59 protein-coding genes and 2 pseudogenes (2 of these 61 cut by a window edge) are annotated in these 55,411 nt (G+C 63.8%); 14 read left to right on the top strand and 47 right to left on the bottom strand.

Annotated features, from left to right (window positions below; genetic code table 11):
- The 3 genes in view from ptsP (AB1286_RS09650) to nagA are tightly spaced (at most 13 nt apart) and all read right to left on the bottom strand, a layout consistent with a single transcriptional unit that may run on beyond the window.
- Positions 1–2,256: the 5' portion of a phosphoenolpyruvate--protein phosphotransferase gene (gene ptsP / locus AB1286_RS09650; protein ID WP_430363068.1), read on the bottom strand. The gene continues 327 nt to the left of window position 1, outside the view; the window shows 2,256 of its 2,583 coding nt (coding positions 1–2,256); it begins with the start codon at positions 2,254–2,256; its stop codon lies beyond the left edge, outside the window.
- 13 nt (positions 2,257–2,269) lie between these two features.
- Entirely contained in the window at positions 2,270–3,286 is a 1,017-nt protein-coding gene (locus AB1286_RS09655; protein WP_430363069.1) for an SIS domain-containing protein, read from the bottom strand.
- The gene (gene nagA, locus AB1286_RS09660; protein ID WP_430363070.1) at positions 3,270–4,373 is read right to left on the bottom strand and encodes an N-acetylglucosamine-6-phosphate deacetylase; all 1,104 of its coding nucleotides are present in this window, start codon (positions 4,371–4,373) and stop codon (positions 3,270–3,272) included. The genes AB1286_RS09655 and nagA overlap by 17 nt, the downstream gene beginning before the upstream one ends.
- 412 nt (positions 4,374–4,785) lie before the next feature.
- Here nagA and AB1286_RS09665 point away from each other — a divergent pair, with 412 nt between their 5' ends.
- Positions 4,786–5,712: a GNAT family N-acetyltransferase gene (locus AB1286_RS09665; RefSeq protein WP_430363071.1), complete on the top strand. Its 927-nt coding sequence runs from the start codon at positions 4,786–4,788 to the stop codon at positions 5,710–5,712.
- A gap of 116 nt (positions 5,713–5,828) precedes the next feature.
- Here AB1286_RS09665 and AB1286_RS09670 read toward each other — a convergent pair whose 3' ends face one another.
- The 7 genes from AB1286_RS09670 to AB1286_RS09700 all read right to left on the bottom strand — a co-directional run bounded on the left by AB1286_RS09670 (position 5,829) and on the right by AB1286_RS09700 (position 11,043).
- A complete protein-coding gene (locus tag AB1286_RS09670; RefSeq protein ID WP_430363072.1) occupies positions 5,829–6,638 on the bottom strand; it encodes a MetQ/NlpA family ABC transporter substrate-binding protein in 810 nt (269 codons plus the stop codon).
- Between the two features lie 208 nt (positions 6,639–6,846).
- On the bottom strand, positions 6,847–7,458 hold the full coding sequence (locus tag AB1286_RS09675) for an SCO family protein (protein ID WP_430363073.1): 612 nt from the start codon (positions 7,456–7,458) through the stop codon (positions 6,847–6,849).
- A gap of 6 nt (positions 7,459–7,464) precedes the next feature.
- Positions 7,465–8,370 (bottom strand): heme o synthase, encoded by a 906-nt coding sequence (cyoE, locus tag AB1286_RS09680; protein ID WP_430363074.1) that lies wholly within the window; start codon positions 8,368–8,370, stop codon positions 7,465–7,467.
- A 4-nt stretch (positions 8,371–8,374) separates the two neighbouring features.
- On the bottom strand, positions 8,375–9,484 hold the full coding sequence (locus tag AB1286_RS09685) for a COX15/CtaA family protein (RefSeq protein ID WP_430363075.1): 1,110 nt from the start codon (positions 9,482–9,484) through the stop codon (positions 8,375–8,377).
- A gap of 33 nt (positions 9,485–9,517) precedes the next feature.
- Positions 9,518–10,075 (bottom strand): SCO family protein, encoded by a 558-nt coding sequence (locus AB1286_RS09690; protein ID WP_430365028.1) that lies wholly within the window; start codon positions 10,073–10,075, stop codon positions 9,518–9,520.
- Between the two features lie 115 nt (positions 10,076–10,190).
- A complete protein-coding gene (locus AB1286_RS09695) occupies positions 10,191–10,895 on the bottom strand; it encodes an SURF1 family protein (RefSeq protein WP_430363076.1) in 705 nt (234 codons plus the stop codon).
- Position 10,896: 1 nt separating this feature from the next.
- On the bottom strand, positions 10,897–11,043 hold the full coding sequence (locus tag AB1286_RS09700; protein WP_430363077.1) for a hypothetical protein: 147 nt from the start codon (positions 11,041–11,043) through the stop codon (positions 10,897–10,899).
- Between AB1286_RS09700 and AB1286_RS09705 the strand changes: the two genes are divergently transcribed.
- Positions 11,042–11,251 (top strand): twin transmembrane helix small protein, encoded by a 210-nt coding sequence (locus AB1286_RS09705; protein ID WP_430363078.1) that lies wholly within the window; start codon positions 11,042–11,044, stop codon positions 11,249–11,251. The two genes, AB1286_RS09700 and AB1286_RS09705, sit on opposite strands and share 2 nt — an antisense overlap.
- 177 nt (positions 11,252–11,428) lie before the next feature.
- Here the strand turns inward: AB1286_RS09705 and AB1286_RS09710 are convergent, their stop codons facing one another.
- The 8 genes from AB1286_RS09710 to AB1286_RS09745 form a co-directional block, all read right to left on the bottom strand.
- The gene (locus AB1286_RS09710; RefSeq protein ID WP_430363079.1) at positions 11,429–12,286 is read right to left on the bottom strand and encodes a cytochrome c oxidase subunit 3; all 858 of its coding nucleotides are present in this window, start codon (positions 12,284–12,286) and stop codon (positions 11,429–11,431) included.
- Between the two features lie 95 nt (positions 12,287–12,381).
- Positions 12,382–12,576, bottom strand: coding sequence for a DUF2970 domain-containing protein (locus AB1286_RS09715; RefSeq protein WP_430363080.1), 195 nt, complete (start codon positions 12,574–12,576; stop codon positions 12,382–12,384).
- Positions 12,577–12,614: 38 nt separating this feature from the next.
- Positions 12,615–13,223, bottom strand: coding sequence for a cytochrome c oxidase assembly protein (locus AB1286_RS09720; RefSeq protein ID WP_430363081.1), 609 nt, complete (start codon positions 13,221–13,223; stop codon positions 12,615–12,617).
- Positions 13,224–13,253: 30 nt separating this feature from the next.
- Entirely contained in the window at positions 13,254–13,385 is a 132-nt protein-coding gene (locus tag AB1286_RS09725; protein ID WP_430363082.1) for a cytochrome oxidase small assembly protein, read from the bottom strand.
- 103 nt (positions 13,386–13,488) lie between these two features.
- Positions 13,489–15,096, bottom strand: coding sequence for a cytochrome c oxidase subunit I (ctaD, locus tag AB1286_RS09730; RefSeq protein WP_430363083.1), 1,608 nt, complete (start codon positions 15,094–15,096; stop codon positions 13,489–13,491).
- A 34-nt stretch (positions 15,097–15,130) separates the two neighbouring features.
- The gene (coxB, locus tag AB1286_RS09735) at positions 15,131–16,504 is read right to left on the bottom strand and encodes a cytochrome c oxidase subunit II (RefSeq protein ID WP_430363084.1); all 1,374 of its coding nucleotides are present in this window, start codon (positions 16,502–16,504) and stop codon (positions 15,131–15,133) included.
- Positions 16,505–16,543: 39 nt separating this feature from the next.
- Positions 16,544–17,020 (bottom strand): DUF2244 domain-containing protein, encoded by a 477-nt coding sequence (locus AB1286_RS09740; protein ID WP_430363085.1) that lies wholly within the window; start codon positions 17,018–17,020, stop codon positions 16,544–16,546.
- Positions 17,021–17,307: 287 nt separating this feature from the next.
- Entirely contained in the window at positions 17,308–18,267 is a 960-nt protein-coding gene (locus AB1286_RS09745) for a methyltransferase domain-containing protein (protein ID WP_430363086.1), read from the bottom strand.
- Between the two features lie 225 nt (positions 18,268–18,492).
- Between AB1286_RS09745 and AB1286_RS09750 the strand changes: the two genes are divergently transcribed.
- Together AB1286_RS09750 and trmL are read left to right on the top strand one after the other, a co-directional pair.
- A complete protein-coding gene (locus tag AB1286_RS09750; RefSeq protein ID WP_430365029.1) occupies positions 18,493–19,155 on the top strand; it encodes a ComF family protein in 663 nt (220 codons plus the stop codon).
- Between the two features lie 19 nt (positions 19,156–19,174).
- Positions 19,175–19,645 (top strand): tRNA (uridine(34)/cytosine(34)/5-carboxymethylaminomethyluridine(34)-2'-O)-methyltransferase TrmL, encoded by a 471-nt coding sequence (gene trmL / locus AB1286_RS09755; RefSeq protein WP_430363087.1) that lies wholly within the window; start codon positions 19,175–19,177, stop codon positions 19,643–19,645.
- On the opposite strand, the gene AB1286_RS09760 is transcribed toward trmL, so the two are convergent.
- The 5 genes from AB1286_RS09760 to AB1286_RS09780 all read right to left on the bottom strand — a co-directional run bounded on the left by AB1286_RS09760 (position 19,618) and on the right by AB1286_RS09780 (position 22,565).
- Entirely contained in the window at positions 19,618–20,172 is a 555-nt protein-coding gene (locus AB1286_RS09760) for an O-acetyl-ADP-ribose deacetylase (RefSeq protein WP_430363088.1), read from the bottom strand. The two genes, trmL and AB1286_RS09760, sit on opposite strands and share 28 nt — an antisense overlap.
- A 27-nt stretch (positions 20,173–20,199) precedes the next feature.
- A complete protein-coding gene (locus AB1286_RS09765; RefSeq protein ID WP_430363089.1) occupies positions 20,200–21,228 on the bottom strand; it encodes an NAD(P)H-dependent glycerol-3-phosphate dehydrogenase in 1,029 nt (342 codons plus the stop codon).
- A gap of 23 nt (positions 21,229–21,251) precedes the next feature.
- On the bottom strand, positions 21,252–21,728 hold the full coding sequence (gene secB, locus AB1286_RS09770) for a protein-export chaperone SecB (protein ID WP_430363090.1): 477 nt from the start codon (positions 21,726–21,728) through the stop codon (positions 21,252–21,254).
- 153 nt (positions 21,729–21,881) lie between these two features.
- On the bottom strand, positions 21,882–22,142 hold the full coding sequence (grxC, locus tag AB1286_RS09775; RefSeq protein WP_430363091.1) for a glutaredoxin 3: 261 nt from the start codon (positions 22,140–22,142) through the stop codon (positions 21,882–21,884).
- A 12-nt stretch (positions 22,143–22,154) separates the two neighbouring features.
- Positions 22,155–22,565, bottom strand: coding sequence for a rhodanese-like domain-containing protein (locus AB1286_RS09780; protein WP_430363092.1), 411 nt, complete (start codon positions 22,563–22,565; stop codon positions 22,155–22,157).
- Between the two features lie 125 nt (positions 22,566–22,690).
- Between AB1286_RS09780 and gpmA the strand changes: the two genes are divergently transcribed.
- The 3 genes from gpmA to AB1286_RS09795 all read left to right on the top strand — a co-directional run bounded on the left by gpmA (position 22,691) and on the right by AB1286_RS09795 (position 26,085).
- On the top strand, positions 22,691–23,437 hold the full coding sequence (gene gpmA, locus AB1286_RS09785) for a 2,3-diphosphoglycerate-dependent phosphoglycerate mutase (RefSeq protein WP_430363093.1): 747 nt from the start codon (positions 22,691–22,693) through the stop codon (positions 23,435–23,437).
- A 207-nt stretch (positions 23,438–23,644) separates the two neighbouring features.
- Positions 23,645–25,195 (top strand): S41 family peptidase, encoded by a 1,551-nt coding sequence (locus AB1286_RS09790; RefSeq protein ID WP_430363094.1) that lies wholly within the window; start codon positions 23,645–23,647, stop codon positions 25,193–25,195.
- Between the two features lie 116 nt (positions 25,196–25,311).
- Complete coding sequence (locus tag AB1286_RS09795) at positions 25,312–26,085, top strand: HesA/MoeB/ThiF family protein (RefSeq protein ID WP_430363095.1); 774 nt, start codon at positions 25,312–25,314, stop codon at positions 26,083–26,085.
- Here AB1286_RS09795 and ptsP (AB1286_RS09800) read toward each other — a convergent pair.
- From ptsP (AB1286_RS09800) to AB1286_RS09830, 7 genes are all read right to left on the bottom strand, one after another.
- Positions 26,062–27,813: a phosphoenolpyruvate--protein phosphotransferase gene (gene ptsP / locus AB1286_RS09800; RefSeq protein WP_430363096.1), complete on the bottom strand. Its 1,752-nt coding sequence runs from the start codon at positions 27,811–27,813 to the stop codon at positions 26,062–26,064. The two genes, AB1286_RS09795 and ptsP (AB1286_RS09800), sit on opposite strands and share 24 nt — an antisense overlap.
- Before the next feature lie 209 nt (positions 27,814–28,022).
- Positions 28,023–28,292, bottom strand: coding sequence for an HPr family phosphocarrier protein (locus tag AB1286_RS09805; protein ID WP_430363097.1), 270 nt, complete (start codon positions 28,290–28,292; stop codon positions 28,023–28,025).
- A 37-nt stretch (positions 28,293–28,329) separates the two neighbouring features.
- Entirely contained in the window at positions 28,330–28,878 is a 549-nt protein-coding gene (locus tag AB1286_RS09810; protein WP_430363098.1) for a PTS sugar transporter subunit IIA, read from the bottom strand.
- 189 nt (positions 28,879–29,067) lie between these two features.
- On the bottom strand, positions 29,068–30,024 hold the full coding sequence (gshB, locus tag AB1286_RS09815; RefSeq protein WP_430363099.1) for a glutathione synthase: 957 nt from the start codon (positions 30,022–30,024) through the stop codon (positions 29,068–29,070).
- A gap of 86 nt (positions 30,025–30,110) precedes the next feature.
- The gene (gene gshA / locus AB1286_RS09820; protein WP_430363100.1) at positions 30,111–31,400 is read right to left on the bottom strand and encodes a glutamate--cysteine ligase; all 1,290 of its coding nucleotides are present in this window, start codon (positions 31,398–31,400) and stop codon (positions 30,111–30,113) included.
- A gap of 312 nt (positions 31,401–31,712) precedes the next feature.
- Positions 31,713–33,155, bottom strand: a complete 1,443-nt coding sequence (locus AB1286_RS09825) for an ammonium transporter (protein WP_430363101.1) — start codon at positions 33,153–33,155, stop codon at positions 31,713–31,715.
- A gap of 47 nt (positions 33,156–33,202) precedes the next feature.
- Positions 33,203–33,541, bottom strand: a complete 339-nt coding sequence (locus AB1286_RS09830; protein WP_027795982.1) for a P-II family nitrogen regulator — start codon at positions 33,539–33,541, stop codon at positions 33,203–33,205.
- 379 nt (positions 33,542–33,920) lie between these two features.
- Between AB1286_RS09830 and AB1286_RS09835 the strand changes: the two genes are divergently transcribed.
- Positions 33,921–34,175 (top strand): accessory factor UbiK family protein, encoded by a 255-nt coding sequence (locus tag AB1286_RS09835; RefSeq protein ID WP_430363102.1) that lies wholly within the window; start codon positions 33,921–33,923, stop codon positions 34,173–34,175.
- 148 nt (positions 34,176–34,323) lie between these two features.
- Positions 34,324–34,545, top strand: coding sequence for a hypothetical protein (locus AB1286_RS09840; RefSeq protein WP_430365141.1), 222 nt, complete (start codon positions 34,324–34,326; stop codon positions 34,543–34,545).
- Here AB1286_RS09840 and AB1286_RS09845 read toward each other — a convergent pair.
- Both AB1286_RS09845 and AB1286_RS09850 read right to left on the bottom strand, forming a co-directional pair.
- Entirely contained in the window at positions 34,498–35,331 is an 834-nt protein-coding gene (locus AB1286_RS09845) for a GSU2403 family nucleotidyltransferase fold protein (RefSeq protein WP_430363103.1), read from the bottom strand. The two genes, AB1286_RS09840 and AB1286_RS09845, sit on opposite strands and share 48 nt — an antisense overlap.
- Complete coding sequence (locus AB1286_RS09850; RefSeq protein ID WP_430363104.1) at positions 35,328–36,467, bottom strand: RpiR family transcriptional regulator; 1,140 nt, start codon at positions 36,465–36,467, stop codon at positions 35,328–35,330. Before AB1286_RS09850 ends, AB1286_RS09845 begins: the two co-directional genes overlap by 4 nt.
- Before the next feature lie 265 nt (positions 36,468–36,732).
- Between AB1286_RS09850 and AB1286_RS09855 the strand changes: the two are divergent.
- Positions 36,733–37,125 (top strand): annotated as a pseudogene (locus AB1286_RS09855) (magnesium chelatase domain-containing protein); the annotation flags it as partial.
- Between the two features lie 66 nt (positions 37,126–37,191).
- Positions 37,192–38,358, top strand: a pseudogene (locus tag AB1286_RS09860) (YifB family Mg chelatase-like AAA ATPase); the annotation flags it as partial.
- Positions 38,359–38,913: 555 nt separating this feature from the next.
- Here the strand turns inward: AB1286_RS09860 and AB1286_RS09865 are convergent.
- Positions 38,914–39,492: a hypothetical protein gene (locus AB1286_RS09865; RefSeq protein WP_430363105.1), complete on the bottom strand. Its 579-nt coding sequence runs from the start codon at positions 39,490–39,492 to the stop codon at positions 38,914–38,916.
- Positions 39,493–39,731: 239 nt separating this feature from the next.
- On the opposite strand from AB1286_RS09865, the gene AB1286_RS09870 reads away from it, so the two are divergent.
- Positions 39,732–40,262, top strand: coding sequence for a TlpA disulfide reductase family protein (locus tag AB1286_RS09870; RefSeq protein ID WP_430363106.1), 531 nt, complete (start codon positions 39,732–39,734; stop codon positions 40,260–40,262).
- A 59-nt stretch (positions 40,263–40,321) separates the two neighbouring features.
- On the opposite strand, the gene AB1286_RS09875 is transcribed toward AB1286_RS09870, so the two are convergent.
- The 3 genes from AB1286_RS09875 to AB1286_RS09885 form a co-directional block, all read right to left on the bottom strand.
- Positions 40,322–41,704, bottom strand: a complete 1,383-nt coding sequence (locus AB1286_RS09875) for a sigma-54-dependent transcriptional regulator (protein WP_430363107.1) — start codon at positions 41,702–41,704, stop codon at positions 40,322–40,324.
- Positions 41,705–41,750: 46 nt separating this feature from the next.
- A complete protein-coding gene (locus AB1286_RS09880) occupies positions 41,751–43,685 on the bottom strand; it encodes a sensor histidine kinase (protein ID WP_430363108.1) in 1,935 nt (644 codons plus the stop codon).
- A 72-nt stretch (positions 43,686–43,757) separates the two neighbouring features.
- Positions 43,758–45,056 (bottom strand): dicarboxylate/amino acid:cation symporter, encoded by a 1,299-nt coding sequence (locus AB1286_RS09885; RefSeq protein ID WP_430365030.1) that lies wholly within the window; start codon positions 45,054–45,056, stop codon positions 43,758–43,760.
- Positions 45,057–45,379: 323 nt separating this feature from the next.
- On the opposite strand from AB1286_RS09885, the gene AB1286_RS09890 reads away from it, so the two are divergent.
- Positions 45,380–45,670, top strand: a complete 291-nt coding sequence (locus AB1286_RS09890) for a BrnA antitoxin family protein (protein WP_430363109.1) — start codon at positions 45,380–45,382, stop codon at positions 45,668–45,670.
- A 118-nt stretch (positions 45,671–45,788) separates the two neighbouring features.
- Here the strand turns inward: AB1286_RS09890 and lipA are convergent, their stop codons facing one another.
- The 3 genes from lipA to AB1286_RS09905 form a co-directional block, all read right to left on the bottom strand.
- Positions 45,789–46,796 (bottom strand): lipoyl synthase, encoded by a 1,008-nt coding sequence (gene lipA, locus AB1286_RS09895; protein WP_430363110.1) that lies wholly within the window; start codon positions 46,794–46,796, stop codon positions 45,789–45,791.
- Positions 46,789–47,601, bottom strand: a complete 813-nt coding sequence (lipB, locus tag AB1286_RS09900; RefSeq protein WP_430363111.1) for a lipoyl(octanoyl) transferase LipB — start codon at positions 47,599–47,601, stop codon at positions 46,789–46,791. Before lipB ends, lipA begins: the two co-directional genes overlap by 8 nt.
- A gap of 95 nt (positions 47,602–47,696) precedes the next feature.
- A complete protein-coding gene (locus AB1286_RS09905; protein WP_430363112.1) occupies positions 47,697–48,020 on the bottom strand; it encodes a DUF2917 domain-containing protein in 324 nt (107 codons plus the stop codon).
- A 113-nt stretch (positions 48,021–48,133) separates the two neighbouring features.
- Between AB1286_RS09905 and AB1286_RS09910 the strand changes: the two genes are divergently transcribed.
- Positions 48,134–49,048 carry a transcriptional regulator GcvA gene (locus tag AB1286_RS09910; protein ID WP_430363113.1) on the top strand — a complete coding sequence of 305 codons (915 nt, stop codon included), beginning with the start codon at positions 48,134–48,136 and terminating at the stop codon, positions 49,046–49,048.
- Here the strand turns inward: AB1286_RS09910 and AB1286_RS09915 are convergent.
- From AB1286_RS09915 to AB1286_RS09950, 8 genes are all read right to left on the bottom strand, one after another.
- Complete coding sequence (locus AB1286_RS09915) at positions 49,032–49,301, bottom strand: DUF493 family protein (protein ID WP_430363114.1); 270 nt, start codon at positions 49,299–49,301, stop codon at positions 49,032–49,034. The two genes, AB1286_RS09910 and AB1286_RS09915, sit on opposite strands and share 17 nt — an antisense overlap.
- A gap of 13 nt (positions 49,302–49,314) precedes the next feature.
- Positions 49,315–50,553 (bottom strand): D-alanyl-D-alanine carboxypeptidase family protein, encoded by a 1,239-nt coding sequence (locus tag AB1286_RS09920; protein WP_430363115.1) that lies wholly within the window; start codon positions 50,551–50,553, stop codon positions 49,315–49,317.
- Positions 50,554–50,931: 378 nt separating this feature from the next.
- Positions 50,932–51,558: an alpha/beta hydrolase gene (locus AB1286_RS09925; protein WP_430363116.1), complete on the bottom strand. Its 627-nt coding sequence runs from the start codon at positions 51,556–51,558 to the stop codon at positions 50,932–50,934.
- Between the two features lie 28 nt (positions 51,559–51,586).
- Positions 51,587–51,919, bottom strand: a complete 333-nt coding sequence (locus tag AB1286_RS09930; RefSeq protein WP_430363117.1) for a (2Fe-2S) ferredoxin domain-containing protein — start codon at positions 51,917–51,919, stop codon at positions 51,587–51,589.
- Between the two features lie 123 nt (positions 51,920–52,042).
- Positions 52,043–52,747 (bottom strand): ABC-type transport auxiliary lipoprotein family protein, encoded by a 705-nt coding sequence (locus AB1286_RS09935; protein ID WP_430363118.1) that lies wholly within the window; start codon positions 52,745–52,747, stop codon positions 52,043–52,045.
- Positions 52,748–52,772: 25 nt separating this feature from the next.
- The gene (locus AB1286_RS09940; protein ID WP_430363119.1) at positions 52,773–53,750 is read right to left on the bottom strand and encodes an MlaD family protein; all 978 of its coding nucleotides are present in this window, start codon (positions 53,748–53,750) and stop codon (positions 52,773–52,775) included.
- A gap of 51 nt (positions 53,751–53,801) precedes the next feature.
- Positions 53,802–54,680 carry an ABC transporter ATP-binding protein gene (locus AB1286_RS09945; protein WP_430363120.1) on the bottom strand — a complete coding sequence of 293 codons (879 nt, stop codon included), beginning with the start codon at positions 54,678–54,680 and terminating at the stop codon, positions 53,802–53,804.
- Positions 54,677–55,411: the 3' portion of an MlaE family ABC transporter permease gene (locus AB1286_RS09950; RefSeq protein WP_430363121.1), read on the bottom strand. The gene runs 393 nt beyond the window's last position; 735 of the gene's 1,128 nt are visible here — the last part of the coding sequence; the start codon falls outside the window, past its right edge — the gene reads right to left on this strand; its stop codon occupies positions 54,677–54,679. The genes AB1286_RS09945 and AB1286_RS09950 overlap by 4 nt, the downstream gene beginning before the upstream one ends.

A 55,411-nucleotide genomic window follows, 5' to 3' on the forward strand; every position in this document is an offset into this window, starting at 1 on the left:
GTCCATCGCCAGCGTGTATTGCGTGAGGTCGTTCGTGCCGATCGACAGGAAATCGGCATGGCGTGCGAGCTGGTCGGCCAGCAATGCGGCCGACGGTACCTCGATCATCACGCCCACTTCGACGGGATCCGTGCGCCCGAGCGCGCGGGCGAGATCGTCGATCCGTTTGCGGATGCGCACGAGTTCGCCCGCATCGGTCACCATCGGCAGCAAGATGCGCACGCTGCCGTGCGGCTGCACCGCGATAAGGCCGCGCAACTGGTCGTCGAGCAAATCGGGCCGCACTTGCGCCAGCCGGATGCCGCGCAACCCGAGCGCCGGGTTGGTTTCCGGCGGCAGCGTCAAATACGGCACCTCTTTATCGGCGCCGACGTCGAGCGTTCGGATAATGGCCGTGCGCCCACCCAACGCATCGACGATCGCTTGGTAACTTTGCCGATGCTCTTCGACATTGGGCGCCGATTCGCGATGAATGAAAAGCAGCTCCGTGCGCAACAAGCCCACGCAATCGGCCCCGTTATCGACTGCCGTGCGCGCATCCTCGATCGTCGCGATATTCGCGGCGACTTCGATCGAGCGGCCGTCGCGCGTTGCCGCCGCTTGGCCCGAGGTACGGCGGTTTGCCTCGCGCACGCCGGCCAGGCGCTGGCGCTCAAGCCGCGCGCGTTCGACGTCGAGTTCGGTCGGCGCGTATTCGAGCCGGCCGGCGCTGGCGTCGACAACGACCTGGGTGCCGTCGGGAATCGCATGCAAGGCATCGCCTACGGCGACCAGCGCGGGAATGCCGAGTTGCCGGGCGATGATCGCGGCGTGCGAGGTCGCGCCGCCCGCGGCCATCACGAGCGCCATGACGCGCGCGCGGTCGAGCGAGGACAGATCGGAAGGCGTGAATTCGGTCGCGGCCAGCACCGCTTCGTCCGGCAGCGCGCGGGCGGCGGGATTCGTGTAGCCGAGCGCGCGCAGCACGCGCTTTTCGATATCGCGCAGATCGGCGGCTCGCTCGGCGAGCAACATGTCCTCGACCTGCGCCAACACCGCGATCTGCGCGCGAATCGCCTCACGCCAGGCAAAACCGGCGCTCTTGCCGAGGCTGATCAGGTCGCGCGCAGCATCGATGAGCGTCGGATCCTCGAGCAACACGCGATGGACGGCAAAGATTCCGGCTTCGCCGACGGCGCCGCGCGCGGACGCATCGCGCACCGTCGTATTCAGCTCGGCGTCCACGGTCGCGAGCGCACGATCGAGCAAGCGGCTCTCCGCCGCCGGCGTACCCGCCGCCAATTCGGGCGGGGCAAACTCGGAGTCGTCCCAACGCACGAGCTTGCCCACCGCGATGCCGGGTGCGGCGCACACGCCCGCAAGCGTATTCGGATCGAGCGGCACGCCCGCCGGACGCAACGCAGCCCCCGGGGCCGGCGACTTCATGCGAGCCGGCGTTTCCTCGAACTCGCCATGCACCTCGCGCAGCAGCTCGCGCGCCACGGCATCGACCGCCTGCGCCGCATCGCGGCCCGTGCCGATCACCTCGACGCTCGCGCCCTCGCCCGCGCCCAGTCCGAGCAAGCCCACTACGCTCTCGACGTTCGCCTGGCGCCCGTCATGGTGCACCTCGACGCGCGCTTGCAGCCCGCGCACGGCTTCTCGCGCACGCGCGGCCGGGCGTGCATGCAGCCCGCCGGCCTGAACCAGCTTGATCGTGCGGTTCGCTTGCACCTTCACTTCGCTCGGCGGCGTAGCGGCGGCGGCCGCGGTGCCGCCTTTCGCGCGCAGGGCGAGTAGCATCGTCGCGCCCGCCGTTGCACGGCCCGAGGCACGCTCGACGACGTCGAATGCATCCGAGTTCGCAATCGCGATCACCGAGACGAGACTTGGGGCTTTCGTCCCGACCGCGTCTTGGTCGAATTCGATCAGCAAGTCGCCGGCTTTAACGTGATCGCCTTGGGCCACGTGCGCGACGAAACCTTGTCCGCCCAGCTCGACCGTGTCGATGCCGATGTGCAACAAGATCTCCGCGCCCTCGGGCGTTTGCAGCGTGACGGCGTGCCCGGTACGAGCCAAATGCGTGATCACGCCCGCGCAAGGCGCGAGCAGGCGCCCTTCGAGCGGATCGATCGCGATGCCGTCACCGAACATGCCGCCGGCGAACACGGGGTCGGGCACGTCGGCGAGTGCAACGACCGGCCCCGTCAGCGGTGCGAGCAAAACCACTTTGTCCGGGGATTGATTCATTAATCGGGACTCCTCAGCACGTTCCATCCGCATCTCTCGCTCAGTGGGTTTCGGTGATCTTGTTCAAATGGCGCGGGGCATCGGGATCGCGCCCGCGCGCCGCGGCGAGTTCCGCCGCCATCACATAGAAGGTTTGGATTGCCGCGATCGGGTCGAGCGACACGTGGTGACTCGTGGCGAGCGGCAACTGCGCGTCGGCGACATCGCTCGGCGCGGCAAGCAGCACGCGCGCACCGCGCGCGCGCATGTCGGCGGCGAGCCGGATCAAGCCCGCTTGTTCGGGGCCGCGCGGGGCGAAGACGAGCAGCGGATAGTCGCGGTCGATCAGCTCCATCGGGCCGTGACGCACTTCGGCGCTCGAGAACGCTTCGGCTTGAATGCCCGAGGTCTCCTTTAACTTGAGCGCCGCTTCCTGCGCGATCGCGAGGCCCAGGCCGCGGCCGATCACGATCATCCGTTCGACGCCGCGCAGCGCGTCGACAGCCGGCGACCAATCGAGCGCGGCCGCATCGCGCAGCGTATCGGGCAGCGCGCGCAATGCGTCGAGCAGCATCGAATCGCGCTGCCAGTACGCCACGAGCTGCGCCGAAATCGACAGCATCGCGATATAGCTTTTCGTCGCGGCCACCGAGCGCTCCGGTCCGGCGAGCAGCGGCAGTTGCCATTCGCAGGTGTCGGCAAGCGGCGATTCGGGTGCGTTCACCACGCTTACGGTCAGCGCGCCGGCCTCGCGCAGCACTTTCATCGTGCCGACGAGATCGGGGCTGCGGCCCGATTGCGAAAACGCGATCGCGAGCTCGCCCGCCACGCGCAGCGGTGCCGCTTGCAGCGTCGCGATCGACATCGGCAGCGAGGCCACGGGCAAGCCGATACGGCTCATCGCGAGGCTCGCGAAATAGCTCGCGGCATGATCGGAACTGCCGCGTGCGATCGTCAGCGCGACGTGACGCGGCGCGCTCGCCAGTTGCTCGGCCAGTTGCTCGACGCGAGCGCTGTCGGCGCATTGGGCCGACACGACGGCGCTCGCGGCAAGCGCCTCTTTAAGCATATTCGACAATCTGTTCCCCTTCGACGTAGGTCGCGGCCAGCGTTAGGTCGCGTTCGAACACGACAGCGTCGGCCCATGCGCCGCGCGCGAGACGGCCCCGATCTTCGATGCTCAGATAGTCGGCGGCATAGCGCGACATGCGGTTCGAGACATCGGCGAGCGGCAGCCCGAGCGAGACGAGATTGCGTAGCGCATCGTCCATCGTGAGCGTGCTGCCCGCGAGCGTCCCGTCGGCCAAGCGCACGCCGCCCAGACACTTCGTGACGTGCTGGCTGCCGAGGCGGTACTCGCCGTCGGGCATCCCCGTCGCCGAGGTACTGTCGGTCACGACATAAAGACGCGGAATGGCGCGCATCGCCGCGCGAATCGCGCCGGGATGCACGTGCAACAAATCGGGAATGATCTCGGCGAACTCGGCATGCGCGAGTGCCGCACCGACGAGCCCGGGGTTGCGGTGATGCATCGGCGACATCGCATTGAACAAATGCGTAAAGCCGCATGCACCGTGCTTCATCGCGGCCACCGCGTCGTCGTAAGTGGCGAGCGAATGGCCGAGCTGAACGCGCACGCCGCGCGCAACCATCTCCGAGATGATCTCCATATGCCCCGAGATTTCAGGGGCGAGCGTAACGACGCGGATCGGCGCGACGGAGAGGTACTTCAGCACCTCGTCGAGCACGGCGGACACGGCGGCGTCGGGCTGCGCGCCGAGCTTGCCCGGATTGATATAAGGCCCCTCGAGGTGCACGCCGAGCACGCGCGCGCCGCCCGGCGTGCGATTGCGCGTCACGTCTCCGAGGTTTGAAACGACGGCGAGCAATTCGTCGCGCGGCGCCGTCATCGTCGTGGCGAGCAAGCTCGTCGTTCCATGACGCGCGTGGGTACGCGCGATCGTTTCGATGGCGTTACCGGCCTCCATCACGTCGGCTCCACCGCCGCCGTGAACGTGCAAATCGATGAAGCCGGGCAGGATGTACGGTTCGCCGTTCGTCGACGGATCGACACTCGAGCCTTCGAGCGCCGTGATCCTGCCGTTCTCGAAATGCAGCGTGCCGCGAATCCAACCGTCCGGCGTAAGGATGTTTCCGTTCAGCATGGGATTGCTATCTCAAATAAAGCTCGAGTGCGCGAGCCGTGCGCACTGTCGTTGCGGACTCACGCGCCCACAGCGGTCGTGCTCGAGGAGGGCCATGAAATTGGAGCCCATTATATAACCAGATTAGTACCAGTCAATTTCAACAATCAGTACCGAGCAAGAGACGCCGATCCCTTGTCCGGCAAGGACTTTGCGCGAAATCGCTCTGCCGCGGGCGGCGTTTAGCGGCATCGGGATTTACCCGCACAGCATACCAATCTCACCGAATCGAGGGCGCATCGCAACGATCTCGACGCGTACCGTTCGGGTAGTAGGACCGGTTAGGTACCACCCAGTTTGCGGAGCAAAACTTGTTTGTTGACGACGATCCCATATAGTTCTGACTAATCTAGTCGATACGGTGACGTCCGCATTGATCGAAACCACTTTGCAGCACCGCGCCGAAGCGGTGCGCCATTTCAATCGCTTCTACACGCAGCACATCGGCGTGCTGCATGAGTTTCTACAGAAGAGTCCGTTTTCGTTGACGGAAGTCCGGGTACTGCGCGAGCTGACACTCGGTACCGTTTCCACCGCAACCGAACTCGCGCGCGTACTGGGGCTGGACAGCGGCTATTTGAGCCGTTTGCTTACGAGCTTCGAGCGCCGGCAACTGATTACGCGCCGCCAATCGGAAGCCGACGCACGTCAATCGCTGCTCGAATTGACGCCCGAGGGGCGCGCCGCCTATGCACCGCTCGAAGTCGCCGCTATCGATGAGGTCTGCGGAGTCTTGAAACGACTTTCGGCGGCCGGCCAGGAGCAGTTGATCGCCGCCATGCGCATCATCGAACGGCTGCTCGACCGAATGCCGCGGCGCGCGGCCTTCTCGCTGCGCGCGCCGAGGCTTGGCGATTACGGATGGCTCGTCCATCGGCAATCGCTCCTGTTCGGTGCCGAATACGGCTGCGATCTGGGTTTCGAGGCATTCGCGGCCCAGGAAATGGCGGAGCTTTCTGGACTGCGCGATCGCAGCCGGGCGATGTGCTGGATCGCCGAGCAACAGGACACCGTCGTCGGCGCCGCCTTCGTGACGGCCCTATCCGACCATGCTGCGCGCATGCGGCTGCTCTATGTGGAGCCGGAGTCGCGTGGTTTAGGTATCGGGACGCTGCTCGTGGGGCAGAGCATCGGGTTCGCCCAGCGGGCCGGGTACGAGACGCTGACCTTGACGACGTGCGGCCTGTTGAACGACGGACGCCGCGTGTTCGAGCGGGCGGGGTTCAGTTGCGTCTCGACGGAACCGGAACGGCGCTTCGGCCGCAATCTCGTCGCGCAAACCTGGGAACGCAAGCTTTAGCGGGGCGCAGCGCACCATAAAAAAACGCCACGCGGGAACGTGACGTTTTTCTCGTTCGCGGAGAGAGGCCACATCGACATATCGCCCATGCCGGCAACCTCCCTAGCGCACATCGTTCAGAACGAAGGCACCATCGCGCCCTTGAACTGCGTGGTAATGAACGCGCGAACTTCGGGCGATTGATAAGCGGCCACGAGCTTTTTCACCCACGGCTTGTCCTTATCCTGCGCACGAACGGCGATCAAATTCGCATACGGACTGTGAACGTCTTCGCGTGCGATCGCATCCTTCGTCGGCGAGAGTCCCGCCGCCAGCGCGTAGTTCGTGTTGACCACCGCGGCATCGACATCGCCGAGCGAGCGCGGCAATTGCGCAGCATCCAACTCGAGCAACTTGAACTTCTTCGGATTGTCCGCGACGTCGAGCGTGGTTGCGCTGTTACCGTTCGTGCCGGCGCCGGCCTTGAGCTTCAGCAAGCCTTGCGCTTGCAGCAGCAACAGCGCGCGGTTCTCGTTCGACGGATCGTTCGGAATCGCGATCTTCGCGCCTTGCTGCAAATCCTTTACCGATTTGAGCTTCTTCGAATAAATGCCGATCGGCGAGATGTACGTCAGGCCGGCTGTGACGATCTTGTAGCCGCGCTGCTTCACTTGGCTGTCGAGGTAAGGCTGATGCTGGAAGCTGTTGGCGTCGAGGTCGCCCGCATCGAGCGCCGCATTCGGCTGCACGTAGTCGTTGAACGTCACGATCTTGACGTCGAGTCCTTCGCGCTTCGCCACTTTTTGCACGACGGCCCAGGTTTGTTCGTCGGGACCTGCGATCGTGCCGACCTTGACGACTTGGTCCGCATGAGCGGCCGAACCGGCGAGGAATGCCGCGCCCGCCGCGACCGTCGAGAGGAGCTTAAGAAGCGTTCTGCGTTGCATAAAATCTCGCTTTCTTTATAGGAAAAATAAGAAGACGCCGCCATGGTGTCATAGCCGTCTCGCAAAGTGAAATACGTTGATCGCATATTCATATGCGGATCGGACCATGCGGCGAATTCATTTAGGAGGACGAATCAATACGGCAGGAACGAAAAAGCGACCGAATCGGTCGCTTTTCGTAGGCTCACGCGATAGCCGCCAGGGCGGATCACTCGAGCAGCAATTTCAGGTCGTGAACCCAGGGCTGCGCGCCCTGCCCGTCGCGGGCGAACAAACGGAGTTGTCCCGAGGGATCGAATACGTAACTCGCCGCAGTATGGTTCATCGTGTAGCTGTCCGGCGTCTTGCCCGGCACTTTGGCGTAATAGACACGGAAATCTTTCGCGACCTTCGCCAGTTGCGCGTCGTTCGGCCGCAGGCCGACGAACGAAGGATCGAAGGCGTGCACGTATTGCGAGAGCACCTGCGGCGTATCGCGCTCGGGGTCCACGGTCACGAAGAGCACTTGCACCCGTTTGGCGTCGGGCCCGAGTTGCTGCATGGCCTGCGTGAGCTCCGCCATCGTCGTCGGACAAACGTCCGGGCAATGCGTATAGCCGAAAAACAGCACGACGGCCTTGCCTTTGTAATCGGCGATCGTACGGAGCTTGCCGTCGGTATCGGGCATCGAAAAATCGGTGCCGAATTGCTTGTTCCCCGTCAGGTCCAAGTTTTGGAACGCCGGCGCGCTCTTACCGCAGCCGGCGACTACGAGCGCGGCGCCGACGAGGCATGCCGCGAAAATCGCGCGCGAGGCGCGTATCAGCGAAAGCTTGAACATAAGAGGTCAAAGACCGATCAGACCGCGCGCATAGTGATCGACGAGCAGTGCGGCGAAGAGTAGCGACAAATAGACGATCGAATACCGGAAGGTCTTGCGCGCGAGGGCGTCGGAGTATTCGCGATAGATCTTCCATGCGTACGCGAGGAAGATAGCCCCGAGCAAGACCGCCGAGACGAGATAGACAAGCCCGCTCATTCCGGAGACGAACGGCATCAACGTCACCGCGAACAAGATCACCGTATAGAGCAGGATATGCAAGCGCGTGTACTGCTCGCCGTGCGTATTGGGCAGCATCGGCAGCCCGGCATTTTCGTAATCCTTGCGGCGATAGAGCGCGAGCGCCCAGAAGTGCGGCGGCGTCCAAACGAAAATGATCAAGACGAGGATCCAGGCGTCGCCGGGAACGTGCCCCGTGACAGCCGCCCAACCGAGCGCGGGCGGCATCGCACCCGATGCGCCGCCGATCACGATGTTCTGCGGCGTAGCGGGCTTGAGCAGCAGCGTATAGATGACCGCGTAGCCGATGAAGGTGGCGACCGTCAGCCACATCGTCAACGCGTTCGTGAGCGCATACAGGATCCACATCCCCACGCCGCCGAGCACGGCCGAGAACAGCAGGATCTGCGTCGTCGTGATCTCGCCTCGCGCCGAGGGGCGCCAAGCGGTACGACGCATCATCGCATCGATCTTTTGCTCGACGAGACAGTTGATCGCGAACGCGGCGCCGGCCGTCAGCGCGATACCGACGGTCCCGCCGACGAGCACGGTCCAAGGCACCATGCCCGGTGTCGACAAAAACATGCCGATGACCGCGCAAAAGACGGCGAGTTGCGTCACACGAGGCTTCGTGAGCGCGAGGTATTGAGCGATGCGGGAGCCCGGATGACGGGCGAATGTCGTGCTTTCCATGGGATCACGCAGGTGCGGCCTCGCGCGGCGAAACTGCGGCGCGGCCAAGTCGGCTGGAAGCGGTTCGAAAGTTTAGCACAACGACCAGCAACAGCAGGACCGCCGCACCGCCGTTGTGCGCGACGGCGATCGGCAGCGGCCATTGAAGGACGATGTTCGATAGGCCCGTCGCAAATTGAAGCGCGAGCACGAGCAAGACGCCCGTGGCCGGACGCCGCAGCGATTCGTAGCGGCGCAGTTTGAAAGCGAGGATGGCTAGATAGGCGATGACGACGGCGGCGAACGTGCGATGGGTCCAGTGAATGGCCACCAGCGCGTCTTGCGTAATCGCCTCGCCGTCGCCGGTCATGCCGAGCGCACGCCAGAGATGAAACCCTTGCGCAAAATTCATCGGGGGCACCCATTGACCGTTGCAGGTCGGGAAATCGGTGCAGGCGAGCACCGCATAATTCGTGCTCACCCAGCCGCCCAGCGCCAGCTGCGCGATCAAGAGCACGAGACCTCCCGCCGCCCACATGCGGTACCGCGCGATTTCAGGCTCGAAAACCGGCAACGGCGTAAGCCGCGCGGCAAACCACGCGAGCGAACCGAGCAGCGTCAAGCCGAGCAGCAAATGCGTCGTCACGATCACGGGCTGGAGCTTCATCGTAACGGTCCATGCGCCGAAGACGCCTTGAACCACGATCAAAAGCAGCAGCGATGTGGGCCACCAAGGCGAAACATGCAACGCCCGGCGTTTGATGCGCGCGATCCAGGCGCCGGCCGTCTGGGCGACGATGAGCACGCCGATCGCCATCGCGAAGTACCGATGGATCATCTCGATCCACGCTTTAACCATGCTCACGGGCCCGCTCGGCATCGCCGCGTGCGCGGCGCTAATTTGAGCGTGGGCGAGAAACGGCGACGCGGTGCCGTAACAGCCGGGCCAGTCCGGGCAGCCGAGCCCCGAATCGGTCAAACGCGTAAAGCCGCCGAACATAATCAGATCGAGCGTCAGAAACGTCGTGACCCAGACGAGCTTGCGAAATTTATCGTCGCTGCCCTTGATCCATACGTAGCTCAAAGGAAGCAGCGCGATGCAAAGCCCGGTCGCGGCCAGTTGCAGCAAGAACATCGAGTACCCTCCAATCGATCGGCGGCGTGCGCGTCAGCCGATACTGGACCACTTCAGCAGTCGAGTGATATCGCCCTTGATCTTGCTCGGATCGGGGTTCTTCGGAAACCGCATCATCAAGTTGCCGTTCGGATCGACGAGATAAATGTGATCCAGATCGGTCGCACCCGGCTGCGCCGGCAACCAAGCCGACAATGCGGCCGGATCGGCCACGAACTTGGCGGTATCCGGATAGGCATGCGCGATGGCGTCGGGCACGGCGCCGGCGTCGGTGCGCAGCCAAACGGTGAGCATACGCTCGCGCTCGCCACCTTGCGCCGCGCGAATCTGCCGCATGAAGTAGAGCTTCGTTGCGCACGCTTGATCGCAAGCGCTGCGATCGACGCTGATCATAAGCCAGCGCCCTCTGAGCGACGCGAGCGGCATCGTCTTACCCGCCTCGTCCTTCACGATCAACGCGGCGGAAATCGGGCGCTGCGGCTCGATCAACGTGCCGTAGTTCGTCGATCCGCCCTTCGGCTTGATGACGTAGTACGTGAGATACGACGCGATGATCGGTGCGGCGCACACGAGCGCGATCAGCAGCACCATCCATCGGCCGCTCAGCCATGAGCCACGCTTGGACGACGGGGCCGCGCGTTGGCCGGCGGTGCGCTTCTTATCCTCGCGGGAACGTTCAGATGACATCGACAAGCGTCACTCCCTCTCAATTGCCTTTTTTCGCGGCACGCCTGGCCGCGTACAAGCCGAAGCCCAAAGCCGCGGCCGCCATGCCCCACCACTGGAGCATGTATCCGTAATTCGTCTCGACGCCCATCGCGGGCACCGGCCAGTCGCGCACTAGCGTATCGCCGTCGTCGCTCGTTTGTTCGATCACGAAAGGTTGGAGCGAAAGACCCGTTTCATGGCCGAAAGCGCCGACATCCAGGTTCTGCCGGATCTGTTGATGCGCAGCCGATCCGCCTTCGCCGAGTTCGAATGCACGCGACGCGTTCGCGCGCGCGATGCCTTCGATCGCAACCTCGCCCGACGGCGTACGGTACGGCGCCATCGTCGTGCGCACGTCGGCGTTGCGCGGCAGCCAGCCTCGGTTCACGAGCACATAGCCGCCGCCCGACATCGCGAACGGCATCACGACATAAAAGCCCGGTTGGTCGCGATACGGGCGATTGTCGAGATACACGACATGCTCGGGCATGAAGTGGCCCACCGCCCGCACGCGGTGATATTCGATCGAAGCGAGCGCAATCGGCTGCACGCCGATGGGCTGCGCCGGGGCATGTTCGTAGCGATCGATCTGAGCCTGCAACGCTTCTTTTTGATGCGCGCGATCGCGCTGCCAAAATCCGAGCCGGATCGTCACGGCCATGACGAGCAAAATCAGCAACGCGGGAACGAGACGAATTTTCATATTAGACGAGCCGCTCATCGGAAATCATCGGCCGCCCCTCGACATTGACGCGCGCGATCCGGCCCTCGACGGCCGCATGCACGTCCGACGCCGGTGCGATAATTGCATCGGTTGCTTTTTCTCGATTCCGAACATCGGTTGGTTCCATGCACATTTTCGTTGCCGTCGCTTTCATCCTCATCATCGCCAGTATGGTCTCGGCCCTTTATTTCATGATGAACGACCGGGGCAAGACCAAGCGGATGGTCTGGTCGCTCGCGACACGCGTCGGGCTGTCGATTTCCCTTTTCCTGTTCCTGTGGCTCGCCCACTGGCTCGGCTGGATCGATTACAGCCACGTGCCGCTCGGCCGCTAAACGGCCCTCATCCACCTTCTTGGCTGCGGCACATTGCCGCAGCAACCCCACCTAAAACGACAAACGCCGCCTCGATCGAGTCGCAGGCGGCGCGCGAGTACTGCATCCCGGTCGCGATCGCGCATGCGCGCGATGCACCAAGGCCCGTCCGCCCAGGCGAACGGGCCTGCTGCTGCATTACAGCCAGTAGACGACGACGTACAGACCCAGCCACACGACGTCGACGAAGTGCCAGTACCAAGCGGCGCCTTCGAATGCGAAGTGGTGTTCGGCGGTGAAGTGCCCGCGGATGAGCCGTACGAGAACGACCGTCAGCATCGTGCCGCCGAGGAACACGTGGAAACCGTGGAAGCCCGTCAGCAAGAAGAACGTCGAACCATAGACGCCCGAAGCCAGCGTGAGGTTCAACTCGTTATACGCGTGGAAATACTCGAACGCCTGCATGAACAAGAAGACGAGGCCGAGGAGAACCGTCGCGGCGAGCCAAGCGATGGCCTTCTTGCGATGGTCGTCGCGCAGGGCGTGGTGCGAGACCGTGAGCGTCGCGCCCGAGCTGAGCAGCAGCGCCGTGTTGATCGTCGGCACGGGCCACGGCACCATCCGCTTGAAGTGGCCGGCCAGCGCCGCGGGACCCTCGTTCGGCCACACCGCCGTGAAATCCGGCCAAATCAGCTTGTAGTCGAGGCTACCGAGTTCGTGCAGCGCGATCATGCGCGCGTAAAAGAGCGCACCGAAGAACGCGCCGAAGAACATGACTTCGGAGAAGATGAACCAGCTCATGCTCCAGCGATACGAGCGGTCGACGCGCTTGCCGTACATCCCGGTCTCGGATTCGCCGATGGCATCGCCGAACCAGTGCCACAGCACGAAGAGCAGCCACAGCAGGCCCGCGAACATCGTATACGGAGCCCAGGGCGTATCGTTGAGCCACAGGCCCAACGATCCGAGCATCACGAACACGCCAATAGATGCCGTGACTGGGTGCCGAGACGGATTCGGCACGAAGTAATACGGGCTCTCGTTTTGACCGCTCATTGTTGATTCTCCACTTCAGTCCAATTGTTTCGCTATTCGTCGGCGCGTCATGACCGCGCCGCTTCGCTTTTAAGTTGCTTCGCCGGGGCGATCGCTCAGCTCGTCACCATGTGCACCACGGCCACCAACACCGCGATGAACACGGCCGCCGCAATGATGGCCGCCGCAATCAGATGCAGCGGATTGAGCTGCGTATCGGCTTCATGGTCGGCTCGCCGGCGCACGCCGAAAAACGACCAGAGGACCGCCTTCATCGTCCTGGCAAAACTGCTCTTGCCGTTGGAAGTCATCGCGCTTGTCTCCAATCCTCACTCCGCTCTCTCGTCCGTCATGCGCCTTCGGCCGGCGCCGCTTCTTGCGCCGTCTTCCCCGCGCTACCCGTCCCGCTCGCCTGCACGCCCAACTCGAAGAACGTGTACGACAGCGTGATCGTCTTTACGTCGCGCGGCAGCTTCGGATCGACGAAGAAGACCACCGACATCTCGCGCGTCTCATGGGGCGCGAGCGTTTGCTGCTTGAAACAGAAGCATTCGATCTTCTCGAAGTACTGTCCGGCAACGGCCGGCGCGTAACTCGGGATCGCCTGGGCCTGCACCGTGCGGTTTTGGCCGTTCGTCACGCGGTACTTCACGACCGTCACGGCGCCCGGATGCACATCGAACGCGTTTTGCTCCGGCGTGAACGACAGCGCGCCGCGCGCGTTCGCGTCGAACTCCACCGAAACCGTACGGCTCATGTCGACCTGCGTATTTTTCGCACCGGCCGCCGTCACGTCGCGCTTCACGAGGCTGTTCGCCCCCGTGATATTGCAGATCGCGCGGTACAGCGGCACGAGCGCAAAACCGAAGCCGAACATCACCGCCGCCATCACGACGAGCTTGATCAGCATCGAACGGTTCAGCGTCCAATCGCTGCCGCGCGGAGTGGGCGTCGACATCTTTTCCTCGCTATGCGCCGAGCGCACGGCTCAATGCGACAACCACTGCCGCAGAACGGCACTCACAAAGAAGACGGCGACAACCGCAAGCAGAATCATCGCGAGCCGCAGATTGCCTGCGCGCATGCGCTCAGGCGTTCGTCTTTTTTGTGGGTGGTTCATCGTCAATTTCGTTACTGAGGCGAGGACGGCGCACCGCCCTCGCCTTGCTTTCGCGGCCAAGGCCGCCGGCTCGCAACGAGCCGGCAACCATCGGCCGATCGGATTACTCGACCGTCGGCGGGTTTTCGAACGTATGGAACGGAGCCGGGCTCGGAACCGTCCACTCGAGGCCCGTCGCGCCGTCCCACGGCTTGTCGGAAGCCTTCTCGAGTTCGCCGGCGCCGCGGTAAGCAGGCAGCACGACAGCGAACAGGAAGTAGACCTGCGCCAGACCGAAGCCGAACGCGCCGATCGATATCACTTGGTTCCAATCCGTGAACTGTGCCGGGTAGTCGGCATAGCGACGCGGCATGCCGGCCAGGCCGACGAAGTGCATCGGGAAGAACGTCAGGTTGAAGAAGATCATCGACGCCCAGAAGTGGATCTTGCCGCGCGTCTCGTTGTACATCCAACCCGTCCACTTCGGCGACCAGTAGTACCAGCCCGCGAAGAGCGCAAACAGCGACCCCGCGACGAGCACGTAGTGGAAGTGGGCCACGACGAAGTACGTACCGTGGTATTGGATGTCGAGCGGCGCCATCGCCAGCATCAGACCCGTGAAGCCGCCCATCGTGAACACGAACAGGAAGCCGATCGCGAACAGCATAGGCGATTCGAACGACAGCGAACCGCGCCACATGGTCGCGAGCCAGTTAAACACCTTCACGCCCGTCGGCACGGCGATCAGCATCGTCGCGTACATGAAGAACAGCTGCCCCGTCACCGGCATGCCCGTCACGAACATGTGGTGGGCCCAGACCATGAACGAGAGAATCGCGATCGACGCCGTGGCGTACACCATCGAGCTATAGCCGAACAGCGCCTTGCGCGAGAACGCCGGGATCACCTGCGACACGATCCCGAACGCCGGCAAGATCATGATGTAGACCTCGGGGTGCCCGAAGAACCAGAAGATGTGCTGGTACATCACCGGGTCGCCGCCGCCGGCCGCGTTGAAGAACGACGTGCCGAAGTGGCGGTCGAACAGCACCATCGTAATGGCGCCCGCGAGCACCGGCATCACCGCGATCAAGAGGTAAGCCGTGATGAGCCACGTCCAGACGAACATCGGCATCTTCATGAGCGTCATGCCCGGCGCGCGCATGTTCAGGATCGTCACGATGATGTTGATCGAGCCCATGATCGACGACGCGCCCATGATGTGGACCGCGAAAATCGCGAAGTCCATGCCCGGGCCCATCTGCGTCGACAGCGGTGCGTACAGCGTCCAGCCGGCGGCCGTCGCGCCGCCCGGCGCGAAGAACGAACCGACGAGCAGCGCGGCCGCGACCGGCAGCAGCCAGAAGCTGAAGTTGTTCATCCGCGCGAACGCCATGTCGGCCGCGCCGATTTGCAGCGGAATCATCCAGTTGGCGAAGCCGACGAACGCCGGCATGATCGCGCCGAACACCATGATGAGACCGTGCATCGTGGTGAGCTGGTTGAAGAACTCGGGACGCATGATCTGCAAGCCCGGCTCGAACAGCTCGGCGCGAATCATCAACGCCGCGACGCCGCCCACGAGGAACATCGTGAACGAGAACAACAGGTACATCGTCCCGATGTCCTTGTGATTGGTGGCGAACAGCCACCGCCGCCATCCGTGCGGCGTGGCGTGCGCATGGTCGTCGTGACCATGGCCCGCGGCTACATCGTGTCCGATGCTAGACATGAGAATCTCCTAGTGCAATTAGTGCGGCGACACGTCAAGCCGCTTGAGCGGTGCGGGCAGCGACCGCTTCCGGCTGTCCCTTAGCCATCCGGCTGGCCGTCACGGCGCCCTTCGCGCCGGTCGATGCCGTCGGTCCGCTCGCTGCCTGCGCGCCGCTCGCCGCGGGCGCGCCGCTGGCACCGGCCGGCGCGGCAGCCGCGCCCGAGAGGTGATCGCCGCCTTCGGGCATCTTGCCGTTACGGGCATCCGCCACCTGACGCGGTTGCAGGATGTCGCCCGTGTGGTTACCCCACGAATTGCGTTCGAACGTGATCACCGAGGCGATCTCGACGTCGTTCAGCGTCTTGCCCCAATTCGGCATCGCATTCTTGCCGTTCAGCACGATGCTGACGTGACCCGCGATCGGACCGTTGGCGATCTTGCTGCCGTCCAGCGCCGGGAATGCGCCCGCACCCTTGCCCGTGGGCTGGTGGCAGACCGCGCAATTGGACTTATAGACTTCGCCGCCGCGCTGCATGAGCTCGGCCATCGTGTAGGTACGATTCGGATCGTCGTTCGCGCCGGCCATCTTCTTCTTTTGGTCGTCGACCCACTTGGCGTAGTCGTCGTCCGAGAGCACCGTCACGACCACCGGCATGAACGCGTGTTCCTTGCCGCACAGTTCGGTACAGAAGCCGCGGTACGTACCGACCTTCTCGGCCTTGAACCAGGTATCGCGCACGAAGCCGGGAATCGCATCTTGCTTGACGCCGAACGCGGGCACGTACCAGGAGTGGACGACGTCGTTGGCCGTCGTGATGATGCGGATCTTCTTGTTTACCGGCACGACGAGCGCGTTATCGACTTCTTGCAAGTACGTATCGCTGATCGGCGCCTGACCGTTCACTTCGGAGCGCGGCGTGGTGAGCGTGGAGAAGAAGTTGATGCCTTCGCCCGGGCCCTTGATGTAGTCGTAGCCCCACTTCCACTGATAGCCGGTGACCTTGATCGTCAGATCGGCATTGCTCGTGTCCTTCATCGCGACGACGGTCTTCGTGGCGGGCAGCGCCATCAATACGACGATGATGAACGGCACGATGGTCCAGATGATTTCGACCGTGGTGCTTTCATGGAAATTCGCGGCCTTGTGTCCCTTCGACTTGCGATGCATGAAGATCGAATAGAACATCACGCCGAAGACGCCGATGAAGATCACCGTGCACAGCAGCAACATCATCATGTGCAGGTGATAGAGCTCTTCAGCGATTTTCGTCACGGGCGGCTGGAAATTGATCTCGTTGACGGCGGGGCCGCCCGGACTATCGCCGACTGCCAAGGCGGCATGCGCGCTGAGCAGCCCGCAAGACGCCAGCACGCCCATGAGGGCTCGCTTGATTGTTTTCATAGCTTCCTTACCCAAAATTTCCATTCAAACCCTCACCCCGCTCGACGTTCGGCTCGAGTCACCTCAACCGCATCGCGTCAGCGCCGCACGCAACTCGCTTGCGAACGACGCGCGCCGATATTGCGCGAGATGCACGCCGACCACGACCGCTTGCCCGCGCGACACGACCTTGATCGGATCGCGCGGCGATACACCGCGCTCGATCCGCACCCAACGCGGATTGAATTCGTACTGCGTCAACCGCTGCCCGCTCATCTGCTCGATCACGAGACGGTTCGGATAGAGCCGGATCCGCTCGTAGTCGACCGCATGGCGCGCATGAACCACAAACGCGGCGCCGACCGCCAGCAACTCGATGCCCGTGAACGGCAGCACAGGCCATGCACCGCACACGACCAGCAACAGCGCAATCGCCACCGAAAACAACGCCAACGACGCATAGAACCAAACGAACTGCCGCGGCGAAACCGCACAATTGCGCTTCATCAGCCAGTCTCGAAGGACCGGCTCCGCATCCGTCAGCAGGGTTGTCGCTCCCATCGCCGCCTCCCGCGCATGCCGTCAAACACACCGCGCTATTCGGGGCCTGCCACGCCGGATGTGGGGAACTCCGGGCGACAAACTGACGCATTATAGGCGCGTTCAATGGCATCCACAAGCAAACGACTATCGGGCTGCAAGCCAAGCGCGACAAGCCTTTGCGCGGTTTCGGCTACTTTTTTTGCGCGCCGTCCCGCCCCGTGATTTCGACCATAACGGATCACAACTTTACGATCCGCGACAAAGCGTCGCAGCCTGCTATTTTTGGCACCGCACCGGCGCGACGCTTACGTTGGCCGCCGCCGCCCGATGTCTTGCACCCGCACGATCGCGTGTCCGTCCGCCGTTTGGCGCGGCACGGCTTTCCACGCATGGCCGTAGATCACCTCGAACGTAAGCGCGATCGTGCCGTCCGCACGGCGGCGCGCCTCCAACGCCTCGAGCAGCGCCGCATGCAAGCGCCGGGCGCGCATCGGGCCGGCCGTGTCGCGCGCGTGCGGATAGGCGCCCCAGCGGCGCACGTCGGCGAGCAGCGACTGCGGCGACTTGTAGGTAATCGTCAGCGTCTCTTGATCCATCACGGGTATCTCGAACCCGCTCTCGACGAGCATGTCGCCCAAATCGTGCATATCGACGAAGTCGATCACGTGCGCGCGGCCGGGCAAACCATGCGCGGCTTCAATTTCCGCATAGGCGCCGCGCAGCTCGCGCAGGGTATCGGGGCCCAGTGTGCTGAACATGAGCAGACCGTTCGGCTCAAGCACGCGCTGCCACTCGGGCAACACGAGGTCAGGACGCGAATGCCAATGCAGCGCCAAGTTGGACCAAATGAAATCGAATGCGCCGGGCGCAAACGGCAACGCCGCGAAATCCGCCTGGGCGAGGCGCGGGCCGCGCACGCCGAGCGAACGCTGGAGCGCGGCCGGCAACAAGCGACGCCAGCCGGCATCCGCGCCCGCTTGCGGCAGCGCACCCGCGAGCATCGAATACGAAAGATCGACGCCGACGAGCGGCGCCTCGGGAAAGCGCTCGCGCAGCGCGGGCAAATCGTCGCCCAAGCCGCAACCCGCATCGAGCATGCGCGTCGGGCGCACCTTGATATAGTCGAGCCGCTCGCGCATGCGTTGCGCGATCTCGCGCGCAAGGAACGCCACGTCGCCGAACGTTGCTGCGCGGCGATCGAAGATCCGCCGCACAAGTCGGGAATCGTAGGCCGGACGGCCAGACTTTGCGGGTGTGAGAGACATGACGGTCAAACGTGCGAGGAGCCCGAAGTATACTCGCTCGCTTCGATCCGTCCAGCGAGGAAGGCGCTCATGGCGATTGCACCCAGCCCGCTCTCAGGAAATGCCGGCGGCGCAAACGGCGACGGCCCGACCCGCCTATGCCCGGCGCTTATATGGCTCGCCGGGCGCCTTGCCGGTGCACTGCTACCCCGCGCGTGCCTGCTCTGCGGCTTTTCATGCGGCACAATGTCGCAAGGTCCGATTTGCCGCATCTGCGACGCGGCGTATTGGAACGAAGCACGTTCGCGCTGTCTAGCGTGTGCGCTGCCCTTGCCCGGGTTGCGCGCACGGCGTGCCGGCGCCGCCCGATTTCGCTGCGCCGCCTGCGTCCGCACGCCGCCGCCGTTCGACGCAACGCTCGCGCTGGCCGATTACCGTCCGCCGCTGGAACGGCTCGCGCTGGGTCTGAAGTTTCGCGCTCGCCTCGCCGTGGCTCAGGAGTTCGGGCGCCGCTTGGCGAGGCTGGCCGGCGATCATGGCAGCGACGCGGACTTGCCCGACGTCATTGTGCCGATGCCCCTGGCTCACGCGCGGCTCGTCGCTCGTGGGTACAACCAGGCCTGGGAGATCGCGCGTCCGCTCGCGCGTACCCTTGGCGTCGCGGCCGAGGCGGCGCTCTTGCGGCGCACCTCGGATACCGCGCCGCAATCGCGGCTCGATCGCGACGCGCGCCGGCGCAACGTTGCAACGGCCTTTCGCGTCACGCGGGCGGTTAGCGGGCTGCACGTCGGTCTCGTCGACGACGTCATGACCTCCGGCGCCACGCTAGAGGCCGCTGCACGCCTATTGAAAACGGCGGGTGCGCGCCGCGTGACCAATTTCGTCGCGCTGCGCACCCCACAAGATTGACCTCAGTACCACCGAAGCTATGTTCAACGTCGTTCTCGTCGAACCCGAAATTCCGCCGAACACCGGCAACGTCATTCGCCTTTGCGCCAACACCGGCGCGCGGCTTCATCTCGTGGAGCCGCTCGGTTTTCCTCTCGACGACGCGAAGATGCGCCGCGCGGGCCTCGACTATCACGAGTATGCGCAAATGCGCGTTCACGCGAATTGGGACGCGCTCGTCGCGAGCGAGGCGCCCGATCCCGCTCGGATGTTCGCCTTCACGACGCGCGGCTCGAGCCGTTTCCACGACTCGAGCTTCCGAAGCGGCGACTGGTTTATTTTCGGCGCCGAGACGCGCGGCCTGCCCGCGGCGCTACTCGAACGGTTCCCGGCGGAGCAGCGCGTGCGGCTGCCGATGCGCCCGGGCAACCGCAGCATGAATTTGTCGAATACGGTCGCAATCGTCGTATTCGAGGCGTGGCGTCAGATGGGATTCGAAGGCGGCGCCTGACAGGCCACTCGATCGAGTTCGTGCTCGTACAAACGCAGCATCGGCTCACCGAAGCAGGCGAATACGACTTGGGTCAAGCTCGACGACGCCGGTAGCGCATCGACGACCGTTCGTACGGCAATGCGCACCGCTTGCTCGGCGGGAAAGCGATAGATACCGCAGCTAATGGCAGGAAAGGCGATGCTCGTACATCGGGCTTCATGCGCGAGCGCAAGCGAGCGGCGGTAACACGACGCCAACTGCTCGGCCTCGCCGCGATCGCCGCCGTGCCAGACGGGGCCCACCGCGTGAATGACGAATTTCGCCGGCAACCGGTAGCCGCCCGTGCGTTTCGCGTCGCCCGTGGCGCAACCGCCGAGGGTCTCGCACTCGCGCAGCAACTCTGGCCCCGCCGCGCGATGAATCGCCCCGTCGACACCGCCGCCGCCGAGCAGCGAGCTATTCGCCGCATTGACGATGGCATCGACGGCGAGCGTCGTGATATCGGTCTCGCATGCCTCCAATCGGCATCCGCCCAGCATGGTCATGGCAACCTCTCCTTGCCCGCCGCTCGACTACCCTGCCGCCCCTTTGGCGCCGAACGATTCGGCGCGCGCGTCGCGGCGTAGGAGCGCGTCGACGGCGGCGCGCGGTGCCACTCCGTCGAACAGCACGGCGCAGACCGCTTGCGTGATGGGCACGTCCACGCCGTGCGATTGCGCGATGGCAAGCACGGCTTTAGCGCAGCGCACCCCTTCGGCCACGTGACCGAGCGCAAGCAAAATATCGTCGAGCGTGCGCCCTTGCGCCAGTTGGAGCCCGACGGTGCGGTTGCGCGACAAGTCGCCCGTGGCTGTAAGAATCAGATCGCCGAGCCCGGTCAGCCCGGTAAACGTTTCGGGACGCCCCCCGAGCGCGACGCCGAGCCGCGACATTTCCGCGAGCCCGCGCGTGATCAACGCTGCCCGCGCATTCATCCCGAGTGCGAGGCCGTCGGCGATGCCGGTTGCGATCGCCAGTACGTTCTTCACCGCGCCGCCCACCTCCACGCCGACGACGTCGTCGCCCGTATAGATACGCATTGCGCCATGATGGAAGGCCGCCAGCGTGCGCTCTCGGCAAGCGGCCGACGTGCTCGCGACCGTCAACGCCGCAGGCAAGCCCGACGCCACTTCGCGCGCGAAACTTGGGCCCGACAGCACACCGATGCTCGGATGACCGGCAAGTTCGGCCGCGACCACCTGATGCGGCAACAACTGCGTATCGGCTTCGAACCCTTTACAGACCCAAACGAGATGCGCGGCAACGCAATGCGCCTCGTCGCGCATCGCGCGGCACAGGGCGCGCAGCCCCGCGACGGGCGTGGCGATGACCACGAGCGACCGATCGTCGGCCGCATGCGCGAGCGCGGTCGAGAGATGCGTCTCGTAGCGCAGCGCCGCCGGCAAGGCGACCCCGCGCAGGTAGTGCTCGTTTTCGTGCTTGGCCGCCAACTCGGCGACAAGCAGGGGATCCCGCGCCCAAAGCACCGTGTCGTGCTTGAGCGCGAGATGCGCCGCGAGCGCGGTGCCCCACGCCCCGGCCCCTAGGACAGCGACCTTCATGGCCGGCACCGCTCTCGTTTGGCTCAATGCTGCGTGGCGTTCGCCGCCGCGCCGCCTTCTTGCTGCGCGCTCAACTGCGCAAGGCGCTGCTCGTAGAGCGCCTGGAAGTTGATCTCGGCCAGATGGATCGGGGGGAAGCCCGCACGCGTGATCGCATCGGCGATGTTCGAACGCAGATACGGGAAGATGATCGTCGGACAGGCGATGCCGACGAGCGGATCGATCTGTTCGGCCGGAATATTGCGGATATCGAAAATGCCGGCTTGCTTGGCTTCGATGAGGAACGCGACTTTCTCGTTCACCTTGGCCGTGACCGTGCCGGTGACGAGGATTTCGAAGATGCTTTCTGCAAGACGGTCAGCCTTGACGTCGACCTCGACTTCGACAGCCGGCATGTCTTGCTCGAGGAAGATCGCGGGCGAATTCGGCTGCTCGAGCGACAGGTCCTTCAGATAGACGCGCTGGATGTTGAAGAACGGCTGATTGTTCTGGTCCGACATGGTGACTCCGATGGGTGGATGGTTCGGCGGCAGTCGAGCAAACCCGCCGCCGAGGTGCGTGTGGTGCTTGCGCGTGAATGCGTGCGCGAATGTTTGGGTACCGCGACGGGAAAACGAACGGCGCGGCCGAGCAACCGGCCGCGCGGCCTTTGCTTACGCCTGACCCAGCAGCGGCATCAAGCCGCCGGCGCGATCGAGCGCGGACAAATCGTCATAGCCGCCGACATGCGTATCGCCGACGAACACCTGCGGCACGGTCCGACGCCCAGTGCGCGTCATCATTTCCTCGCGCCGGGCCGGATCCTTGTCGATCAGGATCTTTTCGATATGCTGCACGCCACGCGATCTCAATAGGCGTTCAGCCATCTGGCAATAGGGGCAGACCTGCGTGCTGTACATGACGACGGAATTCACTCTCGCACTCCTTTACTTGACGACCGGCATGCCGGCTTGCTGCCAGGCGTTCAACCCGCCTTGCAGCACGTGGACTTCGGTAAAGCCCGCCGCCTGAACGATGTGCGACGCTTTGTTCGATTGCAACCCCGTCTGGCAAACGAGCAATACCGGCGTAGCCTTATTCTTCGCGATTTGGCCGATCTTTGCTTGAAGCTCGTCGAACGCGACGTGACGGGCGGCCGGGAGATGGCCGGCCGTGTAATCGGGGGCTGGGCGAACGTCGACGACGATCGCGTTGCGGCGATTGATGAGCTGCGTCGCTTCTGCGGCGGAGATGCCGCCGCGGCCGCGCCCGGCAATGGTCGGCCATAGCAGCAAGGCGCCCGAAATGACGAGCGCGGCGATCAGGACGAGGTTGGTGTAATCGGTAAAAAACGTCACGAGAATCCGCCAAAAGTGTTTGGGCAACGGAACATTATAAAATAATAGATTGACGCGATGGCGATGCCCCGTTCGGGCCAGGTCGCCGGCGCGCCGCGCTTCCTCACTACCGACCGACGAACCTCATGTACAAGCTCGTTCTCATCCGCCACGGCGAATCGACGTGGAACAAGGAAAACCGCTTCACCGGCTGGGTCGATGTCGACCTCACCGAGCAAGGCAACCGCGAAGCCGCCCAAGCCGGGTTGCTGCTGAAGGAAGCCGGCTACACGTTCGACATCGCCTACACGTCGGTGCTCAAGCGGGCGATCCGCACGCTCTGGCACGTCCAAGACCAAATGGATCTCATGTACATCCCGGTCGTCCACTCGTGGCGCCTGAACGAACGCCATTACGGCGCGCTGGCCGGCCTGAACAAGGGTGAAACGGCGGCCAAGTACGGCGACGAACAAGTCCTGGTGTGGCGCCGTAGCTACGATACGCCGCCGCCCGCGCTCGAGCCGACCGATCCGCGGGCGTCCTACGACGACCCGCGCTACGCGAAAGTGCCGCGCGCCGAGTTGCCGCTCACCGAATGCCTGAAAGATACGGTCGCCCGCGTGCTGCCGATCTGGAACGAATCGATCGCGCCCGCGCTCAAGAGCGGCAAGAAGGTGTTGATCGCCGCCCACGGCAACTCGCTGCGCGCGCTGATCAAGTATTTGGACGGGATCTCGGACAGCGACATCGTCGGGCTCAATATCCCGAACGGCGTGCCGCTCGTCTACGAACTCGACGAAAACCTCAAGCCGATCCGCAACTACTACCTCGGCGATCAAGAGGCGATCGCGAAAGCGCAAGCCGCCGTCGCGAAACAAGGCAAAGCCGGCTAACGCGCGCCGCTTCAATCGCGGCAACCGCGCCCCGAGGCGGCAACCGGCCGCCCGGGCGCGCCCGCCTAAGACGAACCGATCGGCCCGGCGCGGGTCCAATCTTCGCACTCACGGCGGCGCCGGCCCGCGCTTCGCCCACGAGCAGTTATACTTGACCGTCCTTCGCCCACAGCGCTCACCCCCCGTTTCCCGAACGCACCAGACTCTATGCGCACGAAACTCAAGAACATCGGCTTGATCGCCGCTGGCCTCGCCACCGGCGTCTTCGCGACGCTGCAATTTTCCGCCGCGGCGCAGCAGCAAACCACGACGCCGCTGCCGCTCGATCAGTTGCGTCTTTTCGCCGAGGTGTTCGGGCAGATCAAACACGACTACGTCGTGCCGGTCGACGACAAAAAGCTGTTGACCGAAGCGATCAAAGGGATGGTCTCGAGCCTGGATCCGCACTCTTCCTATCTCGATAAGACGGATTATCAAGAGCTGCAAGAACAAACGAAGGGCCGTTTCGCGGGTCTCGGCATCGAGATCTCGCAGGAAGACGGCCTCATCAAGGTCATTTCCCCGATCGAGGATACGCCCGCGTTCCGCGCCGGCCTGCGTCCGGGCGATCTGATCACGCGCATCAACGACAAGCCCGTGCGCGGCATGACGCTCGACCAAGCGGTCAAGCAAATGCGCGGCGAGCCCGGCACGAAGGTCACGCTCACGATCTTCCGCAAAACGGATAGCCGTACGTTCCCGGTCACCGTCACGCGCGCGATCATCCGCGTGCAAAGCGTCAAGTCGAAGGTCGTCGCTCCCGGCTACGCTTACGTCCGCATCACGAGCTTCCAGGAACGCACGGTGCCCGATTTGGCGGCGAAGTTGCAAGATATCGCCCGCGAGCAGCCGAACCTGAAGGGCCTCGTGGTGGATCTACGCAACAACGGCGGCGGGCTGCTGCAAAGCGCCGTCGGCGTGGCCGGGGCGTTCTTGCCGGCCGGTTCGGTCGTCGTCTCGACGAACGGCCAGATTCCCGATTCGAAGCAGATCTATCGCGACACGTACGATAACTATCGTCTGCCGTCGTTCGACTCCGATCCGCTGAAGAACCTGCCCGACGTCTATAAATCCGTGCCGATGATCGTGCTGACGAACGCCTACTCGGCATCGGCCTCCGAGATCGTCGCCGGGGCGCTGCAAGACCAGCACCGCGCGCTGATCATGGGTAAGACGACGTTCGGCAAGGGCTCGGTGCAAACGGTGCGTCCGCTCACGTCCGATACGGCGCTGCGCTTGACGACGGCCTACTACTACACGCCGAGCGGCCGTTCGATTCAGAACAAGGGCATCCGCCCCGACGTTCCCGTCGATCAATACGCGAACGGCGACCCGGACGACGCGCTCGTCACGCGCGAAGTCGACTACTCGAACCACCTTGCCAATACGCAAGATCCGAACGAGAAGAAGGAAGAGGAACAGCGCGAGAAGGATCGTATGCTGCAATTGCAGCAGCTCGAGGAGCAAAACGACAAGCTCACGCCCGAGCAGCGCGAGAAGGAACGCGATCGCAAGCCCATCGAGTTCGGCTCGGCAGACGACTTCATGCTGCAACAGGCGCTGAACAAGCTCGAAGGCAAGCAAGTGCAGTTGTCGAAGTCGATCATGGAGCGCAAGCTCGCGGAGAACAAGCCGCCGCGCTCGGCGTCGGCCCCCGTCGCGGTCAAGCCGGCATCGTCGGCCGCCCCCGCGCCTGCCGCGTCCGCTCCAAGCAAGTAACCCCGCCGTATCCGGCCGGCCTTCGCCCATCCCTGCCGCGCCCAGCGCGAAGGGGGTACCGGCGAAGGCGCCGCCTCCTCGGCGCCATCGCAAGTCCACTCCCTCGGCGCGCCGCCATGAACGACGATCAGCTCCTTCGCTATTCCCGCCACATCCTCGTCGACGAGATCGGTATCGAGGCGCAGCAGCGCTTCCTCGATGCGCACGCCATCGTCGTGGGCGCGGGCGGTCTCGGATCGCCGGCGGCGATGTACCTCGCCGCGGCCGGCGTCGGGACGCTGACGCTCGTCGATGCCGACGCGGTGGATCTGACGAACTTGCAGCGGCAGATCCTGCACGCGACCGCGTCGATCGGCCAGAAGAAGGTCGAGTCCGGACGCGAGACCATTGCGCGGCTGAACCCCGAAGTACGCGTACATGCAGTCGACCAGCGCGTCGACGACGCCTGGCTCGACACCCACGTGCCGCATGCCACCGTCGTGCTCGACTGCACCGATAATTTCGCGACGCGCCACGCAATCAACCGCGCGTGCGTGAAGCACAAAGTACCGCTCGTATCGGGCGCCGCGCTGCGCTTCGACGGGCAAATCAGCACGTTCGATTTCCGCGATGAACAATCGCCCTGTTATGCCTGCGTCTTCCCCGAAGACCAGCCGTTCGAGGAAGTCGCTTGCTCGCAGATGGGCGTATTCGCACCGACCGTCGGCATCATCGGCGCGATGCAGGCGGCCGAGGCGCTCCGTGTAATCGGCGGCATCGGCCAGACCCTGACGGGCCGGCTCATGATGCTCGATTCGCTGCGAATGGAATGGACGACGATGAAGATCGCCCGCCAGGGCGATTGCCCCGTTTGCACCAGCGGCGCGTCAAGCCTCCCCGAGACGCTTTAGCGCGGCCTGCACTTCCTCGGGTTCGAAGGCTGCCAGGACATCGGCGACGGGCTTTTCAAGCGCCGCGAGATTGGCGCGCAAGATCTCCTGCTTCACCACCAGCAATTGACTCGGGTGCATCGAAAACTCGGTGAGCCCCATGCCCAGCAAAAGCCGCGTCAGCTGCGGATCGCCCGCCATCTCGCCGCACACCGAGACCGAGACGCCCGCGCGCTTCGCTTCGCGCAGCGTGAAGGCGATCAAATGCAGCACCGCCGGATGAAGCGGATCGTAAAGATGGGCCACGGCGTTGTCGGCCCGATCGATTGCAAGCGTGTACTGAATCAGATCGTTCGTGCCGATCGATAGGAAATCGACTCGCTTCAAGAACAGCGGCAGGGCGATAGCGGCGGCCGGTATCTCGATCATCGCGCCAATGCGCACACCGGGATCGTAGGGCAGGCCCGCGTCGTCGAGCTGACGCTTGGCCTCGCGGATGAGATCGAGCGTTTGATCGATTTCCTGGGCGTGCGCGAGCATCGGCACGAGGATGCGAACCTGGCCGAATGCCGACGCACGCAAGATCGCGCGCAACTGCGTGAGAAACATTTGCGGCTCGGACAGGCTCCAGCGAATCGCGCGCAGACCGAGCGCGGGATTCGGCGCGCTTTCGTAGCCCTCGGCCCCAATGCCGTCGAGCGGCTTGTCCGCGCCCACGTCGATCGTGCGGATCGTCACGGGCAGCCCGCCCATGAGCTCCACCGCGCGTTTGTATGCCTCGAATTGCTCCTCTTCCTCCGGCATCCGGTCCTTGTGATTCATGAACAAGAATTCGGTGCGGAAAAGGCCGACGCCGACGGCGCCCGCCTCAACGGCGCCACGCGAATCCTCGGGCAATTCGATGTTCGCCAAGAGCGAAATCTTCGTGCCGCACAGCGTTTGCGTCGGGGAGAATTTCAGCCGCTGTAGCTTCTTTTGCTCGAGCAGCTTCTCGCTTTGCCGATACGAATACTCTTCGAGCACGATCGGCGCAGGATCGACGATGACGATGCCATGATCGCCGTCCACGATGATCAAGTCGTCTTGCCGAATCAGCGCGCTCGCATGGGCTACCCCGACGGCCGCCGGAATGCCGAGACTGCGCGCGACGATCGCCGTATGCGACGTACGTCCGCCGAGGTCGGTGACGAAGCCTTGGAACGTTTGCGTCTTGAACTGCAACATGTCGGCCGGCGAAATATCGTGCGCCACCACGATCATGTCGTCGCTCGCATCCGCATTGCCGTCGACGAGCGCGGCCGCCGACGGCGCACCCGCCAGCGCCTTCAAGATCCGCTCGACGACTTGCTGCACGTCGGCCTTTCGTTCGCGCAGGTACTCGTCCTCGATGTCGTCGAAGTGCCGGGAAAGCCGCTCGAGTTGTTCCGTCAGCGCCCATTCCACGTTGTAGCGGCGCGTGCGGATGAGGTCCATCGTCTCTTGGACGAGCATCGCGTCCTTGAGAATCATCGTATGGACGTTGATGAAGGCGCCCACTTCGCTCGGCGCGTCGGCCGACAAGTCGGCGCTCAGACGGTCGAGTTCGCTTTGCACCACTTTCAACGCAGCGCGAAATCGCTCGATCTCACCCTCGATCTGAGGCGGGTCGACGAGGTAATGGTCGACGTCCAGCGCTGCCGGCGCGATGAGATAGGCCCGCCCGATCGCGATGCCGCGTGACACCGGAATACCATGCAGCGAAAACGACACGCGCACCTCCTCGAGTTGTGTGATGCTGCGGGAGTAATACCGCTGCAAGATGCAATAGACCTTAATGCGTGATTATAAATTCCAACAGCCCCCGCTGACTGCGTGCGGCGCAGCATCCGCGGCGCAATGGCGCGTTGCGGCCTACGAAAGAAAACGCCGTGGACGAACCACGGCGTTTTCTTATAAAGCAAGACGATACGGCTTCCCGCTTATTGTCCCTCGCCGAATTTATCCGCAATGAGTTTCAAGAGCGCGTCCATCGCATCGAGCTCGTCGGGCCCTTCGGTCTCGATCGTGACCGTACTCCCGATACCGGCCGCCAACATCATCACGCCCATGATGCTTTTCGCGTTGATGCGGCGCCCATTGCGCGTCATCCAGATTTCCGATTGATAGTTACCGGCGAGCTGCGTTAGCTTGGCCGATGCACGTGCATGCAAACCCAACTTGTTGACGATCGTCGTTTCTTTTTGAAGCATGTGCTCGTCCTGTCGTCCTGAATAGCAAACAAAAAAATCAGCGCGCCGGGCCGGTCGGTCCTACCACGCTCGCGGCTGAATTCGTAGTCGCGGCATCGGCCATCGTCGTATTCGCACTCGAGGCGGAGCCAACCACGGGCACGCCCGGCGCCGCGCAATCGGTTGGGGCGAGCGACTGCCCCGCACCGGCCGCTGTCGTTAGGGGCGCGATCGCATGCACCCCCTTGGCCGCGCCGGCGAGCGCTTTGTCGACGAGCGTATCGAGATCGCACGCTCGGTAGCAGACGCCCCGTACCAGCATCGGCAGGTTCACGCCGGCCAATACGCGCACCGCAGGCAACGCGGCAAGCCGGCTGGCGATATTCGCGGGCGTCGCACCGAACATATCGGTGAGCACGAGCGTGCCGTTTTCCTCTCGCAAGCGCTCGATCTCGCTATATGCGAAAGCGACGACTTGCGCAGGGTCGCTGTCGGGCAAGACGTCGATGACGCCGATGCGCGCGGGCAACCCGCCGTAGATATGTGCGACGCATTCCTTCAGCGCCGAAGCGAGCGGAGCGTGCGCAATGATCAGTATGCCTGCCATGTCAGTCTTGCTACGAAAGCGCCGAAAAGGGCCAGATCCAGGTCATGCTCGCGCCGAGCAAGCCGCGCGCGAACGCGGCCCGCGGGCAGCGAATTGCACGCCGGGCGAGCGAGCCGTTTCAGGAGACGGGCATTGTAGCAGGCGCACCTTTCGCCTAGCCGGGGCGCCTCGCCCGGGCGCCCTTCAAGCTTAGGCTACCGCGCGCTCGAGCGCGTCCACGAACATCGCAGCCACGTCGAACCCGGTCTGATCCATGATCTCGCGGAAACAAGTGGGACTCGTGACGTTGACTTCGGTCAACCAGTCGCCGATCACGTCCAGCCCGACAAGCAGCAAGCCGCGCGCGGCCAGCACGGGCGCCAGCGTCTCGGCGATCTCGCGGTCGCGGGCCGAAAGGGGCTGAGCCACGCCAAGGCCGCCGGCCGCCAAGTTGCCACGTACTTCCCCGCCCTGCGGGATACGCGCCAGCGAGAACGGGACGCATTGGCCCCCAATCAGCAAAATGCGCTTGTCGCCGGCGGCGATCTCGGGAATGAACTTTTGCGCCATCACCGAGCGCGATCCGTCATGGCTCAGCACCTCGATGATCGAGCCCAAATTCATACCGTCGCGCGTCACGCGGAACACGCCCATCCCGCCCATCCCGTCGAGCGGCTTCAGAATGATGTCGCCGTGCTCGGCATGAAACGCACGCAGCCGTGCGGCATCGCGGGTGACGAGCGTGGGCGCGACGAACTGGGCGAATTCGCCGATCGCGAGCTTTTCCGAATGATCGCGGATCGTCTGGGGCTTGTTGAATACGCGAGCGCCCGCGCGTTCGGCGAGCTCGAGCAGCCACGTCGAGGTCACGTACTCCATATCGAACGGCGGGTCTTTGCGCATCACGATTGCGCCGAACGACGTCATCGTCCGATGCTCGTTAGGACCGCTTTCGTGCCATGGGTGCCGATGCAAGTCGGCCGGATCGCCGACGATGTCGACGCGGCGCACCGTCGCTTCGACTTTCGACCCACTCCATGCCAAATGTTTCGGCTCGCATGTATAGACGACGTGGCCGCGGCGCGCGGCTTCCGCCATCATCGCGTAAGTCGAGTCCTTATAAATCTTGAAGTGCGCGAGCGGATCGGCAATGAAAAGAATGTCCATGAAACCCCTGCTGCCCGTTTGCGGGCATTCGTTCGTTGGATGCGCGACGCGCGGGCCGCGCGCGGCTCGCGCCTAGGCGGCGCCGATCAGACCTGAATCGCTTCCGGATCTGTCTTTTCGAGTTCCACCGACGCCGCAAGCAGCCCGAGCCGCGCCACGACGCCGTACATATAAAACCGGTTCGGCGGCGCGGCGCCGGGCTTGGCGTGCGCATCGGGCAAGGCCGTATGCTCGAAGCCGAGCGGCACGAAGTGCATGCCCGGGGCGTTCAAATTCTGGTCGCGCTCGCGGCTGCCGTGCACCCGATAAAAACCGCCCACGACGTAGCGATCGATCATATAGACGACCGGCTCCGCCACCTCTTCGCCCACGCGCTCGAACGTATACACGCCCTCCTGCACGATGACGTCATGCACTTGCAGCCCCTCTTTGGTGGCCGACATGCGCGTGCGTTCGCCTTTCGTCAGATTGGCGACTTCGGACGCGTCGTGCACGGTCATCACGCCACGCCCGTCGGTGCCCGCATCGGACTTGATGACGACATACGGCTTTTCGGTAATCCCGTACTCGCGATATTTGCGGGCGATCTTCTTGATGACGGCGTCGATCGCGTCGGCCAGCGCCTCCTCTCCCGTCCGCGCCTCGAAATCGACGTCTTCGACGCGCGCGAAGTACGGGTTCACCATCCACGGGTCGATTTCGACGAGTTTGGCAAACTTCTTGGCGACGTCGTCGTAGCACGCGAAGTGCGTCGACTTTCGGCGCACGGCCCAGCCCGCGTGCAGCGGCGGCAGAACGTACTGCTCGTGCAGATTCTCGAGCACGGGCGGCAAACCGCCCGATAAATCGTTATTCAGCAGAATCGAACACGGATCGAAATTCTTCAACCCCAGCCGGCGCGGCGTGCGCTCGAGCGGTTCCAGGACGATCTTTTGGCCGTCCGCCAGCGGAATCGTGACGGGGCCGACGATATTCTCGTCGAGCGTGCCGAAGCGGACGTTGAGCCCGGCTTGCCGCATGATCATCGCGAGCCGGGCGACGTTTTCGAGGTAAAACGCGTTGCGCGTATGCCGCTCGGGGATCACGAGCAGGTTCTTCGCATCGGGGCAGATCTTTTCGATCGACGCCATCGCCGCCTGCACGGCGAGGGGGAGCACCTCTTCCGGCAGATTGTTGAATCCGCCCGGGAACAAGTTCGTATCGACGGGTGCGAGCTTGAAACCTGCGTTGCGCAAGTCGACCGAACAATAAAAAGGCGGCGTATGTTCCTGCCATTCGAGCCGGAACCAACGCTCGATCGCCGGCGTGGCGTCGAGGATCTTCCGCTCCAATTCGAGCAGAGGACCGTTTAACGCCGTAACTAAGTGCGGAACCATTGAGTACTCGATGAACAGGGGAGAAAAAGATTGTAGAGCAATTGCCTAGCCGATTTGGGGGCGGTTTGGGCCAACGCAAGATCGTACGCCTTCACGGATCTTTATTGACCCGATAGCTCGAAGGGTCATCCCCGTTTCCCTCTATGCACGAGGCGCGACGACGCGCCGAACCGTCATTCTCAGAAGACGGCCGAGCCGGCGCCGATGTGACGAACAAGCAACAAAAAAGCCCGCCATAAGGCGGGCAAAAGTCGCTGCACTCCAACCGGATATGGAGCCCCAGCTGAGAGGGGCTCCGTCGCCGAAGTTCCTTTACTCCACGTGTTCGCCGTGCAGCACCACGTCGAGGCCTTCGCGCTCTTCCTCTTCGGCCACGCGCAGGCCGATCGTGAGGTCGATGATCTTGAGCAGCACGTAGCTCAGGACGCCGCTGTAGACGAGCGTGGTCAGCACGCCTTTCGCTTGCAGCAGCAGGCTGCCGTCGGCACCGCCGATGTCCTTGACCGCGAAAACGCCCGTCAGCAAGGCGCCGATGATCCCGCCCACGCCGTGCACGCCGAAGCAGTCGAGCGAATCGTCGTAGCCGAGCTTCATCTTGAGCCACGTTGCCGACCAGAAGCAGACCGCGCCGGCAATAAAGCCGATCGCGATCGCGCCGCCCGCGCCGACGTAGCCCGATGCCGGCGTGATCGCCACGAGCCCGGCCACGGCGCCCGACGCGATACCGAGCGCCGAGGGCTTACCCTTCGTGATCCATTCGACGAACATCCAGCCGAGCGCCGCGCAAGCGGTGGCCACTTGCGTCGTCAGCATGGCGAAGCCCGCACGGCCGTCGGCCGCAACCGCCGAGCCCGCGTTGAAGCCGAACCAGCCCACCCACAACATCGCTGCGCCCATCAACGTCAGGATCAGGTTGTGCGGGGCCATCGCTTCGCGGCCGTAGCCGACCCGCTTGCCGAGCACGAGGGCGCAAACGAGGCCCGCGATACCGGCATTGATGTGCACGACGGTGCCGCCCGCGAAGTCGAGAATGCCGGCGGACGAGAGCCAGCCCGTCGGCTCCCACACCATGTGGGCGATCGGCGAGTAGACGATGATCGACCAAATCGACATGAACACGAGCATCGCCGAGAACTTCATACGATCGGCGAACGCACCCGTGATCAGCGCGGGCGTGATGATCGCGAACGTCATTTGATAGACGAAGTAGACCGACTCGGGGATCGTCGTCGCCAGATGGCTCACCGTGAGCGTCGTAGCCTTGTCGCCCTTGATGTAGTTCATCCCGGCGAGGAGCACTCGCGAGAACCCGCCGATGAAGCTATTGCCCGGCGTGAAGGCGAGGCTGTAGCCGATGACGGTCCAGATCAACGTGACGACGCAGGTGATGGCGAAGCTTTGCATCACGGTTGCGAGCACGTTCTTCTTGCGGACCATGCCGCCGTAGAACAACGCGAGACCCGGGATCGTCATGAACAGCACGAGCGCGGTGGACGTCAGCATCCAGGCCGTATCGCCCGAATTGATCTTCGAGGAATCGACCGAGAACGGCGCCGTCGGCACGGCGGGCGCGGCGGCGGCGGCGGCTGCCGATGCATCGGGTGCAGCAGCGGCCGAGGCGGCGCTGGCTTGCGCCGTTGCGGCGGGCGTGGACGCGGCGGCCGGGGCCGACGAGGCGTCGTCGGCCAGCGCTGTGCCGAGGCCGCCCGCAAGCAGCGTGGCGGCCATCGCCAAGGACATCAATAGTTTGCGCATCTTTCGGTTTCCTCTATGTCGCTAAATCTTCGAATTTGAATTTCGAATTACAGGGCGTCGGCGCCCGTTTCCCCGGTGCGGATGCGAATCACTTGCTCGATCGGCGTCACGAAGATCTTGCCGTCGCCGATCTTGCCCGTGCGGGCGGCGCGTTCGATCGCTTCGATGGCTTGCTCGACGATGTCGTCGGACACGGCGGCCTCGATCTTCACCTTCGGCAGGAAGTCGACGACGTATTCGGCGCCGCGATAAAGCTCGGTGTGTCCCTTCTGGCGTCCGAAACCCTTGACTTCGGTGACCGTGATGCCCGACACGCCGATTGCCGACAACGCTTCGCGCGCCTCATCGAGCTTGAACGGCTTGATGATTGCGGTAATGAGCTTCATGAATGTCCTCTTTTCGTTGCGAAAACTGTGATGCCGACACCGCCGCGAGCGGTGCGAATCGGCACTGGGTGCCAGCCCCCCGAATCGTGCGGCCAGGAAAAGCAACAGGCGTGCCAACCGCTATCGACCGAGGCCGGGAACGGTCCATGCAAGCATGGCCGCGGAGCCGGCCGAACGGCCAGCAACGGGGCGTCGCGCTAGCGCGCCCTGTCGAACGTTGCTAGAGTGTCCGCACGCCCGAGATCTGGGTACGCACCAACGAAGCTCGTCCGTGCACGAGCGCGTGCCGGCGGACGCACCAAGTTCGATCAAACGTGCATCGCCGGCGCAAAGTCGGAAGAGAAGCTGCACATTTTTTGTGCAACGAAGGGGAACCACCATGAAGCAACCGAATGATTTATTTCAGGATTTCCAAAATCGCATGAGCGAGCTGCTGAAGCATTCGCCGGCTAAAGACGTCGAACGCAACGTGAAGGCGATGCTGTCGCAGGGCTTCTCGAAGCTCGACCTCGTCACACGCGAGGAATTCGACACGCAAACTCAAGTGCTGCTGCGCACGCGCACGCGTCTTGAAGAGCTCGAACGCCGCGTCGCCGAACTCGAACAGCGCCTCGCCGCGTCGCAAGAGTCTTAAGCCGCCCCGCCGCGCCCATTGGGCGCACCTGAGCCCCTCGTTAGGCGCTCGCCTCAAGACGCGATATCGAAGACCGGACCGGCCGCCGCGCCGCCCGGTTATGCCCGACGGCGCCTCTCGGATGCCGTCCGATCCCGGAGAGATAGCCATGTCGCTTGCCGTGGTGCGCTCGCGCGCGCCGGCTTCCGGCCGCGCGCCCGAAGTGACCGTCGAAGTTCATTTAGCGAATGGGCTGCCGTCGTTTTCGATCGTCGGGGCGACGGGCGCGGGAAAATCGATGTCGATGTTGGCGGCGCGGCTGCCGGGCTTGCTGCCCGCAAGACTAGAACTCGCCGAAGAGTTCTTCGAAGCCTTCCCTGCACAGCTGTAGCATCGCTTCAGGGTCCCGCTTGTCATCGGGGATCTCCGCCGCTTCGCGGAGCACGTCGTTCATCTCCGAGAACAGCGCTCGGACGCCTTCGCGAGCCGACTTTCGCTGGTTGGCATGTAGCGTGGCCTCCAGTTCCTTCCAGATTGGAACCAGATCACTCTCGATTGCTCCGTAGAAGATCTTGAGCGTGTCACTTATGTAGAGGACGTCCTGAGCGCGCTTTCTCGCTTCCCGTCGGCCCCGGATCAAAAGCTTCTGGACCATGAAACTCACCGGGTTCGGCACGCGAAGATCAGCCACAGCCTCGTAAAGCCCGGACTCTTCTTTCGGGATGGTCACAAGCCAGGGTTTGAACAAGAGGACTTCGAGGAACCGAAGTTTTTGCGCGACGACGCCCGCGTGCAGTTCGGTCGCGTCCTCCTCCCATCCTCCTTTCCCGTCGCGCTTTTTCCCGCTACCGGTGAGCGGCGTAAGAAACTCAGCGTAAAACCCGTTTTCATCGCCACCCAGGTTGTAGCGCATCGCCGGCGGCCTGAAACCGCCAGCAAGGTTCGGTTGTTCAGTGAAGCCAGCCCCTTCCAATGCCGCCTTGATATCGCCTTCGCGCAACTCGCGCTTGTCGTATGCCACGTCCGCGTCCTGGGTGAAGATCGGCTTGTGGTCGGCCGTGTAAGCACGCTGCTCGTAGCCATAGAGCCGGAATGCCCATCCGCCGACGAAGACAATCTTCGTGCGCCACGGCTCCAGGGTCATGGCCAGTCTGCTGAATTCCGCGAAGTCGCTCACATTTTTTCTCCGACTACTTTTGCCAGAACGCCGTGCTCGAGCTCGGCGGCCTGCTCCGCACCGCGCGTCGGTTCGGAGGAAACGTCAAGCCAGGTCTGGATGATGTCGGACACCCAGACCCCATCGCGCATCACGCGCCCGCGAAGCAGCGATTGCGGATACGGGTGCTGCTTCAGTATCAGATCCGGCCGTTCGCCCTCGCGCGCACGCGTCAAACCCCGCCATCCTTCAGCCGTTGCGAGATCGCGCACCCAGAGGGCCGTTATCGCACCATGAACGTGCCCTACGCGCAGAGCGTTGGCCGCCGCAAACTGGCCCAGCGTCGCCCCTTCTTCGCGCTTGAGCGTCTTTCGTAGCTGCTGCTCCTCGGGCACGCCACCCGCGAGATATTTCATCGGCACGCCGACGGCCGGTTTCACGTACGCTGCCTTCCAACGTTGCGCAAGCTTGCGTCGCTGCACGATCCGCAGATGGGGCGCCAATTCGACCATACCTTCTTCTTTCAAGGCATTGATGAGTCGAGTAGCGCTCATGACAGATACGCGAGCGTCCCGCGCAAGCTCGGTCGCCGTCATGTACGTCTTTCCCGGGGCACTTATCAGGCCCTCGCGTTTGATGTCGGCCGCCAGCAGGAGCTTGAGCATCCATTGGGCGAGGTCGGAGAAAACGAGCGTCGGCGGTGCCGAATGGCTGCTGCGCCGGACGCTCGCCGACTGCTCATCGGCCTCCAGTTCGGGGAAATTAGCGTATAGCGGCACGTCTGAGAGGATGGCGAACGGTTCACCGCTCCCATACTCTTTCTGGAAGTCCACGAGCTTTCTGATGAGAGCGTGCGATGCGACTCCCACCCAGAGGATGACAGCAGGGCGGGATTGGTCGTGCCGTCCGCTCGCGCGGGCGCGTGACTCCAGCAGAGCCTGCGAGAATAGCGGGATCGCGCGATCGGCGCGCCCTTCGGTCAGCGCCTTCAATACGACGTGATACGTCTGGCCGCGGGGGCTCGTCAGAGTGAAATCCGCACCCTTGCCGTCCTCGCCCTTCTCAAGGACGTCCCATCCCTGGCTCTGGAAAAGTGCATGCACGGAGTGGCGCGCGAGGCGGTCGGCAGCTCCGGTTACGAAGCGTAGGTCGCTCATATCACTTGCCCATGTTATTTCAGTTGGCCATGTTAAATCACATGGCCACGTTAATTCACACGGCCATGTTACTCGCCCACTCGGTTCGAAGCAAGCAAGCGTAGGCCGAATGGTCAACGATGAGGTTTGCCGCTACCGAATCCCATCAGCAATTGCTACATTGCGCTCGGGATAAGCGGCACGGTACTCGTTCTGGCGCGCTGGAGTATTCCCCGTTGACGAAACGAGCGGCAGTTTCGGCTACCGCCAATGTTTAGGAGAACCCATGTCGCTTGCCGTGGTGCGCTCGCGCGCGCCGGCTTCCGGCCGCGCGCCCGAAGTGACCGTCGAAGTTCATTTAGCGAATGGGCTGCCGTCGTTTTCGATCGTCGGCTTGCCCGATCTCGAAGTGCGCGAGAGCCGCGAGCGTGTGCGCGCTGCGCTACAGAATTGCGGCTTCGAGTTTCCCGTCCGTCGCATTACCGTCAATTTGGCTCCGGCCGATTTGCCGAAGGAATCGGGCCGTTTCGATTTGCCCATTGCGCTCGGCATCCTCGCGGCGAGCGGGCAGATACCGGCTTCCGCGCTAGGCGAGCGGGAGTTCGCCGGAGAGCTCTCGCTCACGGGTGCCTTGCGGCCGATGCGAGGGGCGTTCGCGATGGCCTGCGGAGCCGCGCGCGGTTTCCGCGATCTGGTACGAGCGAGGCACTTATCGCGAGCCTCGGCGAGCGGCCCGACGGGCGGCGACGATGCGTCGCCGCAAATCGCCGAGCCGTCGTCGGGCGATCTGCCCGAGCTCTACCTCCCGGCGGCCAGCGCAGCCGAAGCGGCGCTCGTGCCGGGCGTTGCCGTGTTCGGCGCGGCGGACCTTCCGTCGTTATGCGCGCATTTGTGCGACGCGCCGGACGGGCGGCTCACGCCGATCGCCGCCGCCCCGTCCGAGCCCGATCGAGCCGGCTCGACATCACCCGACATGGCCGACGTCATCGGCCAACAAGGTGCGCGACGCGCCCTCGAAGTGGCGGCGGCCGGAGGACATCACGTCTTGATGGTCGGGCCGCCCGGCGCGGGCAAGTCGATGCTGGCCGCGCGGCTGCCGAGCTTATTGCCGCCGATGACCGACGATGAAGCACTGAGTTCGGCCGCCCTGCTTTCGGCCAGCGCGCACGGCTTTTCGCCCGCTCATTGGCGACGCCGGCCGTTTCGAGCGCCCCATCATTCTTCGAGCGCCCCGGCGCTCGTCGGCGGTCGCAATCCCCCGCAGCCGGGCGAGATCACCTTGGCGCATCTCGGCGTCTTGTTCCTCGACGAATTGCCCGAATTCGACCGCCACGTGCTCGAGACGCTGCGCGAACCGCTCGAAGCCGGCCGCATCACCGTGTCGCGCGCGGCACAGCATGTGGACTTCCCTGCGGCTTGCCAACTCGTCGCCGCCATGAACCCGTGCCCCTGCGGCTGGCGCGGCGACCCCGGGGGCCGTTGCCGGTGCACGCCGGAGATAGCCGCCCGCTATCTGCGCAAGCTCTCGGGGCCGTTGCTCGACCGGATCGACATTCAAATCGAGTTGCCCGCGCTGATGCCGAGCGAGCTATCGGCGCGCTCCGCCGAGATCGGCGAGGCGAGTGCATCGATTGCCCGGCGTGTGGCGCTTGCCCGAGATCGTCAGATAGAACGGCAAGGCAAGACCAACCGAGAACTCGATGGGCGCGAGATCGATGAGCTGTGCCAGCTCGACAGCGCGGGGGAACTGCTGCTGCGCGAGGCAAGCGAGCGCTTTAGGTGGTCGGCCCGGGCCTATTACCGCGTGCTGAAAGTGGCGCGCACGATCGCCGATCTCGCCGGGGCGGCGATGCCGGCGGCCGCGCACGTCGCCGAGGCCGTCCAATATCGGCGGGTGTTGTCGCTACCGTGAGCGATCGAGGCGACTAACTAACCGGGCGATTTCAGACTTCTGGCATTCAGTCGTCTCTCGCCTCATCGAATGAATGCCTCGACTATTCGACCTGGGACTCAGGGGCGCTTTGCCGCAACTCCAATTTAGCGACAAATCATGCGAATTGCGGGCCACATCGAGGAACCGGGGCGCACGCAAGGGCTTCGCCCCCTGTCGGAACAAAAAATTTAGCTGTCAAGACTTGACTTATGCACACAACCGCATTTTTCGCCGTCTGACGTCCGTTTAAATCCAACGCTTCAGTCGAACGCTATATCCCATTGATTTCAATGAGTTTTTGACAACAATGCATCGGCGACCACCCCATAGGAGTCCCCATCCTATGGGCTTTGCGCTCCAACGAGGTCGATTTCCCCACAGAGTTATCCACAGAAGCTGTGGATAGACTCAAAACCTACAAGAAATCCGGGGATTAGCGCCAATTCCTACGATGGAACCTTCAGTCGTATGCGCGCGCCGCAACCGTCTTCAACCGCGACCGTCTGCCGCGACGCCCTCGCTCAGACGCGCGTTTCAATTGAGCTTCAGCGATCCGAAAAACTGATCCGACTGTTCCGGCGGCGGCGCTTCGGGCGAGATGATGGCGGCCTGATAGACGTGGCGACCGCGCACGGCAACCCATGCGTGAATCGTGCGTCGTTCGTGCGCGTCGCCCGCCGCGCCCGAGGCAACGATATCGACGCCGGGTACCGCTCCGCCGTCCGCCGCGGGGACTTGGACGGCGTGCTCGACAGGCGACGCGCTCACATTGCGCGCAAGCGCATGCCGCAGCGCATCCGCCACCATCTGTCCCAGCTGCGCGTCGTCGCGTGGCAGGTCGACTACCGCAACCGCAAAGACGGCGCCTTCGGTGTGAGCCGCCCGCACGTGCATCGGCAGCGCGTTGCCCGCGATCTCGACGCGGCGCTCGTCGACCGTCGGTTTAGCCGGCAAATCGACCGAATAGCCCTCTGCGGCATCGGTCACCGTGCGCCAGTTATACGCCGGCGTACAGGCGGCAGCGAGGATGACGGCGAGCGCCGCCGGCACTGCGAAGCGCGAGCGGGCCGCCTTGGCGCCGGTCGGCAAGGCCGCGCGCCGCGGAGCGGTCACGGAGGACAGAATCGAAAAGGAAAAGCGCATAGACGGCGAAGGGGGTGGCGACTGCAAGACGCAAAGCGGAAACCGACATTATCCGTCACGATTGTCGTTCCAACCGCCCCAGCGCAAGCGGCAACCGACTGCGTTTTGCGAAAGGGGGTAAAATGGCGGCGCCGAATCGCGCATGCGGATCGCTCGCCATCGAGTTGCTCCGCCCACCCAGCCGTGATCGTCAGCAAGAGGTCGTATCCATGAGCCAAACCCCCGCTTCCCCCACGCGCCGAGCCGGAGCGCTGCGTTACGTCGCTTTCGCCTGCGCGGCCGCCGCGATCGCGATCGCCGGATATTTCACGTTCGGCCACAGCCAACAAGTGCCCACCGCGACGTTCACGCTGTTGTCCGGGCAAAAGCTGTCGACCTCCGACCTGAAGGGCAAGGTCTACCTCGTCAACTTCTGGGCGACCGACTGCGAAACGTGCATCAAGGAAATGCCGCAGATGGTCGACACGTTCAACCGCTACAAGGGCCAAGGCCTCGAGTTCGTGGCGGTGGCGATGCAGTACGACGCGCCGATGTACGTCGTGAACTACGCGCAAACGCGCAAGTTGCCGTTCAAAGTAGCCATGGACGACGGCAGCGCCGCCAAGCAATTCGGCAATGTCCAAATGACGCCGACAACGTTCGTCGTCGACAAGAACGGCACGATCCTCAAGCGTTACGTCGGCGAGCCGCAATTCGCGGAACTCGACCAGTTGCTGCAAAAGGCGCTCGGCTCGGCTTAAACCCGTGCGTCGCGAAACGCGGCAAGGTGCTAAGGGACCACAAGGCGTCCATCCGCTGACTAACCGCCATCCTTCCCGGCCTCGCCACGTTCGGCGAGGCCGTATCGTTTGATCTTCTCGTAAAGCGTCGCCTTGCCGATCTGCAACTCGTCGGCCGCCAGCGAAACGGCGCCGCCGTGCTGCTCGAGCACCTCCGCGATCGCCGCCCGCTCGAATTGCTCGACTCGCTCCTTCAAAGAACGCGCCGTCTCGCTCCCGCCTGCCTTGAGCCCACCCGACGCGGGCTCGATCCCGAGCACGAACCGGTCTGCCGCATTGCGCAGCTCGCGCACGTTGCCGGGCCAGTCGCGCGCCATCAAGTCCGCGCGCTGGCGCGCCGTCAGCATCGGCGCGGGGCGCCCATAGCGCACGGCCGCCTCGAGCACGAAATGCTCGAGCAACGGGACGATGTCCTCGCGGCGCTCGATAAGCGGCGGCACCTCGATCGTCACGACATTGAGCCGATAGAGCAAATCGCGCCGAAACGTTCCCGCCGCCACGAGCGTCTGCATATCGCCCTTGGCCGCCGCGACCACGCGCAGATCCACGCGAACCGGTTGATTGGAACCTAGACGCTCCAGCGTTCCTTCTTGCAGGACGCGCAGCAGTTTGACTTGCAGCGGCAGCGGCATGCTCTCGATCTCGTCGAGAAACACCGTGCCGCCCGACGCATATTCAAGCTTGCCGATGCGGCGTTTCGCCGCGCCCGTGAATGCACCCGGTTCGTAGCCGAACATCTCCGACTCGAACATCGCTTCGGGCAACGCGCCGCAATTGACGGCGACGAACGGCTTGGCCTGCCGCGGCGACAACTCGTGCAGACTGCGCGCCACGAGTTCCTTGCCTGCACCGGTATCGCCGATGATCAGCACGGGCGCATCGGTCGGCGCGACATTGGCGATAAGCCGCCGCACTTCGCCGATCGCCGCGCTACGGCCGATGATGCGCGGCACGAGTGCGTCGCGTTCCGCCAATTCGCGACGCAACGCGGCGTTTTCGAGCACCAGACGCCGACGCTCCAACGCGCGCCTGATCGTATCGACGAGACGATCCGCCGAAAACGGTTTTTCGACGAAATCGTAGGCACCGTCGCGCATCGCCTGCACGGCCATCGAAATGTCGCCATGTCCGGTGACGAGGATAACGGGCACGTCCGGCGCCGCCTGCCGGCACCGTGCGAGCAGATCGAGGCCGCTGGCGCCGGGCAGCCGGACGTCGCTGACGATAACGCCCTCGAATCGCTCGTCGAGCTGCGCGAAGGCGCGCTCGGCTGCCTCCACGGAGCCGTACCCGCCCACGGCGAAGCCGGCGAGCTGTAGGCTTTGCACGCTCGCGCGCCGAACGAGCTCATCGTCTTCGATGAAGATCACCTGCACGTTGTCTGTGGATGCCGTCGCATTCATGGCAATGTCGAAATACCTAGAGAGAAGTTCACGCCGTCCAAGCCGATCAGCCGGGCGACGCTTGGCCGCTTTGCACCCACGCCGTTTGCGATAGCGTGGCCGCGCGACGCAGCCTCAATACGAATACGGCCCCCGCGCCCGCTTCGTTGCGGGCGATCAGGGTACCGCCGCAATCGCGCGCAATCGACGACGCGATCGCAAGTCCCAGACCCAGTCCTTGACTCGCCGCCTTGGTCGTAAAAAACGGCTCGAAGACCCGGGGCAAGGCCTCGGGGCTGATACCCGGGCCGTTGTCGCGCACGGAAATCGCCAGCGCCTGGGCGCCGACATCGATATCGACCGTGAGGCGCGGATCGACCACCGGCTCCAACACGTCGAGGGCGTTACCGATCAAGTTGATGAGCGCCTGTTCGAGACGCAGGCTGTCGCAATGCACGACGAGCGATGGATACTCGGCCTCTACGTTCATCGGAACATATGCGTTCGCTGCGCTAACGAGCTCCTCCCCGTGCGCGTCCGGCAAGCGTGAGACTTCGCGTGTGCGCACCTGAAACGACACACGGCGCAGCCGATCTTGGAGCACTTGCGTCGCGCTGCGCAGCGCACGCGCCAATTGGCAGCATGCATTGCTCGGCTGAGCCCGGCCGACGAACAGTTTCAATTGGTTCGTGATCTTGCCCATGCGCTCCGTGAGGGCGCCGATCGCTTCGAGATTTTCGCGGGCGGCGGGAAGCTCGCCGCGCTCGATCAAGACGCGCGTGTTGTCGGAGAACGTGCGCAGCGCCGCCAGCGGTTGGTTGAGTTCATGCGTGATACCGGCGGCCATCTGCCCGAGCGCGGCGAGCTTGCTTGTCTGGAGCAACTCGGCGTGCGCGGCGCGTAGCTCGTTTTCCGCGCGCGTGCGCTCCGCGACCTCGGTGAGCAACTGCGCATTCGCAGCCGACAAATCGGCCGTGCGTGCCTCCACACGCTGGTTCAACTCCGCATAGGCGCGTTGCAGCAGCGCACGCCCTGCCTCTCGCTCGCGCGCACGTGCAAGGCGCATCCGCCAGTAAAACGCGAGCAAACACAGCGAAATGAAGCCGAAGCCGACCGCGGCGGTCGTATTGCGCGCATCGTCCACGACCGATTCCACCGGCGCAAGCGTCATCAATTGCCAGCCGGGCACGCGCACGGCGCGCTCGATCAGCAAGTAATAGGGCGAGGTTGCGCGATCGCCGACACGGACGATCGGAAGACCGGGCGTATCGAGTGCGCGCACCGGCGTGATGGGCAGCTTGACGATCGGCGTCCCGGCGTACTGGCGCGTCGCTTCGATCGATCGCGCGACATCGCTCGGCACATCGCGGACGGCGCGATATTTCCAACCGGGCACCGACGACAAAAACACTACGCCGTGTTTGTCGACGACCGACACCGGCTCGTTTGCGTCGGTTCCGGGAAACCATTCGAGGTTGAGCTTGAGCACGGCGACGCCGACGATGCGACCGTCGCGGCGGACCGGCTGCGACACGTAATACCCGGGCACGCCCGAGACGGTGCCGATGCCGAAGAAACGGCCCACGCGCGTTTGCATCGCATCGATGAAGTACGGGCGGAACCGGTATTGCGAGCCGACGAAGCTATCCGGCCGGTCCCAATTGCTGGCGGCCAAGCACTGGCCGTCGGCGCGGATAATGTAGGAGACGTCGGCGTGCGCATGCGCGTTGGCATCCGCGAGATAGCGATCGGCGCGCACGAGCGCGTCGGGCGAGCCCGTGTCGAGCGCCTCCGCGACGACGGGATGGCTCGCCACGAGATAGGACAGCGATTCGTAGCGTTCGAGCGTGTCGCCGAGTGCACTGGCCGTGCGGTCGGCGCGCGCGGCGGCCTGCTGCCGGAGCACGTCGATTCCGCGCAGCCAAGCGATGCGCCACGTGGCCGCGCACACGGCGAGCAGCGCGGCGGCAAGCGCGAGAACGACGATCAGACGGCGAGTCACGATGGCAGCCCCTCGGCGAGGACGTGACCTATTGTGGCATAGCCGCCTACCCGCGCCCGCACCGCCAAAACCTTAGACGCCCGCAGTGCTCGTTTGGGTCTCCGCGTCGAGCGCCACCGCGCCGCGCGTGAGCGCCGCACGCAGCTTCGAGCGATCGAGCTCTTTTTCCCAGGCCGAGATGACGACGGCAGCGACCCCGTTACCGACGATGTTGGTCAGCGCGCGGCACTCGCTCATGAAGCGGTCGATCCCAAGGATCAGCACCATGCCCGACAGTGGAATCGTCGGTACGACGGCGAGCGTTGCGGCCAGCGTGATGAATCCCGCACCGGTCACCCCGCTGGCGCCCTTCGACGTCAGCATGGCGACGGCGATCAGTGTGAGCTGCTGCGTGAGCGTGAGATCGGTATTCGTCGCTTGGGCGATGAACAGCACGGCCATCGTCATATAGATGTTCGTGCCGTCGAGATTGAACGAGTAACCCGTAGGAACGACAAGGCCGACGACGGAACGCGAGCAGCCGAGCTTTTCGAGCTTGGCCATCAATTGCGGCAGGGCCGCTTCCGACGAGCTCGTCCCGAGCACGATCAGCATTTCTTCCTTGATGTAGCCGACGAAGCGCACGATGTTAAAGCCGACGAGCCGCGCGACGGTACCGAGCACCACGAGCACGAAGACGATCGAGGTCAGATAGAACGTGCCGATCAGCTTCATGAGCGGGAGCAGCGAGCCGATCCCGTACTTGCCGATCGTGAAGGCCATCGCGCCGAATGCACCGATCGGGGCGAGTTTGGTCACGATGCGCACGATGCCGAACAGCACCTGCGAGACGCTTTCGATGAAATCGGTGACGGGCTTGCCGCGGTCTCCCATCGTGGCGAGCACGCTACCGAACAGCAGCGCCACGAGCAGGATCTGCAAGATCTCGCCTTGCGCGAATGCATCGACCATCGTGCGCGGGATGATGTGCATGAAGAAGTCGACGGTGCTCTGGCCGTGCGCCTTCGCGGCGTAGGCGGCCACGGCTTTGCCGTCGAGCGAATGCACGTCGACGTTGAATCCGGCGCCGGGTTTGAGCACGTGGGTGGCGATGAGCCCCAGCACGAGCGCAAAGGTCGAGATTACTTCGAAGTACAGCAATGCCTTGCCGCCGACTCGGCCGACCTTCTTCATGTCTTCCATGCCGGCGATGCCGGAGACGACCGTACAGAAGATGATCGGCCCGATGACCATTTTCACGAGCGCGATGAATGCGTCTCCGAGCGGCTTCATGTCGATGGCGAGCGCGCTAGAGAAATGCCCGAGCGCCACGCCGGCAATGATGGCCGCGATGACCTGTACGTAGAGGATTCGATAGAAAGGTTTCTTCAGAGGACGCATCGATGTCTCCCAGCTTGAAATAAGTCGACCGGCCCAGGCGGCCGTTCGTGGGGTCCATCGATTGCAAGGTCAATGCCAGTGCGAAAACACTCCTAACTATTTGATTTTTATTATTTCTTAAAATCAAATACTTCCTCACGGTCCAGGTTCCCGGAAACTCAATCACACGGCCTCCGGCTCTTCGGACAGCTCAACGCGTCTGAATCGTCGACCTCGGCGAAGCGATCGCCAATTTTTGGGGGTACAAATTAGGATTGACGGTAAGGTACACGTTATCAGCCGGCGCAAAGCAAACCGCCGGGAGGTCGGAAGATATGAGCAAGAGAAAAATGACTGAGCCCGCGGACGAAAATCCCATTTGGGGCGAGGCCGAGTTCGCTCGAGCACAACCCGCGGAAGCGGTGCTCCCGGATCTTTTCGGGGACGAGGCGGCTGCACAGATGTTGAAACGGCGTGGACGTCCAAAATCTGCGAGCGCAAAAATCGCATTGAAGCTACGCATAGATCCCGACATCGTCGAAGCCTATCGTGCTCAAGGCAGCGGCTGGCAAACACGCATCAACGACGCATTACGCGATTACGCAAAGTCACACGGGTTGCTCTAAGCCCTAGCGCCGATTGTTAGGCCAAAACAAAACGCGGCTGCGTGACCGACCGTTTTGATCGACCGCGCAGCCGCGCAGGCAGCTCGCAATAAAAGCCTAGTGGGCTAGGCCGGATTCGTTAGACCACGCCCTCCACACCGGCGTCGTGAGCTTGCTGGTCGGCGTGGTAGCTCGAGCGCACCATCGCGCCCACCGCGGCGTGCGTGAAGCCCATCTTGTAGGCCTCTTCCTCGTACATCTTGAACGTGTCGGGATGAACGTAAGCGCGCACGGGCAAGTGGTGCACGGACGGTTGCAGATACTGGCCGATCGTCAGCATGTCGACGTCGTGCGCCCGCAGATCGCGCATCACTTGCAAGATCTCTTCTTCCGTCTCGCCAAGGCCGACCATGATGCCCGACTTCGTCGGCACGTCGGGATGCAGCGCCTTGAAGTCCTTCAACAGCTTCAACGAGTGCGCGTAGTCGGAACCGGGGCGCGCTTCCTTATAAAGCCGCGGCACCGTTTCGAGGTTGTGATTCATGACGTCGGGCGGCGCCGCGTTCAGAATCTCGAGCGCGCGGTCGAGGCGGCCACGGAAATCGGGCGTCAGGATTTCGATGCGCGTCGCGGGCGACTGCTCGCGCACCTGACGGATACATTCGACGAAATGGCCCGCCCCGCCGTCGCGCAAATCGTCACGGTCCACGCTCGTGATCACGACGTACTTGAGCTTAAGCGCCGCGATCGTGCGTGCGAGGTTAGCCGGTTCTTGCGTATCGAGCGGATCGGGACGTCCGTGTCCGACGTCGCAGAACGGACAGCGGCGCGTGCACTTGTCGCCCATGATCATGAACGTGGCCGTGCCCTTGCCGAAGCACTCGCCGATGTTCGGACAGCTTGCCTCTTCGCACACGGTGTGCAGATTGTGCTCGCGCAGGATCTGCTTGATCTCGGAAAACCGCGAACTGCCCGTGGCGGCCTTGACGCGGATCCACTCGGGCTTTTTCAGCTTTTCGATCGGTACGATCTTGATCGGAATACGTGCCGTTTTCGCTTGAGCCTTTTGCTTGGCGGTCGCGTCGTAGGGAGTCGCGGCTTGCGGCGCGTCGGAGGCGCCACTCGGTTGAGCGGTAACGTCAGTCATTCGGTGATCCAATCGATGAGCGAGTGCGAGTTGCACCGGCGAGGTTCGCGGCGAGCCGTGCCGCTAGCGTTTCGGCCACTTCGTTCCAGCCGGCGGCGACGCCGAGCGTCGCCATATCGACCGTTTCCAGCCCCGCGTAGCCGCAAGGGTTGATCGCGAGAAACGGCCGCAGATCCATCTTCACGTTCAGGCTCACGCCGTGATAGCTGCATCCGTTGCGGATTTTCAGGCCCAGCGCGGCGATCTTCGCGCCCTCGTGTTCGTCGGCTCCGTGCCCCGGCGCCACGTAGATGCCGGGCGCGCCGGTCCGGCGTACGCCGGTGAGATTATACGCCGCGAGGGTATCGATCACGGCTTGCTCGATCTGCATCACCATTTCGCGCACCATCAGCTTGCGCCGGCGCAGATCGAGCAGCAGATAGGCAAGCACTTGTCCGGGGCCGTGATAGGTGATCTGTCCGCCCCGGTCGACCTTAACGACGGGAATGGCGGGATCGGCCACGAGTAGATGCGCGGGATTGCCCGCTTGGCCTAGCGTGAAGACCGGCGGATGCTCGACAAGCCAGATTTCGTCAGGCGTATCGGCCGTGCGCGCTTCCGTGAATGCGCGCATCGAGTCGAACCCGAGTTCGTACGGCACGACGCCCAACCAACGGACGATCGGCGCGGCCACGGGCTCGGTAACAGGCTCAGTCACCGCCGCCAAGGCGGCGGTAGCGTCTCCGCTCGGCACCGCGTCGGGCGCCCCCGCATTCGAGGAAAACGGCAACGGGGAGACGGACAAAGAGGTCGATGCGGCACACATAATGGCCGCCAGTTTACCGGAATCGGCACCGATCCGCCCAAGGCGGACCGGGATCGCTTGCGCGAAATCAAGCCGATTCGGGCACCGGCGGCACCTTAGACCGTGCGCCAGCCGCTCCAGCGCGCCGCCCACCAATCGGACAACGCACTCGCGAGATCGGCGACCACCGCCGCGCGCGAGAGCGGCGCGACGAACGAGACGCGCGCTTCATGCGGTCCTTCGCTACTGAGCCAAAGACGCTCGCCGGGCCTAAGATGCAGCGAATGGCCCGGCTCGAGCCAATAGTCCTCGACATCGTTGCTACGCGTCACCCAGACCGGCGCACCGTGCACCGAAACGCGCGTGCTATGCGCGATCATCATCGGCAGCGTTTCGCCAGGTGCGATTTCGAACGTGATACTTGAAGAAATTTGTCGCATGATCGTTACACCACGAGGTTGACTGCATGCCTACAATCCTAGGCGGAACAAGGCAATCGCCAAAACGATCAATTCTCACGTCGATGTGAGAAAAACTAACAATTCGAGGCTCCGTGAACTTACGACAATTGCCGGCGCTGAATGCGTTGAAGGTCTTCGAGGCAGCCGCCCGACACGAAAGCTTCTCGCGCGCGGCCGAGGAATTGTTCGTTACGCACGGTGCGGTGAGCCATCAAATCCGAGCGCTCGAGGACGAACTCGGCAGCCCGTTGTTCATGCGCGAAGGCAAACGGGTGCGCCTAACCGACGTAGGCTGCCGCTACGCCAAGGCCGTGCGCGCCGCACTGATCACGCTCGCCGACGCCACGCGCGAAGTACGCGAAGGCCAGCGGGCACGGCGGCTCGTCGTTTCGTCAGCGTCCTCCTTCTCCGCGCGCTGGATTACGCCCCGCATCGGACGTTTCATCGAGCGCCACCCCCATATCGATCTCGAGCTGTTGTCGACCAACGCGCTAACGGATTTTGCGCGCGACGATGTGGACGTCGGGATCCGGTTCGGAACCGGCCCCTATTCCGATCTGTATGTGGAGGCGCTACTGGACGAGGTGTCGTTCCCGGTTTGCGCGCCGACGTTCAATGACGGCGTGCTGCCGAAAACACCGGCCGAATTGGCGACATCGCCGCGGCTGTTGCGGTCGGACGATCAGATGTGGCAGCCATGGTTTCAAGCCGCCGGGCTTGCCGGCGTACCCGAGCCGCGCCGTGGCGTGCTCTATCAGGATTCGTCGAATCTGCTTCAGGCAACGCTCGACGGGCAAGGCATCGCGATGGTCAGGCGCTCGATCGCGTCGCACGAGCTGGCCACGGGGCGGCTCGTGCGACTGTTCGAGATCGACGCGCCGAGCGCGGCGTCGTATTGGTTCGTCTGCCCGCCGCCCCTATTGGCAAGCGCGCGGGTTCAAGCGTTCCGTGGGTGGTTGATAGAGGAAGTGGCGAATTTTCGCGCGCAGCTTACAGCACGACCTTGACCATCGGATGCCCGGTTAGGGCTCGGTAGATATCGTCGAGGTGCTCCCGGCTTTGCGCACGCACGGTGACGGTCAGGCCGGTGTAGTTGCCACCGCTCGAAGGCCGAGTTTCGACGCGCGCCGCATCGAAACTCGCATCGAACTGCCGCACGACGGTCACGATCGTCTCCATGAAGTCGGGATGCGACTTGCCCATGACCTTGATCGGAAAGTCGCAAGGAAACTCGAATAGGGACTCGTTCACCGGGCTCATGCTCGTACCTCCATCACTTCTTCTTGCCGAACATCAGCAAGAGCGAATCCCACACGCGTCCGCCGATGCCCGCTTGCGGCACCGCTTGCAGCGCGACGATCGGGAACTGCGTGAGCGTCTTGCCGTCGGCGGCAATTTGCACCGTGCCCACTTGCTGGCCGTTCGCGATCGGCGCGACGAGCGGCTCGTTCAGCACGAACTGGGGCTTGATCTTCTCGCCCATCCCGCGCGGCACGGTGATGTATTGGTCGCTCTTCACGCCCACTTGCACGGAATTGGCCGCGCCCTTGTAGACGCGCGGCGTCTGCACGCTCTGATTGGCTTTGAACAGGCGCACGGTATCGTAAGCCGAGTAGCCGTAGTTCAGCATCTTCATGCTGTCTTGGACGCGCTCGTGCTCTTTTTCCTCGCCCATCATCACGCTGACGAGGCGGCGCGATGCATCGGCCACGCCGGGCAGCGGACGCTTGGCCGATGCGATCAGGCAGTAGCCGGCCGCTTGCGTGTGGCCCGTCTTCAAGCCGTCGACGGTCGGATCGATCCATAGCAGCCGGTTGCGGTTAGGCTGCTTGATCTTGTTGTACGTGAAATCTTTGACCGAGAAGATGCTGTAGTACTCGGGGTAGTCGCGGATCAAATGCGCCGACAGCACGGCCAGATCGGCGGCCGTCGTGTAGTGTCCCGGCGACGGCATGCCGTTCACGTCGGCATAGTGCGTCCCCTTCATCCCAAGCCGCTGCGCTTCGGCATTCATCATTTCGACGAAATGCGCTTCGCTGCCGCCGACGAGCTCGGCCAGCGCGATGGCTGCATCGTTACCCGACTGAATGATCATGCCGTAGACGAGATCGTGCACGGACACGGGCTTCTGCGCTTCGATGAACATACGCGATTCGTCGTTGCGAACGCGGCGCACGGCCTCGCTCGGGATCACGACCTGATCCATCGAAATCTTCTTCGTCTGCAACGCTTCGAAGACGAGATAAGCCGTCATCAATTTCGTGAGCGACGCGGGCTCGACGCGCTCGTCGGCATTGCCCGATGCGAGCACTTGATTGCTCGTCGCATCGACGAGCACCCACGAACGGGCCGTCACGGCGGGCGGCGGCACCTGCGCGCTCGCGGCCGGCGCATAAACGGCACCTGCGACGAGCGTCGCGGCGGTCAATGCGGCGATGCCTGCGGTACGGTGAAGCGAAGAAGGAACGAAGGACGAAGCAACGGACGGGAAGCGGAACGAGGAAGAACGCATAGATCGATTCGTGCAGTAAAGCGAAGCGCGCAGGCGCGCGCGATCGGGAAATGCCGGCCGCCGGTCGGCGGTTCTCAACCGCCCGTCACGGCGCACGATGAACGGGCGACGCGGTTTGCGCGGCGCCCGTTTGACCGGCGGCGCGCAATTCGGTTCGCGTCGATCGCTCCCGTGTGCCGATGCTTCACCCGATACGCATGACACGTACGGGGCCGCATCGACGAGACGGCGCGAAAAAAATTTCGCCCATTATACGCGGCACGTCTCGCTGAAAATGCGCTTTTCGCGGCGAAAGCAGGCTCTCGTCGGCCGGGTGAAAGCCTTTTCCGTCCGAGCCAAGCGGCCGATTCGTCAGGTCAATGCAAGCGAAGCGGCAGCTCAGCGCCACGCATCGACGACGATTCGCTTCAAGATGTGCAGCTTGCGATGCAGAAAATGCTCGGCCCCCGGGATCACGACGACGGGCAGCTCCTGCGGTCGCGCCCAATCGAACACCGAAACGATCGGCACCGTATCGTCTTGCTCGCCGTGAATGACGAGCGTGTTTTCGGGAACGTTCGCCACTTCGAAGCGACTCGCGGCCGTGCCGACGAACACCATCCGCTCGACGCTTTGCTCGCGCTCGGCGAGCATGCGCGCCACGTGCGACACGACTGCCGTGCCGAACGAGAACCCCGCAAGCACGAGCGGCATCGAGGCCTGCCCGGGTTGCTCGCGCATGTGCCCGATGACGGCAATGAGGTCGTCGCGTTCGCCGACACCCTCGTCGTATTGCCCCTCGGTCTGGCCCACGCCGCGGAAATTCGAGCGGTAGGTGATATAGCCGAGCTGCACGAGCGTGCGCGCGAGCGTTTGCGCAACCTTGTTGTCCATCGACCCGCCGAACAGCGGATGAGGATGCGCGACGAGCGCTATGCCGCGCGCGTCGCCCTCGGGACGGTCGAGCGCGACTTCGATTTTGCCGACGGGACCGTCGATGAGGTATTTCTTGGTATGGACGTTCATGACTGACGCTGCGCGAAAGCGCGTTGACTCAAGTAGGCTGGTCGATCAAAAGCCGCTCGACGATCTTGCCGTCCTTCAGATGCGAATCGACGATTTCGTCGAGATCCGTCTCGTCGATATAGGTGTACCAGGTGCCTTCGGGATAGACGACGATCGTCGGCCCTTGCTCGCAACGGTCCAAGCAGCCGGCTTTGTTGATCCGCACGTTGCCGGGGCCCGCGAGGCCCAGGTTCTTCACGCGCTTTTTCGTATGGTCGAGCATTTTCTCCGAGTCGCAGCGCCGCCCGCAGCTCGGGCGCTCCGCATCGGGAGCGCGTTGGTTCGTGCAAAAAAAGACGTGGTACTTATAGAAGGAATCCATGGTCTTCAGCCTCGGAAAGGGTGCCGCCCGCCGCGCGGACATCTGCGCGGCGCGGGCCGGATGAGGAGGTCGGCCGATTATAGCGAGCGCCGCGCGCGGCCGCTTAAGCCCTACGCGAGCGATTCATCGCGCGTTCGCGACCGCGCTTGACTGCATGCCGAGCCACGCCACAAGTTGGGCGACGAATTGGTCGCTCGCGGCCGACAGCGCCTGCGCGCCGCCCGCCGCATCGGCCGTGCTCGACGGCGCTCGCGCCTCGAACGTCTGCTGCGCGATCAGCACGCCGTCGCGCGTTAGTGTCGCCCGGGCCGTGAGGACGGCATGACTCTGGCTTTCGCTGTCGAAAACCTGCTCGAATTGTTGCAGATCGATCGTGAGCAACGGCGCGTTCACCGCTTCGCCGCCGCTCAGCACCGCCCCGCGAGCGGCCAAAGCGCCGCGCACGCGCTCGGTCAGCAATTGCGCGGGCCGCATCGTCCAATGGCTATTGGCATAGGCCGCCGTCCGGTGCGGATCGGCGTAGCTTATGCGGTACAAGATGTCGTCGGTGTCCAGCGAGGCCGGCGAGCGCACGTCGAACAAGCGCAGCGTCGGCAGCTGGCCCACGTAGGCGGGCGGGGTCGGCGGACCGAGGTCGTAGCGGATGTTCGAGATCGCCGCCGGCGTGCCGAACGTGCACCCCGCGATCGCCCCCGATAAGGCAAGTGCCGCCAGCACGCATACCGCTGCCGGCAACGTGCGCGCAAGCGTGCGCCGCGCGCGTCGCCCGGCCTTTGCGCCGCCGTACGGCGCCTGCGCATGCGCGCTTCGATCGGATGTCCCTGTCATGCTGTGCGCTTCCTCGTCGGTTCGTTCAATGCCCCGCGTCCGTGGGCGAAGGTGAAGGCGCGGGCCAGGCGAAACCCGGCTCGCCGGGCCCCGGCTCGGCGCGTCCCACGCCGAAGAGCAAGCTTCTCGGGCTCGTGCTGAAGGCGTTGGCCGCGCGATCGAATGCACGCGCGGCCCCGCTCACATCGGTGGCAAGCCTGTTCATCCGCGGCAGCGTCTCATAGTCGAGCCGCGTCGACATCGCTTGCAGCGAAGCGTCCATCGTCGCGAGTGCGCCGCCGGCGCGATCGGCCGCCGAGCCGATCTTATTCAAGTTCGAAACGAGCGGTCCGCTCGGCGCGGACAGCGTCGTCACCATGGCGTTCGTCGAAGCGAGCGTGCGCGTGAGCGCATTCATCGTCCCGGGCAACTGAGCCGCCGCGGGGGCGGCGCTCTGCGCGAGCTGCGTGACCGCGTCGGCCGCGTGTTGCAGGCTCGACGCCGTTGCGAGCAACTGCGTGCGGGTTTGATCGGACAGCATCGCGTCGGCGCGCGCGGCCACGCTCTGCAATTCGCTCATCAAGGCATCGCCGCGCTCTTGCAACTGGTCGAGCAATCCGGGCCGCATCGGCAATTGAGCCACGCTGCGTTCCGAGGTCGGGACCGGGGCAAGATCGGTGCCCGTATCGTCCAGTTGCACGAACGCGATGCCGGTCACGCCCTGCAATCCGAGACTGCCGAACGTGGAGCGCGTGATCGGCGCGTTCTTGTCGACGGCGATGCGAATGACGATCGTGCCGGGGTGCGCGCGATCGAAACGAATCGATCGCACCTTGCCCACTTCGAGCCCGCGGTAACGCACGTCGGCATCGGTCGAAAGTCCCGTCACGTTCGTGTGCGAGATTAGGTCGTAGGGCACGCGCACGGTCCGATCGAGATTGAACCAGAACACCGCGAGCGCGATCGTGAGCCCTAGCCCGATCGTAAAGAGTCCAGCCCAAAACGCATGTGATTTGTTTTCCATCGCTTTCGTCTCGTCGTTGCGCGACGCCTCAAAAGGCCGCTCGCCCTCGCGTCATAGCGACACCTCGGCGGAGGCGGATACGAGCGCGGCCGGCGGCAGCTTGGCGCGGCGCTCGGGCGGCAGCGCCTGCAACGCGCGACGGCCGCGCCGGCCTAAAAAGAACTCGCGGATAAACGGATGATCGACGGCCGCCGCCTCCTCGATCGGGGCGGCGACGAGCACGCGCCGATCGGCGATGACGGCCACGCGCGTCGATAGCGAGGTCATCGTATCGAGATCGTGCGTGACCATAACGACCGTCAAGCCGAGCGCGCGGTGCAGCGTGGCGATGAGCTCCACGAAGTCTTCCGACGCTTTCGGATCGAGGCCGGCCGTGGGCTCGTCCAAGAACAGCAGTTCGGGCTCCAGCGCCAGCGCCCGTGCGATGCCCACGCGCTTGATCATCCCGCCCGAGAGCGCCGCCGGCATCTTCGAGGCGTGCTTGCAAGGCAGCCCCACCATCTCGAGCTTGAGCATGACGATATCGTGCAGGAGCGGTTCGGGCACGCGGCCGAGTTCGCGGATGGGCTGCGCGACGTTGTCGAACACCGACATCGACGAAAACAGCGCCCCTTGCTGAAACAGCATGCCGATCCGGCTGCGCATGACACGCGCCGTCGGCTCGTCGATCGCCGAGGTGTCGCGCCCGAATACTTCGATCGTGCCGGACGTGGGCGCCTCGAGCCCGAGGATCTGACGCACCAGCGTCGTTTTGCCCGAGCCGGAGCCGCCGACGATCGAGACGATCTCGCCGCGCCGCACGTCGAAGTCCAAATGCTCGTGCACGAGCATCGCACCGTAGCGCTTGGTCAGATCGCGCACTTCGATCACGCGCTCCGCGATCGCGGGCGGCGGGCAGTTGCGCACGGCAGCGGTCAAGGGAGCGGTCATAGCCCGACGTTTTGAAAAACGATGGCGAAAATCGCATCGGCCAAGATCACGACCGTGATCGAGGAGACCACCGACGCCGTCGTCCCCGTGCCGAGGCTTTGCGAGTTCGGTTTGATCCGAAAGCCGAAGTGACAGGCCACCAGCGCGATCAGCATTCCGAAGGCGACGCCTTTGCCGAGCCCGATCCATACGTTGGCGATCGGCACGACGCTCGGCAAGGCGCGAATGAAATAAGCCATGTCGATGCCCAAAACGAGCTGTGCCGCCAGCGCGCCGCCGATCAAAGCGACGATGTTCGTCCACATGACGAGCAGCGGCATCGCCACCGAAAGCGCCACGACGCGCGGCAGCACGAGCCGCCGACCGTGGGGAATCCCCATGACGAGCATCGCGTCGAGTTCTTCCGTCACGCGCATGACGCCGATCTGAGCGGTGATGGCCGAGCCCGACCGGCCGGCGACGAGGATCGCCGACAGCACCGGTCCCAGTTCGCGAATCACGGAGAGGCCGAGAATATTGACGATGTACTGGTTTGCGCCGAACAGCCGCAACTGCTGGGCCGATAGGTAGCTCAGCACGATCCCGATCAGGAACGCGACGAGCGCCGTGATCGGCAACGCCTTCGCCCCGGCGTTATAGACGTTTGCCGAAATCTCGAGCCACGGCGCGCGGGCCGGGCGGCGTACCACCGAGAGCGTATCGAGAACGAATCGGCCGAACATCGCCATGCC

The organism is Trinickia sp. NRRL B-1857 (genome assembly GCF_050470685.1).
Taxonomy (GTDB): domain Bacteria; phylum Pseudomonadota; class Gammaproteobacteria; order Burkholderiales; family Burkholderiaceae; genus Trinickia.

Bases quoted from the DNA above. Each gene is read 5' to 3' on its own strand.
- nagA (WP_430363070.1), bottom strand. From the start codon at position 4,373: ATGCTGAACGGAAACATCCTTACGCCGGACGGTTGGATTCGCGGCACG.
- AB1286_RS09670 (WP_430363072.1), bottom strand. From the start codon at position 6,638: ATGCAACGCAGAACGCTTCTTAAGCTCCTCTCGACGGTCGCGGCGGGC.
- AB1286_RS09675 (WP_430363073.1), bottom strand. From the start codon at position 7,458: ATGTTCAAGCTTTCGCTGATACGCGCCTCGCGCGCGATTTTCGCGGCA.
- cyoE (WP_430363074.1), bottom strand. From the start codon at position 8,370: ATGGAAAGCACGACATTCGCCCGTCATCCGGGCTCCCGCATCGCTCAA.
- AB1286_RS09685 (WP_430363075.1), bottom strand. From the start codon at position 9,484: ATGTTCTTGCTGCAACTGGCCGCGACCGGGCTTTGCATCGCGCTGCTT.
- AB1286_RS09690 (WP_430365028.1), bottom strand. From the start codon at position 10,075: ATGGTGCTGCTGATCGCGCTCGTGTGCGCCGCACCGATCATCGCGTCG.
- AB1286_RS09695 (WP_430363076.1), bottom strand. From the start codon at position 10,895: ATGAAAATTCGTCTCGTTCCCGCGTTGCTGATTTTGCTCGTCATGGCC.
- AB1286_RS09705 (WP_430363078.1), top strand. From the start codon at position 11,042: ATGCACATTTTCGTTGCCGTCGCTTTCATCCTCATCATCGCCAGTATG.
- AB1286_RS09700 (WP_430363077.1), bottom strand. From the start codon at position 11,043: ATGGAACCAACCGATGTTCGGAATCGAGAAAAAGCAACCGATGCAATT.
- AB1286_RS09710 (WP_430363079.1), bottom strand. From the start codon at position 12,286: ATGAGCGGTCAAAACGAGAGCCCGTATTACTTCGTGCCGAATCCGTCT.
- AB1286_RS09715 (WP_430363080.1), bottom strand. From the start codon at position 12,576: ATGACTTCCAACGGCAAGAGCAGTTTTGCCAGGACGATGAAGGCGGTC.
- AB1286_RS09720 (WP_430363081.1), bottom strand. From the start codon at position 13,223: ATGTCGACGCCCACTCCGCGCGGCAGCGATTGGACGCTGAACCGTTCG.
- AB1286_RS09725 (WP_430363082.1), bottom strand. From the start codon at position 13,385: ATGAACCACCCACAAAAAAGACGAACGCCTGAGCGCATGCGCGCAGGC.
- ctaD (WP_430363083.1), bottom strand. From the start codon at position 15,096: ATGTCTAGCATCGGACACGATGTAGCCGCGGGCCATGGTCACGACGAC.
- coxB (WP_430363084.1), bottom strand. From the start codon at position 16,504: ATGGAAATTTTGGGTAAGGAAGCTATGAAAACAATCAAGCGAGCCCTC.
- AB1286_RS09740 (WP_430363085.1), bottom strand. From the start codon at position 17,020: ATGGGAGCGACAACCCTGCTGACGGATGCGGAGCCGGTCCTTCGAGAC.
- AB1286_RS09745 (WP_430363086.1), bottom strand. From the start codon at position 18,267: ATGTCTCTCACACCCGCAAAGTCTGGCCGTCCGGCCTACGATTCCCGA.
- AB1286_RS09750 (WP_430365029.1), top strand. From the start codon at position 18,493: ATGTCGCAAGGTCCGATTTGCCGCATCTGCGACGCGGCGTATTGGAAC.
- trmL (WP_430363087.1), top strand. From the start codon at position 19,175: ATGTTCAACGTCGTTCTCGTCGAACCCGAAATTCCGCCGAACACCGGC.
- AB1286_RS09760 (WP_430363088.1), bottom strand. From the start codon at position 20,172: ATGACCATGCTGGGCGGATGCCGATTGGAGGCATGCGAGACCGATATC.
- AB1286_RS09765 (WP_430363089.1), bottom strand. From the start codon at position 21,228: ATGAAGGTCGCTGTCCTAGGGGCCGGGGCGTGGGGCACCGCGCTCGCG.
- secB (WP_430363090.1), bottom strand. From the start codon at position 21,728: ATGTCGGACCAGAACAATCAGCCGTTCTTCAACATCCAGCGCGTCTAT.
- gpmA (WP_430363093.1), top strand. From the start codon at position 22,691: ATGTACAAGCTCGTTCTCATCCGCCACGGCGAATCGACGTGGAACAAG.
- AB1286_RS09790 (WP_430363094.1), top strand. From the start codon at position 23,645: ATGCGCACGAAACTCAAGAACATCGGCTTGATCGCCGCTGGCCTCGCC.
- AB1286_RS09795 (WP_430363095.1), top strand. From the start codon at position 25,312: ATGAACGACGATCAGCTCCTTCGCTATTCCCGCCACATCCTCGTCGAC.
- AB1286_RS09805 (WP_430363097.1), bottom strand. From the start codon at position 28,292: ATGCTTCAAAAAGAAACGACGATCGTCAACAAGTTGGGTTTGCATGCA.
- AB1286_RS09810 (WP_430363098.1), bottom strand. From the start codon at position 28,878: ATGGCAGGCATACTGATCATTGCGCACGCTCCGCTCGCTTCGGCGCTG.
- gshB (WP_430363099.1), bottom strand. From the start codon at position 30,024: ATGGACATTCTTTTCATTGCCGATCCGCTCGCGCACTTCAAGATTTAT.
- gshA (WP_430363100.1), bottom strand. From the start codon at position 31,400: ATGGTTCCGCACTTAGTTACGGCGTTAAACGGTCCTCTGCTCGAATTG.
- AB1286_RS09825 (WP_430363101.1), bottom strand. From the start codon at position 33,155: ATGCGCAAACTATTGATGTCCTTGGCGATGGCCGCCACGCTGCTTGCG.
- AB1286_RS09830 (WP_027795982.1), bottom strand. From the start codon at position 33,541: ATGAAGCTCATTACCGCAATCATCAAGCCGTTCAAGCTCGATGAGGCG.
- AB1286_RS09835 (WP_430363102.1), top strand. From the start codon at position 33,921: ATGAAGCAACCGAATGATTTATTTCAGGATTTCCAAAATCGCATGAGC.
- AB1286_RS09840 (WP_430365141.1), top strand. From the start codon at position 34,324: ATGTCGCTTGCCGTGGTGCGCTCGCGCGCGCCGGCTTCCGGCCGCGCG.
- AB1286_RS09850 (WP_430363104.1), bottom strand. From the start codon at position 36,467: ATGAGCGACCTACGCTTCGTAACCGGAGCTGCCGACCGCCTCGCGCGC.
- AB1286_RS09870 (WP_430363106.1), top strand. From the start codon at position 39,732: ATGAGCCAAACCCCCGCTTCCCCCACGCGCCGAGCCGGAGCGCTGCGT.
- AB1286_RS09875 (WP_430363107.1), bottom strand. From the start codon at position 41,704: ATGAATGCGACGGCATCCACAGACAACGTGCAGGTGATCTTCATCGAA.
- AB1286_RS09890 (WP_430363109.1), top strand. From the start codon at position 45,380: ATGAGCAAGAGAAAAATGACTGAGCCCGCGGACGAAAATCCCATTTGG.
- lipA (WP_430363110.1), bottom strand. From the start codon at position 46,796: ATGACTGACGTTACCGCTCAACCGAGTGGCGCCTCCGACGCGCCGCAA.
- lipB (WP_430363111.1), bottom strand. From the start codon at position 47,601: ATGTGTGCCGCATCGACCTCTTTGTCCGTCTCCCCGTTGCCGTTTTCC.
- AB1286_RS09905 (WP_430363112.1), bottom strand. From the start codon at position 48,020: ATGCGACAAATTTCTTCAAGTATCACGTTCGAAATCGCACCTGGCGAA.
- AB1286_RS09915 (WP_430363114.1), bottom strand. From the start codon at position 49,301: ATGAGCCCGGTGAACGAGTCCCTATTCGAGTTTCCTTGCGACTTTCCG.
- AB1286_RS09920 (WP_430363115.1), bottom strand. From the start codon at position 50,553: ATGCGTTCTTCCTCGTTCCGCTTCCCGTCCGTTGCTTCGTCCTTCGTT.
- AB1286_RS09925 (WP_430363116.1), bottom strand. From the start codon at position 51,558: ATGAACGTCCATACCAAGAAATACCTCATCGACGGTCCCGTCGGCAAA.
- AB1286_RS09930 (WP_430363117.1), bottom strand. From the start codon at position 51,919: ATGGATTCCTTCTATAAGTACCACGTCTTTTTTTGCACGAACCAACGC.
- AB1286_RS09935 (WP_430363118.1), bottom strand. From the start codon at position 52,747: ATGACAGGGACATCCGATCGAAGCGCGCATGCGCAGGCGCCGTACGGC.
- AB1286_RS09940 (WP_430363119.1), bottom strand. From the start codon at position 53,750: ATGGAAAACAAATCACATGCGTTTTGGGCTGGACTCTTTACGATCGGG.
- AB1286_RS09945 (WP_430363120.1), bottom strand. From the start codon at position 54,680: ATGACCGCTCCCTTGACCGCTGCCGTGCGCAACTGCCCGCCGCCCGCG.